The organism is Streptomyces sp. 5-10, assembly GCF_014712245.1.
In the GTDB taxonomy this organism is placed as follows: domain Bacteria; phylum Actinomycetota; class Actinomycetes; order Streptomycetales; family Streptomycetaceae; genus Streptomyces; species Streptomyces violaceusniger.
Window position 1 is genome coordinate 1 of record NZ_JACVYG010000073.1, and the last position, 46453, is coordinate 46453.

Annotated in this window: 45 protein-coding genes, 1 tRNA gene and 2 pseudogenes; 19 read left to right on the top strand and 29 right to left on the bottom strand. The window is 71.0% G+C overall.

What is annotated here, in order from left to right:
- Nucleotides 1–273 precede the first annotated feature (273 nt).
- The 4 genes from IEJ02_RS43360 to IEJ02_RS43375 all read right to left on the bottom strand — a co-directional run bounded on the left by IEJ02_RS43360 (nt 274) and on the right by IEJ02_RS43375 (nt 2735).
- The gene (locus IEJ02_RS43360) at nt 274–954 is read right to left on the bottom strand and encodes a class I SAM-dependent methyltransferase (protein WP_191069818.1); all 681 of its coding nucleotides are present in this window, start codon (nt 952–954) and stop codon (nt 274–276) included.
- Nucleotides 955–1055: 101 nt separating this feature from the next.
- Nucleotides 1056–1925, bottom strand: a complete 870-nt coding sequence (locus IEJ02_RS43365; RefSeq protein WP_191069819.1) for a M56 family metallopeptidase — start codon at nt 1923–1925, stop codon at nt 1056–1058.
- Complete coding sequence (locus IEJ02_RS43370) at nt 1922–2296, bottom strand: BlaI/MecI/CopY family transcriptional regulator (RefSeq protein WP_162001898.1); 375 nt, start codon at nt 2294–2296, stop codon at nt 1922–1924. Before IEJ02_RS43370 ends, IEJ02_RS43365 begins: the two co-directional genes overlap by 4 nt.
- Nucleotides 2280–2735 carry a hypothetical protein gene (locus IEJ02_RS43375; protein WP_191069820.1) on the bottom strand — a complete coding sequence of 152 codons (456 nt, stop codon included), beginning with the start codon at nt 2733–2735 and terminating at the stop codon, nt 2280–2282. Before IEJ02_RS43375 ends, IEJ02_RS43370 begins: the two co-directional genes overlap by 17 nt.
- A gap of 488 nt (nt 2736–3223) precedes the next feature.
- Between IEJ02_RS43375 and IEJ02_RS43380 the strand changes: the two genes are divergently transcribed.
- Together IEJ02_RS43380 and IEJ02_RS51480 are read left to right on the top strand one after the other, a co-directional pair.
- Nucleotides 3224–3433, top strand: a complete 210-nt coding sequence (locus tag IEJ02_RS43380; RefSeq protein WP_191069821.1) for a type A2 lantipeptide — start codon at nt 3224–3226, stop codon at nt 3431–3433.
- A gap of 353 nt (nt 3434–3786) precedes the next feature.
- Nucleotides 3787–3927, top strand: a pseudogene (locus IEJ02_RS51480) (site-specific integrase); the annotation flags it as partial.
- Nucleotides 3928–3998: 71 nt separating this feature from the next.
- Here IEJ02_RS51480 and IEJ02_RS43390 read toward each other — a convergent pair.
- The 12 genes and pseudogenes from IEJ02_RS43390 to IEJ02_RS43445 all read right to left on the bottom strand — a co-directional run bounded on the left by IEJ02_RS43390 (nt 3999) and on the right by IEJ02_RS43445 (nt 15094).
- Nucleotides 3999–4074: transfer RNA gene (locus IEJ02_RS43390), tRNA-Arg, on the bottom strand.
- Between the two features lie 158 nt (nt 4075–4232).
- Nucleotides 4233–6020 carry an IucA/IucC family protein gene (locus tag IEJ02_RS43395; RefSeq protein WP_191069823.1) on the bottom strand — a complete coding sequence of 596 codons (1788 nt, stop codon included), beginning with the start codon at nt 6018–6020 and terminating at the stop codon, nt 4233–4235.
- Between the two features lie 212 nt (nt 6021–6232).
- Nucleotides 6233–6799 (bottom strand): annotated as a pseudogene (locus IEJ02_RS43400) (GNAT family N-acetyltransferase); the annotation flags it as partial.
- Nucleotides 6796–8103, bottom strand: coding sequence for a lysine N(6)-hydroxylase/L-ornithine N(5)-oxygenase family protein (locus tag IEJ02_RS43405; RefSeq protein WP_191069824.1), 1308 nt, complete (start codon nt 8101–8103; stop codon nt 6796–6798). The gene IEJ02_RS43405 and the pseudogene IEJ02_RS43400, both read right to left, overlap by 4 nt.
- Before the next feature lie 26 nt (nt 8104–8129).
- Entirely contained in the window at nt 8130–9716 is a 1587-nt protein-coding gene (locus tag IEJ02_RS43410; RefSeq protein ID WP_317986069.1) for a pyridoxal phosphate-dependent decarboxylase family protein, read from the bottom strand.
- 410 nt (nt 9717–10126) lie between these two features.
- Nucleotides 10127–11017, bottom strand: a complete 891-nt coding sequence (locus IEJ02_RS43415) for a siderophore-interacting protein (RefSeq protein ID WP_191069825.1) — start codon at nt 11015–11017, stop codon at nt 10127–10129.
- A gap of 58 nt (nt 11018–11075) precedes the next feature.
- Nucleotides 11076–12101, bottom strand: a complete 1026-nt coding sequence (locus IEJ02_RS43420; protein WP_191069826.1) for an ABC transporter substrate-binding protein — start codon at nt 12099–12101, stop codon at nt 11076–11078.
- 165 nt (nt 12102–12266) lie between these two features.
- Nucleotides 12267–13235, bottom strand: a complete 969-nt coding sequence (locus tag IEJ02_RS43425) for a PDR/VanB family oxidoreductase (RefSeq protein WP_191069827.1) — start codon at nt 13233–13235, stop codon at nt 12267–12269.
- Entirely contained in the window at nt 13235–13471 is a 237-nt protein-coding gene (locus IEJ02_RS43430; RefSeq protein ID WP_191069828.1) for a hypothetical protein, read from the bottom strand. The genes IEJ02_RS43425 and IEJ02_RS43430 overlap by 1 nt, the downstream gene beginning before the upstream one ends.
- Entirely contained in the window at nt 13468–14529 is a 1062-nt protein-coding gene (locus tag IEJ02_RS43435) for a Rieske 2Fe-2S domain-containing protein (RefSeq protein ID WP_191069829.1), read from the bottom strand. Before IEJ02_RS43435 ends, IEJ02_RS43430 begins: the two co-directional genes overlap by 4 nt.
- 125 nt (nt 14530–14654) lie before the next feature.
- Complete coding sequence (locus tag IEJ02_RS43440; protein WP_191069830.1) at nt 14655–14933, bottom strand: DUF4190 domain-containing protein; 279 nt, start codon at nt 14931–14933, stop codon at nt 14655–14657.
- A 5-nt stretch (nt 14934–14938) separates the two neighbouring features.
- Entirely contained in the window at nt 14939–15094 is a 156-nt protein-coding gene (locus tag IEJ02_RS43445) for a hypothetical protein (RefSeq protein ID WP_165556265.1), read from the bottom strand.
- Between the two features lie 150 nt (nt 15095–15244).
- On the opposite strand from IEJ02_RS43445, the gene IEJ02_RS43450 reads away from it, so the two are divergent.
- Nucleotides 15245–15880 (top strand): TetR family transcriptional regulator, encoded by a 636-nt coding sequence (locus IEJ02_RS43450; protein WP_191069831.1) that lies wholly within the window; start codon nt 15245–15247, stop codon nt 15878–15880.
- Here IEJ02_RS43450 and IEJ02_RS43455 read toward each other — a convergent pair.
- Nucleotides 15846–17177 carry a M6 family metalloprotease domain-containing protein gene (locus IEJ02_RS43455; RefSeq protein ID WP_191069832.1) on the bottom strand — a complete coding sequence of 444 codons (1332 nt, stop codon included), beginning with the start codon at nt 17175–17177 and terminating at the stop codon, nt 15846–15848. The genes IEJ02_RS43450 and IEJ02_RS43455 overlap by 35 nt on opposite strands.
- 303 nt (nt 17178–17480) lie before the next feature.
- On the opposite strand from IEJ02_RS43455, the gene IEJ02_RS43460 reads away from it, so the two are divergent.
- Together IEJ02_RS43460 and IEJ02_RS43465 are read left to right on the top strand one after the other, a co-directional pair.
- Entirely contained in the window at nt 17481–18131 is a 651-nt protein-coding gene (locus IEJ02_RS43460; protein WP_191069833.1) for a TetR/AcrR family transcriptional regulator, read from the top strand.
- A 181-nt stretch (nt 18132–18312) separates the two neighbouring features.
- Nucleotides 18313–19821: an MFS transporter gene (locus tag IEJ02_RS43465; protein ID WP_191069834.1), complete on the top strand. Its 1509-nt coding sequence runs from the start codon at nt 18313–18315 to the stop codon at nt 19819–19821.
- 213 nt (nt 19822–20034) lie between these two features.
- Here IEJ02_RS43465 and IEJ02_RS43470 read toward each other — a convergent pair whose 3' ends face one another.
- Nucleotides 20035–20535 carry a MarR family winged helix-turn-helix transcriptional regulator gene (locus IEJ02_RS43470; protein WP_191069852.1) on the bottom strand — a complete coding sequence of 167 codons (501 nt, stop codon included), beginning with the start codon at nt 20533–20535 and terminating at the stop codon, nt 20035–20037.
- Between the two features lie 127 nt (nt 20536–20662).
- On the opposite strand from IEJ02_RS43470, the gene IEJ02_RS43475 reads away from it, so the two are divergent.
- Complete coding sequence (locus IEJ02_RS43475; RefSeq protein ID WP_191069835.1) at nt 20663–21445, top strand: dioxygenase family protein; 783 nt, start codon at nt 20663–20665, stop codon at nt 21443–21445.
- Nucleotides 21446–21532: 87 nt separating this feature from the next.
- Here IEJ02_RS43475 and IEJ02_RS43480 read toward each other — a convergent pair whose 3' ends face one another.
- Entirely contained in the window at nt 21533–22711 is a 1179-nt protein-coding gene (locus tag IEJ02_RS43480; protein WP_191069836.1) for a questin oxidase family protein, read from the bottom strand.
- Between the two features lie 669 nt (nt 22712–23380).
- Nucleotides 23381–23812 (bottom strand): hypothetical protein, encoded by a 432-nt coding sequence (locus IEJ02_RS43485; RefSeq protein WP_191069837.1) that lies wholly within the window; start codon nt 23810–23812, stop codon nt 23381–23383.
- A 373-nt stretch (nt 23813–24185) separates the two neighbouring features.
- Here IEJ02_RS43485 and IEJ02_RS43490 point away from each other — a divergent pair, with 373 nt between their 5' ends.
- Complete coding sequence (locus IEJ02_RS43490) at nt 24186–25190, top strand: sigma-70 family RNA polymerase sigma factor (RefSeq protein ID WP_191069838.1); 1005 nt, start codon at nt 24186–24188, stop codon at nt 25188–25190.
- Between the two features lie 157 nt (nt 25191–25347).
- Here the strand turns inward: IEJ02_RS43490 and IEJ02_RS43495 are convergent, their stop codons facing one another.
- Nucleotides 25348–26085: an SDR family NAD(P)-dependent oxidoreductase gene (locus tag IEJ02_RS43495; RefSeq protein WP_191069839.1), complete on the bottom strand. Its 738-nt coding sequence runs from the start codon at nt 26083–26085 to the stop codon at nt 25348–25350.
- A gap of 330 nt (nt 26086–26415) precedes the next feature.
- Here IEJ02_RS43495 and IEJ02_RS43500 point away from each other — a divergent pair, with 330 nt between their 5' ends.
- The 3 genes from IEJ02_RS43500 (at nt 26416) to IEJ02_RS43510 (ending at nt 30288) form a co-directional block, all read left to right on the top strand.
- Nucleotides 26416–27177 carry a DeoR/GlpR family DNA-binding transcription regulator gene (locus tag IEJ02_RS43500; RefSeq protein ID WP_137979202.1) on the top strand — a complete coding sequence of 254 codons (762 nt, stop codon included), beginning with the start codon at nt 26416–26418 and terminating at the stop codon, nt 27175–27177.
- The gene (pfkB, locus tag IEJ02_RS43505) at nt 27174–28118 is read left to right on the top strand and encodes a 1-phosphofructokinase (protein WP_191069840.1); all 945 of its coding nucleotides are present in this window, start codon (nt 27174–27176) and stop codon (nt 28116–28118) included. Before IEJ02_RS43500 ends, pfkB begins: the two co-directional genes overlap by 4 nt.
- Nucleotides 28119–28203: 85 nt before the next feature.
- Nucleotides 28204–30288: a PTS fructose transporter subunit IIABC gene (locus IEJ02_RS43510; RefSeq protein ID WP_191069841.1), complete on the top strand. Its 2085-nt coding sequence runs from the start codon at nt 28204–28206 to the stop codon at nt 30286–30288.
- Nucleotides 30289–30295: 7 nt separating this feature from the next.
- Here IEJ02_RS43510 and IEJ02_RS43515 read toward each other — a convergent pair whose 3' ends face one another.
- Entirely contained in the window at nt 30296–31369 is a 1074-nt protein-coding gene (locus IEJ02_RS43515) for an FAD-dependent oxidoreductase (protein WP_191069842.1), read from the bottom strand.
- Nucleotides 31370–31443: 74 nt separating this feature from the next.
- Complete coding sequence (locus tag IEJ02_RS43520; RefSeq protein WP_191069843.1) at nt 31444–32586, bottom strand: P1 family peptidase; 1143 nt, start codon at nt 32584–32586, stop codon at nt 31444–31446.
- A 202-nt stretch (nt 32587–32788) separates the two neighbouring features.
- Here IEJ02_RS43520 and IEJ02_RS43525 point away from each other — a divergent pair, with 202 nt between their 5' ends.
- Nucleotides 32789–33331, top strand: a complete 543-nt coding sequence (locus IEJ02_RS43525; protein WP_275559865.1) for an AMP-binding protein — start codon at nt 32789–32791, stop codon at nt 33329–33331.
- A gap of 3 nt (nt 33332–33334) precedes the next feature.
- Nucleotides 33335–33523 carry a hypothetical protein gene (locus IEJ02_RS43530; protein ID WP_078559050.1) on the top strand — a complete coding sequence of 63 codons (189 nt, stop codon included), beginning with the start codon at nt 33335–33337 and terminating at the stop codon, nt 33521–33523.
- A 7-nt stretch (nt 33524–33530) separates the two neighbouring features.
- On the opposite strand, the gene mscL is transcribed toward IEJ02_RS43530, so the two are convergent.
- The 5 genes from mscL to IEJ02_RS43555 form a co-directional block, all read right to left on the bottom strand.
- A complete protein-coding gene (gene mscL / locus IEJ02_RS43535; RefSeq protein ID WP_275559949.1) occupies nt 33531–34022 on the bottom strand; it encodes a large conductance mechanosensitive channel protein MscL in 492 nt (163 codons plus the stop codon).
- 108 nt (nt 34023–34130) lie between these two features.
- Entirely contained in the window at nt 34131–34790 is a 660-nt protein-coding gene (locus IEJ02_RS43540) for an RcpC/CpaB family pilus assembly protein (protein ID WP_191069844.1), read from the bottom strand.
- A gap of 362 nt (nt 34791–35152) precedes the next feature.
- Nucleotides 35153–35998, bottom strand: coding sequence for an S-methyl-5'-thioadenosine phosphorylase (locus tag IEJ02_RS43545; protein ID WP_137979209.1), 846 nt, complete (start codon nt 35996–35998; stop codon nt 35153–35155).
- Nucleotides 35999–36098: 100 nt separating this feature from the next.
- Entirely contained in the window at nt 36099–36455 is a 357-nt protein-coding gene (locus IEJ02_RS43550; protein WP_191069845.1) for an FmdB family zinc ribbon protein, read from the bottom strand.
- Between the two features lie 133 nt (nt 36456–36588).
- Complete coding sequence (locus tag IEJ02_RS43555) at nt 36589–38076, bottom strand: potassium/proton antiporter (RefSeq protein ID WP_191069854.1); 1488 nt, start codon at nt 38074–38076, stop codon at nt 36589–36591.
- Between the two features lie 252 nt (nt 38077–38328).
- Between IEJ02_RS43555 and IEJ02_RS43560 the strand changes: the two genes are divergently transcribed.
- Complete coding sequence (locus tag IEJ02_RS43560; protein WP_191069846.1) at nt 38329–41097, top strand: penicillin acylase family protein; 2769 nt, start codon at nt 38329–38331, stop codon at nt 41095–41097.
- A gap of 132 nt (nt 41098–41229) precedes the next feature.
- Here the strand turns inward: IEJ02_RS43560 and IEJ02_RS43565 are convergent, their stop codons facing one another.
- A complete protein-coding gene (locus tag IEJ02_RS43565; RefSeq protein ID WP_317986071.1) occupies nt 41230–41829 on the bottom strand; it encodes a 5-formyltetrahydrofolate cyclo-ligase in 600 nt (199 codons plus the stop codon).
- An 85-nt stretch (nt 41830–41914) separates the two neighbouring features.
- Here IEJ02_RS43565 and galU point away from each other — a divergent pair, with 85 nt between their 5' ends.
- From galU to IEJ02_RS43595, 6 genes are all read left to right on the top strand, one after another.
- Nucleotides 41915–42817 (top strand): UTP--glucose-1-phosphate uridylyltransferase GalU, encoded by a 903-nt coding sequence (galU, locus tag IEJ02_RS43570; RefSeq protein WP_191069848.1) that lies wholly within the window; start codon nt 41915–41917, stop codon nt 42815–42817.
- Nucleotides 42818–42821: 4 nt separating this feature from the next.
- Nucleotides 42822–44141, top strand: coding sequence for a molybdotransferase-like divisome protein Glp (gene glp, locus IEJ02_RS43575; RefSeq protein ID WP_191069849.1), 1320 nt, complete (start codon nt 42822–42824; stop codon nt 44139–44141).
- A 65-nt stretch (nt 44142–44206) separates the two neighbouring features.
- Entirely contained in the window at nt 44207–44689 is a 483-nt protein-coding gene (moaC, locus tag IEJ02_RS43580; protein ID WP_069864824.1) for a cyclic pyranopterin monophosphate synthase MoaC, read from the top strand.
- Entirely contained in the window at nt 44686–45246 is a 561-nt protein-coding gene (locus IEJ02_RS43585; protein ID WP_191069850.1) for a MogA/MoaB family molybdenum cofactor biosynthesis protein, read from the top strand. Before moaC ends, IEJ02_RS43585 begins: the two co-directional genes overlap by 4 nt.
- Nucleotides 45243–45866, top strand: a complete 624-nt coding sequence (locus tag IEJ02_RS43590; protein WP_191069855.1) for a GNAT family N-acetyltransferase — start codon at nt 45243–45245, stop codon at nt 45864–45866. Before IEJ02_RS43585 ends, IEJ02_RS43590 begins: the two co-directional genes overlap by 4 nt.
- Nucleotides 45867–46006: 140 nt before the next feature.
- The coding region (locus IEJ02_RS43595; RefSeq protein ID WP_498067128.1) for a SepX/GlpR family protein at nt 46007–46453 on the top strand (447 nt) is incomplete at its 3' end.

Below are 46453 nucleotides of genomic sequence, written 5' to 3' on the forward strand. Positions count from 1 at the left end.
CCGTTCGAGCGCGTCGCCGACGCGCACCGGCTGCTCGACGGCGGTCATCTCCGGGGCAAGCTCGTCCTCACCGTCTGATCCCGTCGTGGGGCCTCCGCGGCCGCCCTCAAGGACGTGGCAGCAGAGGTCGGCATCTCCGGCCGCGATGCACCGCTGAGGTGCCTGAGCCCCGTCCGGTGCGCCCGCTGACCGATCAGGGGTCGATCAGGGGGTCGATCAGGGGGCACGTCGCGCCGCGCGGGGTCCGTGAGACTGTGAAGTCTCGCTCGCGGGTCACGCGGTGTTCTCCTGGGCGGCGATCTCGGCTTTGCGCGCGACGCCGATGACGCACGGGGAGCTGGGCGTGGTGCGGCCGTTGATGAGGAAGTCGAAGTGCCGTGCGCGTTCGATCCTGAATCTGGCGGCGGTGATGGCTGGTTCGGGATTCCGGGTGAGATTGCAGCCGCCGCCCAGCAGTGGCCATACCACGTTGATGATCCGCTGCCGCCTTGCCAGGCCGGGGCGTGTCGATCGGATGTGCTCGTAGAAGTACAGAAGCCCGCCCGGTCGTAGCACACGGGCGGCTTCCCTGAGCGCGGCGGGGACGTCGGCGATGGTGCACAGGACGAGCGAGGCCACGACTGCGTCGGCGGAAGCGTCGGGGACGGGCAGCGCCTCGGCCCGGCCCGCGCGGATCTCTACCGGCACCGGGGACCCGGCCGACGCCCGCTTTGCGAGTTCCCGCAGGTGTGGCTCGGGTTCGACCGCGATGACCCGCTCGACCTTCGGCGGGTAGTGCGGGAAGTTGGCGCCGGTTCCCGCGCCGATCTCCACGATCCGGCCGGTGGTCCCGGCCAGCAGCTCCCGCCGGTGTTCCAGGGCGCCGTGGGCCTCGGCGAAGGCGTTGATCCTCGGGTAGACGCGAGCGAAGAGCGCATGGCGTATCGGCTTCTCGCGGTCCGTCGCGGCGGCCATGGATGACTCCTCTCGGCGGGCAGGACCCCGAGCCTACTACGGCCGCGTAGTAATTACTATGCGGCCGTAGTAGATAAGGAGGGCTGGCTGCCCGCCGAAGCTCAGTGACCTCCTCCCAAGCAGGCCAATGGAGTTGTCGACATCAGCCAGGCGGAGCCGGTGATCGCCCACACGTGGAGCGCGGCCCCGGCGGCCGTGACGGCCACCTGTCGGTGTTCTGGACGCACGGGCGGCGGTATCGCGCCCTCAAGCTGCGTGATCCTGGCGGCGAGCAACGTGCGGTCCCCCATCGCGGCGGCGGGGGCGGCATCCGCCCATCGAGGAGTGTCGCCGGCCTTCAGCAGTGCCCCGGCCACGGCGCCGACGCCGCAATGAGCCATCGCGCAGCGGTCTGCCGCCAGTTCACGGTCGGCGGCGACCACCGTTCGCAGGTGGCGCAGGAGCGGCAGCGCGATGTGGCGTGCCGCCAGGAAATCGGCCACGAGCGTTCTGAGCGGATCCCGCCCACGGACGTGTTCGGCCTCATGAGCCAGAACCGCACGCAATTCGCCATCAGTCGCCGACTTCATGAGCCCGCTGCTGACCGTCACTCGAGGGCGCAGCAGGCCGTGGGTGAACGCGAAGCTACCGGCGCTCTCGATCACCTCCACTCGGGCGGTCAGGCCCGCCTGCCGGGCGATGGTGTGTATGGCCGCATCGGTGACGGCCGCGGCGCGGACCTGGCGGTCCATGGCCCGAGTCGCGCTGAGTCCAAGCCACAGCCGCCGGGCGGACCGTATGGCTCCGGCCGTGGAGAGGGCGAGCAGCGTGGCGCCGGCCCACGCGGCGCCCGACCGCGGGTCGGCTCCGATCCCGTGATGGGTGAACTGCCAGGCCAGAGCCGTGAGCACACAGCAGCCAAGGAAGGCCACCGCCGCGTGAATCGTCACGGACACCGTTACGAGAGTCCAGAAGGCCCGCTTGCCGGTCACGGCGACTGCTCCAGGAGCCGCCGAAGACGGTCCCGTAGCTGCGGATCCAGCGACGCCTCGGCGGCGAAATGCGCGACCGCGGCATCCCCGTGCGCCCGCAGCACCTCCCGTACGGCGATCGCGGCCTCATCCGCGACGGCGGCTGTGTACGCGTAGCCGCGCCCCTGTATGGCCCGATCGAGCAAGCGCTTCTCCGCGAGGCGAGTCATCACCGTCATCACCGTGGTATAGGCCAGCGGCCGCTCCCGGCCCTCGTTGAGCCGGTCGAGTACGGCGCGGACCGTCACTGGCGCTTGGACCTCCCAGCACACCCGCATGACCGCGCTCTCCAGTGCCCCCAGGGTCACTGTGATCTCACCTCCGTAGAGCATTGCCCACTACGCCAGAGTAGGAGGTTCGAACGCGTGCGACCGGCCGCGTGCCGCGCGGGAACGTGGCGCCGCGCTGCCGTGGCTCGCGCTGCTGGCACTGGGCCTGGCCTGTGCCGCGGCTCTGTACGGGTTGCACCGCACCGGCCGCCTCGCGGCCGTGCAGGCGCCTGAGCCACAGCCCGCGGCCGCCTGACGGGCCAATATGCGGGAACGGAGCGGCGGACGGGGACCAGCCCCGTCCGCCGCTCCTCACCCGGGACACCAGCCGTTTGACGTCCCGTTGGAGTAAGACGGCCAGGTTGCCGAGCGTCACGGAGGCGGCGGCGGAACGGCCGTCGGCGAGGAGAACCATGGCGGAACGGCCGTCGGCGAGGAGAACCATCGCCGCCACCGCCCCAGCGACCACCACGACCACGCCGCCCAGCAGTGCGTTGACCATTCCGGTGAGTCTCGGGATACGGCGGTGTGCACCCCTGTTGCCGTCAACGACTGCCGTCGCCACGACCAGCACCCCCGGCACAAACCCTCACCCGGAAACGAACGTCACTTTACGAACTGTCCACTCATAGCAGGGTTGCGGCCCGCAGACGCGCCCGTTAGGTGACGACCAGGTGCAACTTGGTCAGGGAGCGGCGTTGGTGCCGATGCCCTGCGCGTCAGCGAGGGAGTCGATGTTCTGCCAGCTGCTCGCTGTGCTGTGCTGGCGTCCGCCTGGTGCGGGTGTGACATGTGGGGGCCGTGTGGCGCAGTGGGAGTGAGGCGGCTGGTTATCGGCGAGTCGGGTCCGCAGGTTTTCCGTATCTGTGGACCTCCTTCTCCGGTACGGGCGGAGAGCCCTGCCCGTACCGGAGTCCGCGCCGGTCCCGGACCGCGGTTGTGGTCACGGCCGTCTCATGCAAGAGATCACTGACGAAAGAAGCGTGCATTATGTACAACGCCCAGATTGAGACCCGCGAGATCTCCGACGCCGACCTGGACGGCGTTGCCGCCGGCGCGGCCGGCGGGCTGGCCCTGCAGAGCCAGCCGGGCAACCTGGAGGGCGTCGGCGGCGTCGAACTGGCTGGCCACAGCGTCCTGGTGGATGGTGCGGCGAACCTGCCGAGCGGCCAGGCGGGCCTCAACGTCACCGCCGTCTGATCAGCCGCAAAGGCTGAACATCCTCGAGGCCTGAAGGCCCTCGGCTACACGGCGGATTCGAGGGGTCGTTGCAACACAAGTGATCAACTGGCTGTGGCCAGGAGGTTGGCGAGGCGCTCGGCTGGGGTTTCCCAGCCGAGCGTTTTGCGTGGTCGGCTGTTGAGTTCGGCTGCGACGGTGTCCAGGTCCTCACGGGCGTGGACGGACAGGTCTTCGCCGTGGGGAGATCCTGGGCCCGCATTGGCGTGGACCTGGACCGCCGAACGCTGACCGTGCGATCCCAGCTCCAGCGCGACGGCAAGGAGCTGTACGAGGACACCACCAAGAACCGTCGCGCGAGGACGTCGCGGCTGGGATCCCCCCGGCGTGTCGTGATGGAGATCCTGGGGCACTCGCAGATCGCGGTCACGATGAACGTCTATACGCACGTGAACGACGACAGTCGGCGTGAGGCGATGGGCCACATGGACCGGCTGCTCAGGCCTGGCAGGTAGAACTGCCGTCAACCTCTGCCGTCAACGCCCCCACGATCCAAGATCGCGGGGGCGTTCGGCCTGGTCAGGCATGGTGCCCCCGGCAGGATTCGAACCTGCGACACCCGCTTTAGGAGAGCGGTGCTCTATCCCCTGAGCTACGGAGGCCCGGCGTCAGGGCGGCATGGTGGTGCCGTCGTGGCGCACCGCCACAGTGTAGCGGGTTGGGTACGTGGGCGTTCGGGGGCTCCGGGGTGGGGTGGGGCCCTGATGTGCTCCTCGGGCCGGGGCGCCCCGGGCCGAGCTGGCGGGGTCCGTCGGGTGGCTCAGGCTCTCGTCCCCAGGCCTGCGATCGGGTTCTTCAGGGTGCCGATCAGCTGGAGGGCGCCGGCCGGGTCCTGGAGGTCCACCATTTCGCGGTTGTTGCGGAGCTGGAGGCGGTTGAGGCAGGAGAGGGCGAAGTCCTCGGCGAACATGTCGTACTGGGCGAATTTGTCCGCGAGGTGGGGGGTCGAGCGCTGGTAGGCCAGGACGCAGTCGGCGACCGTCCGCCAGAAGGTGTCTTCCTCCAGGAGGCCCTCACTGACGAGGATGCCGTTGAGGAAGCGGAGGAAGCAGTCGAAGACGTCGGTGAAGATCGAGAGGAGCTTCTTGTCCTCGGGGACGTCTACGCGGATGCGTTCCACGGTCGGGGGGAGGACCGCGGTGGGGTCCATGACGGCGATCTCCTCGGCGATGTCCTTGAAGATCACGCGCTGGACGGCGCCGTCCTCGATCACCAGGATGACGTTCTCGCCGTGCGGCATGAAGACCAGGTCGTAGGCGTAGAAGCTGTGCAGCACCGGGGTGAGGTAGGCGTCCAGGTAGCGGCGTAGCCACGTGGCGGGGGTGAGGCCGGATTCCTCGATGAGGGCGCTGACGAGGGGGGCCCCGTCGGGGTCGGTGTGGAGGAGGGAGGCCATCGTGGCCAGGCGCTGGCCGGGTTCCAGGGACGGGACGGGGCTCTCGCGCCACAGGGCCGCCAGCATCTTGCGGTACGGCGAGCCCTTCGCCGTGGCCGTCTCGTACTGGCGGTGGTGGTAGCCGATCGCCGCTCGTTCTCGGATGATGGAGAAACGGGTGGCGCGGAAGATCTCGTCGGAGGCGATCAGAGACGCCAGCCAGTCGTTGATGGCCGGTGTCGCTTCCATGTACGCCGCCGACAGGCCCCGCATGAAGCCCATGTTCAGCACCGACAGCGCGGTCTTCACATAGTGCTTGGACTCGTCGCTCGTGTTGAAGAACGTCCGGATCGACTGCTGGGCCAGGTACGCGTCGTCGCCGGGGCCCAGGCACACCAGGTGCTGCCGGGCGACCTCGGCGGCGAAGCTGACCGACAGCTTGTTCCACCACTGCCAGGGGTGCACCGGTAGCAGGTGGTAGTCGGCCGGGTCCAGGCCGAGGTCGGTGAGGGTCCGGGCGAAGCGGGCCCGGGTTTCCTCGCTCAGCTCCGAGTGGATCAGGGCGTCGTAGTCCAGGTCCGCGGAGGATGTGAAGGTGGAGCGGTCGCGGCGGGCGGCGAGCCAGATCAGGTGGACGGGGCTCGCGGTCTCGGGGGCGTACGAGAGGTATTCGTGGATGCCGAAGCCGAGGCGGCCGTTGTTGGCGACGAAGCAGGGGTGGCCCTCGGTCATCCCCGTCTCGATCTCCTGGAAGCCGGATTTGGCCAGCTGGGCGGCGGCCACCGGCTCGCCGGCCAGTTTGAAGGCCGTGCCGGAGAGGGTGGAGCTGATCTCCTCGAGGTAGACGGGGAGGATCTCCTGGCTCAGGCCGAGCCGCCCGCGCAGCTCGATGAAGAAGTCCAGTGCGTCCAGGGGGAGTTCGGTGCCGGTCCGGTCGTGGCGGGTGATGCTGTCCGCCTCGACCAGCCAGTGGTCCAGGGAGAGCACCCGGGCGGCGAAGCGGTAGGTCACCGCCCCGTCGCCGCTGGTCACGGCGTAGCGGCCGTCGGGGCCGAGCTCGGGGGCGAGCAGACGCTCGTGGGTGAACTCGGCGAGGGCCTTGCGGATGAGGAGGCGGCCTGCCCGGTCCCACAGGTCGGGGGTGAGGTGGGCGACGGCGTCGCGGGGGCTCATCGGGTCACTCCTTGGGCGTCGCGCGGGGCGGTCCGGTCGGCCTGGTTGGTCCGGTCGGTTTTTTCTGTTTGTTCGGTTCGTTCGGTCCCGTCGGTTCCCTCGGTCCTGTCGGTTCGTTGGATCCGGTCGGGGTCGGTCCGGGTGGTCCGGGTGGTCCGGTCGGTCCGGGTGGTCCGGTCCGCCCGTGCGGCATCCGCGGCGAGTGCGGTGCGCGCGGCCTCGAACCGCTCGCGGGTGCAGATGCTGAGGTAGGCGTCCTTCTCGGGTTTGGGGATCCGCTCGACGATCTCGAAGCCGACGGCCGCGTTGAGCGCGTGCACCGCGTCGTTGCGCACATCGGGCTCGACGACGACGCGCCGGACGTGCGGATCGGAGAAGCAGAACTCCATGACGGCGGTGATCACGGCCAGGGTGAAGCCGTGCACCGGGGTGTCGGCCGGCGCGCACAGGAAGTGCATGCCGATATCGCCGGGCCGGGAGGGGTAGAGACCGGCGAGTTCCACCCGCGACGGGTCGTACCGCTCGGCCAGGAACGCCGGGCGCCCCTCGTACAGGCCGATGAACGCCTCGTGGTGCGGATGCTCGTGGATCCTGCGGTACTCGGCGGCGACCTCCGCCTCGTCCGCCTCCCGCATCATCCAGAACGACGCCTTGGGGTGGGTCACCCAACCGTGCAGCAGCGCGGCGTCGGCCACCGGGTCCAGGGCGCGCAGGGCGAAGGTGCCCAGGCGCGCGTCCTTGTACTCGAAGATCGGTGGAGGCGAAGGCGAAGGCGTCATGACACGGCTCCTTCCGGTGCGCCGAACTCCTGGAAGGCGATGGACTTCTCCACCGGATAGTGCTCCCGCCCCAGCAGCTCCCGGATGATCCACGAGTTGCGGTACGGGCCCATGCCCAGGTCCGGTGAGGTCAGGCTGTGGGCGTGGGTGGCGCCGTTCTGGAGGAAGATGCCGCGTCCGGTGGTGTCGATGCTGTAGTTGCGGGCGACGTCGAAGCGGCCGTGGCGGTCCCAGCGGATGCGGTCGCGCACCGGGTCCAGGAAGGCGGGCACCTGGTAGCGGTAGCCGGTGGCCAGGACGAGCCCCTGGGTGGTGAGCGAGAAGTCCCGCTCCTGCTCCGTATGGCGCAGCCCGAGGGTGTACGTGGCGGACCGCTCGTCGTACGCCGCGTCGGTGAGCTCGGTGTTGGTCAGCAGCCGCGTGGGCACCGGGCCGCTCACGCTCTTCTCGTACAGGAGGTCGAAGATGCCGTTGATGAGGTCGGCGTCGATCCCCTTGAACAGGCCCTTCTGCTCACCTTCCAGCCGGTAGCGGGTGTCCTCGGGCAGCGCGTGGAAGTAGTCCACGTACTCGGGCGAGGTCATCTCCAGGGTGAGTTTGGTGTACTCCAGCGGGAAGAAGCGTGGGGAGCGGGTCACCCAGTTCAGCCGGTAGCCACAGGTGTCGATGTCGGCGAGCAGGTCCTGGTAGATCTCGGCGGCGCTCTGGCCGCTGCCGACGACGGTGATGGACTCCTTGGACTGCAGCGCCTGCTTGTTCTCCAGGTAGTCCGTGTTGTGCAGAAGATCGCCGCCCAGGCCCCGGCACACCTCGGGCAGATACGGCGGGGTGCCGGTGCCCAGCACCAGGTGGCGGGCGCGGTGCGTGGTGGTCTCGCCGCTTGCGGGACGCAGGGCGCGCACCGTGTAGAGGCCGTCGGCCTCGTCGTACTCGACGCTCGTCACCTGGTGGCCGAAGCGGATGGACGGCAGCTTCGCGGCGGCCCAGCGGCAGTAGTCGTTGTACTCGGCGCGCAGCGGATAGAAGATCTCGCGGATGTAGAAGGAGTACAGCCGCCCCGATTCCTTGAGGTAGTTGAGGAAGGAGTACGGGGAGGTGGGGTCCGCCAGGGTCACCAGGTCGGCCATGAACGGGGTCTGGAGGGTGACGCCGTCCAGCAGCATGCCCGGATGCCAGTCGAAGTCGGGCTTGCTCTCCAGGAACAGTCCGTCGAGTTCGTCGATCGGCTCGGTGAGGCAGGCGAGGCCCAGGTTGTAGGGGCCGAGCCCGACCGCGATGAAGTCGTGGGTGTGCGGGGTGGGCACGAGGGTCTCCGGCGGGGTGAAGGGGCTCAACTGGCGCGCGAGTGGCGGGGGCCGCTGAACTCGGGCTCGATGTGGAGGGCCAGGTACTGACCGGCGTGTTCGGCCAGCAGGTCGAGGACGTGACGGATGTCGCTCAGCGAGGTCTCCGGGTTGAGCAGGGTGAACTTGAGGTGGTGACGTCCGTCGACGACGGTTCCGGCGACGACCGCCGCACCGGAGGCGGCCAGCGCCTCCCGGGCGTGCAGATTGGCGCGGTCGACGAGGTCGGGGTCGCACGGCCCGTCCGACGGCGGTACGTAGCGGAAGACCAGCGTGGACAGCTGGGGCTCGGTGACCACCTCGTAGCGCGGATCGGTGTCCAGCAGGGCCCATGCCTCGGCGGCCCGCTCCACCACCTCGTCGAAGAGCGCCCCGACGGCGTCCGCGCCCATGATGCGCAGCGTGAGCCACAGTTTGAGCGCGTCGAAACGGCGGGTGGTCTGGAGGGACTTGTCGACCTGGTTGGGGATCAGCTTCCGGGCGCTGCGCTCGGGGTTGAGGTAGTCCGCGTGGTACGTGGCGTGGCTGAGCGTGGCGCGGTCGCGGACCAGGACGGCGCTGGAGCTGACCGGCTGGAAGAAGGACTTGTGGTAGTCCACGGTCACCGAGTCGGCGCGCTCGATGCCGTCCAGGAGGTGGCGGCGGGTCGGGGAGACCAGCAGTCCGCAGCCGTACGCGGCGTCCACGTGCAGCCAGGTGCCGTGCCGGGCGCACAGCTCGGCGATCTCGGGCAGCGGGTCGATGGAGCCGAAGTCGGTGGTGCCCGCGGTGGCCACGACGGCCATGACGACCAGGCCCTCGCGGCGGCAGCGGTCCAGCTCGTGGGCGAGGGAGACGGTCCGCATTCGGCGGTCCTGGTCGCAGGGGACCGGGATGATGGCCTCGTAGCCGAGCCCCAGGATGGCGGCGGCCTTCTGGATGGAGAAGTGGCTGACCTGGGAGGTGAGGATGCGCAGCCGGGGCAGGATCGCGGATTTCGCGATCGTCCCGCCGGCGGCGATGGCCTCCTTCTCGACCAGGGTGCACGCCTCGTCGCGGGCCAGCAGCATCGCCTGGAGATTGGACTGGGTGCCGCCGCTGGTGAAGATGCCGTCCGCGGCCTCGCCGAGGCCGATGCGCTCAGCGGTCCAGTCGATCAGCCGGCGCTCGATCAGGGTGCCGCCGGCGCTCTGGTCCCAGGTGTCGAGCGAGGAGTTGACGGCGGAGAGGACGGCCTCGCCGAGCAGTGCGGGGATCACCACGGGGCAGTTGAGGTGGGCGAGGTAGCGCGGGTGGTGGAAGTAGACGGCGTCCTTGAGGTAGACGCTCTCCAGCTCCTCGAGCGCGGCGTCCGGATCGCCGAGCGGGCGCTCCAGGTCGATTCCGGAGATCTCGGGGGCGAGCTCGGCGGGGGTGATGCCGGTGAAGGGGCGCTGGGCGCGGGCGACGGTGGAGGCCACCAGGCCGACGGCGTCGGTCACGGAGCGCCGATAGCGTTCCGCCGTACGGCCGTTGAAGAGGTGGGCCCTGCCATCCGCCGCCCCGGGTATCGGCTCCGGCGACGGGTCCTCAGCGGTCTGCGCGAGGAAACTCACGTTCTGTCCCTTCTGGAAACGAGCATGCGGGCGTGCGGAGGGCGCGGGCATGCGGCTGGGTGGGGGAGGGGGCGACCCGCGGCCTGACGGCCTGGTGGCCTGGTGGCCTGGTGGGCGTGCGGGGGTGCCGGAGGTGGCGGCAGGGCGCGCGGGGGCGCGCCGAGCGGCCGGCCGCCCGGCGTCCAGCGGTCGGTCCTCCGCGGTCCTGTTGAAGGATTCAGTTGTGCGCCGCGGTGGTGGATTACGCCGTGGGTCGCGGCTGTGGGGGTGATTCGGCCGTGGGTCGCGGCTGTGGGAATGACTCAGCTATGGGTCGCGGCTGTGGGGGGTGATTCGGCTGTGGGTCGGGGCTGTGGGCATGGCGCGCGGGTACGGTGCGCGGGTACGGCGCGGGGGTCGGTCGTCGGTGGTCAGTCGTCGGTCGCGGGGCCGGTGCCCGACACGGCCTCCTCGACGAGCTGTTCCTCGCAGGCGCCCAGGCGCCAGTAGCCGGTGAAGGTGACGGCCTTACGGTCGAAGCCGCGCTCGCGCACCAGGTGGCGGCGCAGCTCCTTGACCGTTCCGGCCTCGCCCGCGATCCAGGCGTACGGCGTGCCGTGGGGCAGCTCGGCCGCGCCCACCGCGTTCAGCAGCGGGGCGGAGCGCGGGGTGCCGGGGGCGACGGCGTCCCGGACCAGCCAGGTGACCTCGGCTTTCGCCTCGGTGCGCAGCTCCTGGATGTCCTCGGCGTGCTGGACCTCGAGCCACACCTTGACGGGGAAGTCGGCGGGCAGCCATTCGAGGATGCCCGCGATGGCGGGCAGCGCGGTCTCGTCGCCGCTGATCAGCGCCCAGTCGGTGCCGGACGGCGGCCGGAAGTCCACCCCGCCGTTGTCCTCCACCACCGGGCCCAGCAGGGTGACGCGGTCGCCGGCCTCGGCGCGCGCGGCCCAGCGGGCGGCCGGGCCGCTGTCGTGGTGGAGCGCGAAGTCCACGTCGATCTCGTCGGGGTCGCGGCGCTGTTGGCGCACCGTGTACGAGCGCATGATGCCGCGTTCGGCCGGGTCCATCGCCCGCCAGGCGGTGAACCAGCCCTCCCCGGCCTCGACCGGCACCACCGGGGCGGTCTGGCCGGGGTGCGGCAGGAAGAGTTTGAAGCGCTGGTCGCGGCCGCCGCTGGTGAAGTCCTTCAGACAGGCGCCGCCGAAGGTGATCCGCGTCATGGACGGTCCGAGCGAGCGGGTCCGTACGACCCGCGCGTCGAAGAACCGGAACGGGACGGCGGTGGTGGTGGGGGCGGTTTTGATGGCTGCGGTGGTCATGGGAGGGGGCTTCCCTTCGCTTGCCTGGGGAGGCCGGGGCCAACCGGTCGACTGACCGTCAGCTGACCTTCTTCGCGTCCTGGATGGCCTTGGTGAGGGATTCGACGAGCGGGGCGGCGCCGGCGTACGAGAAGCGCGGCTCGCTGCTCCAGGGGGCGATCTGACCGGCCTTGACCGCGGCCAGCTTGGACCAGGTCGGCTTGGAGGCCAGGGCCCCCGGCTGGAGGGTCGCGGTGCGGTTGTCGAGGAAGAGCACATCGGCGTCGTACTTGTCGGCGTTCTCCCAGCTGAGGCTCTCGAAGTAGCCGCCCTTGTCGGGCTTTTCGGGGACGACGAAGTCGACGCCGAGCTCGCTGAAGTAGATCAGGTCGGCATTGATCTTCGGGTTGGAGACATAGAAGAGATCGGCGCTGGCGGAGCAGGCCATGACCTTGATCTTGTGGGATTTGACGGTTTTACGCAGGGTCTCGGCGGCCTTCTCGAACCGCGCCTTGGCGTCCGTGACCTTCTTGGCCTTCGGATCGGCGCCGAGCGCCTCGGCCAGCGCGGCGTAGCGCTTGATGGGCTCGAGCATGGAGATCCGGCCGGTGGAGATGGCGGCGCTGGGGGCCAGCGAGAGGATCTTCTTCTTGCTGTCGTCCGGTATGTAGAAGAGCGCGCCCGGGTCGTACATGTTGGTGATCAGCAGATCGGGGCTGAGCGAGGCGTACTTCTCGACGTTGAACTGGCCCCAGGTGTTGCCCAGGGACGTGGCCTGGTCGACGGGGAAGTCGCCCGCCTGGACGTCCGGCTTGCCGTTCTTCAGCGTGGTCGGGCCGAAGACGCCCGTGATCTGCTTCTCGATGCCGAAGTCGTAGAGCGCGGCCGCCGCGGCGATGTAGGCGACGATGTGCTGCGGCCGGCCGTCGAGGGTGATCTTCTTCTTGCGGTCATCGGTGAACGACCAGGAGCCGCCGCCGTCGTCGCCGCCGGAGCCCGAACCGCCTTTGTCCCCACACGCGGTGACCAGGGCTCCGAGCCCGAGGGCGCCGCCCGCGGTGAGCAGACCGCGGCGGGAGAGGGGGAGTGCTCTGGCCTGGCGCATGAAGGTGCTCTCTCTCGATGCATACGGGGACGTGGTACGGGACGGCAACCCGAGGACGTAGTTAGGTTAGCCTAACCAACCTGTTTGTCCAGTGGCGGGGTCGTTCCGAACCTCACATCGAGGGGCTCATACGATCGAGGGCTCATGCGGCCGTTCAGGGCGAATTCACAGGTCCAGCACCAGTCGCGGGCCACGGCAGCGTGAGACGCAGATCATCATCGTCTCGCCCGAGGCCCGTTCCTCGTCGGTGAGCACGGAGTCGCGGTGGTCCACCTCCCCCTCGACGACATCCGTCTCACACGTCCCACAGGTGCCCTCTTCGCAGGAGTACAAAACCGGTACCCCGGCCGCCTCGACCGTGCGCAGCACGCTGCGCTCCGGCTCCACGGTGAGCGTCAGCCCCGAGCGGGTGAGCACCAACTCGAAGGCCCGGCTTCCCGATTCGCCGCCCGCGTCGTCCGTACGGGGCTGGAACCGCTCGGTGCGCAGGGACCCCTTCGGCCAGTCGCGGCACGCCTCCTCGGCGGCCTGGAGCAGCGGCTCGGGACCGCAGCAGTAGACGAGGGTGCCGGGACCGGCGGGGGCGGTGAGATACGGCGCCAGGTCGAGCAGCCCCTCCTCGTCCTGCGGCACCAGGCGCACCTTGTCGCCGTGGGCGGAGGCGAGCTCGTCCGCGAAGGCCATCGAGGCGCGGGTGCGCCCGCCGTACAGCAGCCGCCAGTCGGCGCCCGCGGCCTCGGCGGCGGCCGTCATGGGGAGGAGGGGCGTGATGCCGATGCCGCCCGCGATGAACAGATAGCGGGCCGCCGGGCGCAGCGCGAAGTGGTTGCGCGGCCCGCGCACCCGCACCGTGCTGCCCTCGGTGAGGGTGTCGTGCACCCGGGCGGAGCCGCCGCGCCCGGCGGGGGCGCGGAGCACCGCGATCCGCCAGGAGGCGCGGTCGGCGGGGTCGCCGCACAGCGAGTACTGCCGGGTCGGGCCCGCGTCGAGGACGAGGTCGAGATGGGCGCCGGGCTCCCAGGCGGGGAGGTCACGGCCCGCCGGGTGGCGCAGCGTCAGCGCCACCACGTCCGAGGCCACCTCCTCCCTGCGGGCCACGAGCAGGGTGTCCTCGTACTCGCCGCCGGGGTTCATCAACGGGGCTCCTTCCGGTGGCCGTTGGGCTGGTGTTCGGGGGGATCGGTGGGGTGGTGCCCGGCGGGAAGGTGTCCGGTGGGGTGGTGCCCGGTGGGATGGGCGAGCATCCACTGCCACAGCTCGACCGGGTCCTCGGCGGTGCGCTCGGCGCCGCAGTGACAGACCCCGTGCAGCACATCGGTGCCGGGCAGCCAGTCGATCCGGTACACCTCCGCCGTGGGCGTGCCCGTCACGGGGACGCCACCACCGGCGCGGTCTTCTCCCCTTCGGCGGCGAGGCGGGCGAGGATGCGGCGCGCGGCCAGACCGCCGGTGTCGATGTTGATGCTGAGCTCCTGATAGCCCTCGCGCTCGGTGTCCAGCGCCTTCTGGAGCACGTTCAGCGCCGCCACGTCCTGGAGCACCACGGTCCGGTTGAGGTCGTGGAGGAAGGTGGAGACCTCCTCGTCGTCCTGTGCGAAGTCCCGTGAGACGGCCCAGAAGTCGTACACATGGCGGTCGGTGGACGGGGTGATGGCGTAGGTGATCTCCACGTGGAAGGCGTTGGGATCGGAGCCGTCGGGCTCCGGCAGTACCCCGACCGGGGCGATCCGGCTGTGCAGCAGATACAGACAGGGCGCGTGGTACTCGATGTCCTGCCAGCGGGTGATGCGGCCCTCGATACCGGTGGAGCGGGCGTAGAAGGGCGGGCACTCGGCGTCGTCCATGTGCCGGCTGACCCGGACGACGCCCGCGCCCTCGTCGACCTCCGTGGTGATGGGAGTCTCGGCGACCTCGGGGGTGCCGATATAGCCGCCGTGCAGATACGTCTCGTGGGAGAGGTCCAGCAGATTGTCCACGAGCAGGCCGTAGTCGGCGTCGATCGGCTCCATGCCGCCCACCGTCGTCCAGCGCGGATCGGCCAGCCAGGGGGCGCGCGGCACCGCGCCGGGGTCGGCGAGCGCCGGGTCCCCGATCCACACCCACACCAGCGAGTCCCGCTCGACCACGGGGTAGGAGCGGACCCGGGCGGTGCGCGGGACGCGCTTCTGGCCCGGTACGAACACACAGGTGCCGCCGGTGTCGTAGGTGAAGCCGTGGTAGCCGCAGACGACCGTGTCGCCGTCGAGACGGCCGGCGGTGAGCGGATAGCGGCGGTGCACACAGCGGTCGGCGAGCGCGATGACCTTGTCGTCGGACTCGGCGCGGTAGAAGGCGATGGGCTCGTTAAGGATGGTGCGCCCCAGCAGCTCGCGGCCGATTTCGCGGCCGTAGGCGGCGACGTACCACTGGTTTTTCGCGAAGGCGGTCATGCGTGCCAGCGTGGTGACGCCCGTCACGCACGGGCAACGGCCCTTCCACTGAGTGGAAGGGCCGCGCGGGGAGGTGTGCCGTGAGGGGCCGTCGGCGGTGTGCCGCCGGTGGACCGCCGGGCGGGTCAGCCGCCGAACTGCCAGAAGACGGAGTGATTCAGCGTCAGCAGGACGATCAGCAGGACCACATCGGCGACGCCGAGGGTGAGTCCGAGCAGCGCCCGGCCCCTGCGGCGGGTGTCACGGGCGATGGCGAGCGTCCCGAGGACGATCGCGCAGGGCCCGAAGACCGCGTTGAACAGCAGCAGACCGATCAGACCGAGCACGAAGGAGGCGACGGCCATGCCGTCGGCGTCCCGGCGCGCCCGGGCCGGTGAGGTGCGGGACGGTGCGGTGAGTGCCATGGGTCTCAGCTCCCCTTCTGCCCGGTGCGTTCGCGGATGAAGAAGATCAGCAGCCAGGCGCCGATGGCGCCCGCGGCGGCGAGGAACAGGGGGAGCGGGGTGTGCGCCGCCGCCCCCAGAAGAACCCCCATCAGGGCGAGTGCCGCGACGATGAAGAGCATGGGTGCCTCTCTCGAAGTGACGATCCGGATGCGGTTGGCGTGCGGATGGTAATCGTTCGGTGAACACTTGGAATCACAACTGTTCACTGAGTTCCAGAGTACCCCGCCGAACCCTGGAAAAATTCAGCGAACGCCTGTTTACTGAATGATATGAGTCACACGTCCGGGGTCCGGCAGGCCCAGAAGGAGAAGACCCGGCGCGCGCTGATGGACGCGGCGTTGCGGCTGCTGGAGGACCAGAGCCTGAGCAGTCTGGGGCTGCGCGAGGTCACGCGGGCGGTGGGGGTGGCGCCGGCCGCGTTCTACCGGCACTTCCGGGATCTGAGCGATCTCGGTGTCGCGCTGGTCGAGGAGTGCCTGGGCAGCCTGCACCATATGATCGGCGCCATCCTCGCCGGTCAGGACGGTGATGAGGAGCGGATCGAGGCCACCGTCGACGCGGTCGCCGAGCATGTCCGCAGCTACCCCGCGCACATCCGCTTCATCGCACGTGAGCGGCATGGCGGGGTGCGCCCCGTGCGTCAGGCCATAGCCGCCGAGCTGGATCGATTCGCGGATGAGGTGGCCGGCGCCTTCCGCCCGCGGCTCCTGCCGGAATCCTGGCCGCCGGAAGATGTCCGGATGCTTGCGGAGCTGTATGTGGACCACATGGTGATGACGGCGACGGCGTTCCTGGAGGCGCAGGCCGATCACCCCGAGGCCGCGGACGAGCGGCGGGTGGCCGCCACGGCGCGCAAGCAGCTGCTGCTGATCAGCCTCGGGCGCCGCCACTGGCACGACGCGTGATCTCCACGCCGTAGTCGCCGGCCGCGTCCCGGCCGGTGACGCGGACGCGTATCCGTACGCCGTTCACCGCGGCGTCGAAGGTCTCGCCGGGCGCGTAGGCCGCGTCGCTGAGTCCGGGGTGGACGTTGCGCTCCCGGGTGCAGCCGCGGCCGTGGGGGGTGGAGTCCACGATGGTGATGGGGCCGCCGCCGGAGTCGACACCGGTGTCCACCCAGGAGATCAGGACACCGGGCTTGCATATGGCCTCGTCGTTGCCGCCGGTCGTCCGCGCCTCGATGGCGTAGCCGGTGGACGGCGAGACGGGGACGAAGACCAGCTTGGTGCCCTCCGCGCGGCTCAGCGGGGACAGGGTGTGCGCGAAGACCCCGGACCGGGCGGCACAGGCGATCTGCCGCGGGCCGAGCCAGCCCAGCTTCCACTTGTGCCAGGCCAGCAGGTCGTTGCCCGGGCCCCAGTCCTCGGACATCACGTCCCAGTGGCCGGCCTTGTCGCCGCCGCCCCGGGTGTAGAGGTCGGGCAGCCCGAAGACATGGCCGTTCTCATGGGGCAGGACGCGGAAGCCGGTGCGGCGCAGCGAGCCGGAGCCGTCGTCCTGGCGGCTGTAGACGAAGGAGACATTGGCCAGCGGAACGCCGTCGGCGGTCGGGGCGTGCTGGTTGTCGGCGTAGGTGACGGACAGCACGGCATGCGCGGCCGGCGGCCCGGCGTTCGGGGTGACCAGGACGTTCACCAGGTCATAGCGGCGGAAGTCGACCTTGGGGTCGGCGGCCTTGGCGATGTCGGCGACCAGTTTGCGATAGCCCGGGTCGAAGGGGCTGCCGCGCTTGATGCCGTAGGCATGGAACGGGCGCGGCATCCGCAGCCAGTGGGCGATCGGCATCTCGGGGCGGTAGTCCAGCCGTCCGTACGAGCTCTGCGCGAACCACCGGGAGGTCTGGGGGAAGAACTCCTCGAAGCGCTGGCGGGCGGTGCCCTGGCCGCGGACATCGGGAAAGTCGATCATGAGGTTGAGGGCGTGGACGGTGCCGGTGCTGCGGCTGTAGCCGTGGCCGGTGGGTATGCCCTCGGCCATCTGGAGCCCCGAACCCGAGGCGAGGGCGCAGGGCGCGAGCGAGCCGAAGTCCGGGCGCGCGGAGGGCGCCGGGGCCTGCTCGGGGGACGCGGGGGGCTCGGGACGCGGGGCCGCCGCCGGGGCGACCACCGCCACCGTGAGCACGGCGGCGGTGGCGAACGCGCTGGCTCTGCGGGGCCGGCGTATTCGTATGCGGGGGCGGGTGGTCCCATGCGTCTGGTCCATTGCCGACCACGGTGAGACGGCGTGGGCCGGGGCGCCCGTGGGGTGCCGCCGAACGGTGGAATGACCTGCTCCGTCCGGGCGACGGCGGATGCCGGGTAAGTGTGAGGCAGGTCACCTACGGACGCAGAAATTCCGGGGACTCATTCCCCGTTTAACCGAGTGAACGCATAAACGGGGACTCACTCCCCGGAAAAGTTGAAGCTCGAACGTCAAGGCCGGAGCACGGCGTCGCCGCCAAGCCGCCGGAGCACCGGCCACCGAGAACGGTACGCGCGGACGTCGTACGCAGAAGGGAGTGCTGTCATGGCCGCCGACACGATGAACGCGAAGTCCGTACAGCCCCGGCTGCGCGCGGACGCCCTGCGCAACCGGGAGCGCATTGTCGCGGCCGCCCGAGAGGTGATCGTCGAGTCCGGGGCGCACATCCCCCTCGATGAAATCGCTCGACGGGCGGGGGTCGGCAATGCCACGATCTACCGGCACTTCACGGACCGCCGTGAGCTGATCCACCATGTGGCGCTCTCGGTGATGTCCCGTGTCGCCGACCAGGCCGAATCCGCCCTGGCCGAGGAGGCCGACACCTTCTCGGCACTGCGGCGCTTCGTCCACGCCGCGGCGGACGAGCACATCGGCGCGCTGTGCCTGCTGCTCTCCGACGGCCTCGACAAGGAGCACCCTGATCTGATCGCCACCCGCGACCGTCTGGCGGACGGTGTCGAGGCCCTGATGGGGGCCGCGAAAGCCGACGGCAAACTGCGCACCGACATCGGCGTCGGTGACCTGATGGTCGCGCTCAACCAGCTCACCCGGCCGCTGCCCGGCAGCGGCTGTGTGGACTTCGAGCCCTTTGTGCACCGGCATCTGCAGCTGTTCCTGGACGGTCTGCACACCCCGGCGCGCTCGGAACTACCCGGAAAGTCCATGACCTTGGAGGATCTGCAGCACCGGCCGTGACGTGACATAAATCGCACCCGGCCCATCCCGGAGCACCGCTTATTCCGCGCGCGTTCACACGTCTTCCTTACGTGCGTCGTCGCCTCTCGCTACCTGTTACCCAACGGCCTGTGCCGGTCTGACCTCGACCGGCCCCTTACGTCCCATTTCTCACTCTCCGCACCGCTAGGTAGGCTCTTCCATGCCTGAAACGGCTCAATTCGTGGATCCCCGGCGCTGGAAAGCGCTGATATTCATCGCCCTCGCCCAGTTGATGGTCGTGCTCGACGCGACCATCGTGAACATCGCGCTGCCCAGCGCCCAGGCCGACCTCGGCATCTCCGACGGCAACCGGCAGTGGGTCATCACCGCCTACGCCCTCGCCTTCGGCGGACTGCTGCTGTTCGGCGGCCGGATCGCCGACCTGTGGGGACGCAAGCAGACCTTCATCGTCGGTCTGATCGGCTTCGCCGCCGCCTCGGCCATCGGCGGTGCCGCGCTGAACACCGGCATGCTGCTGGGCGCGCGTGCCCTCCAGGGTGTGTTCGGCGCGCTGCTGGCCCCCTCCGCGCTCTCGCTGCTCGCGGTGATGTTCACCGACCCCAAGGAGCGCGCCAAGGCGTTCGGTGTCTTCGGTGCCATCGCCGGTGGTGGCGGTGCCGTCGGTCTGATCCTCGGTGGTGTGCTCACCGAGTACATGGACTGGCGCTGGACCTTCTTCGTGAACATCCCGTTCGCCATCATCGCCGCGATCGGCGCGGTCGCCGTGATCCGCGAGCCGGTGGAGAGCCACAACTCGTCCCGGCTGGACATCCCCGGTGTGGTCCTGGCCACCGCCGGTCTGGTCTCGCTGGTGTACGGCTTCACCCGCGCCGAGTCCGACGGCTGGTCCGCGGGCCCGACCATCGGCCTGTTCATCGCCGCGGCCGTGCTGCTGCTCGCCTTCGTGGTCGTCGAGGCGCGGGTGAAGGCGCCGCTGCTGCCGCTGCGCGTCGTCGCCGACCGCAACCGCGGTGGTGTCTACGCCTCGCTGGCCCTCGCCATCATCGGCATGTTCGGCCTGTTCCTCTTCCTCACCTACTACATGCAGGTCGTGAAGGGGTACAGCCCGGTCAGGACCGGCTTCGCCTTCCTGCCGATGGTCGCGGGCATGATCACCGGCTCGACGCAGATCGGCGCCCGGCTGATGACCCGCGTCCCGGCGCGGCTGCTGATGGGGCCGGGCTTCCTGGTCGCCTCGGTCGGCATGCTGCTGCTGACCCAGATCGACCTGGACACCTCGTACCCGGCGCTGATCCTGCCCGGGTTCCTGCTGCTCGGCCTCGGTATGGGTACCGCCTTCATGCCGGCGATGAGCCTGGCCACGCATGGTGTCGAGCCGCGTGACGCGGGTGTCGCCTCGGCGATGGTCAACACCTCGCAGCAGGTCGGCGGCGCCATCGGAACCGCGCTGCTGAACACGATCGCGGCGAGCGCCACCACCGAGTACGCGAAGTCGCATGCGGCGGGGGCCCCTTCCCGCACGGTGCTGCAGCTCCAGTCGATGGTGCACGGCTACACCGCCGCCATCTGGTGGGCGGTCGGCATCCTGGTGCTGGCCGCGGTCATCGCCATCACGTTCATCAACGCCGGGCAGCCGGAGGGCGGCGGCGCGGTCGCGGGCTCCGGTGACGGTGCGGCGGAGGACGCTGTTCCGGTGATGGCGCACTGATGCGCGTTCCGGTGATGGCGTACTGATGCCTGTTCCCGTGATGGCGCACTGATGCGCTGAGACGTCTGGCGGCTTGTCCGCCGGCAGTCCGCAGGGATGCGAAGGCCCCGCTCCTCCTCGGGACTCGAGGAGGAGCGGGGCCTTCGCGATGCGTTTCGGGGCCGGGCGTCAGCGCGGCCAGGGCCTGGCGTCAGCGCAGTCTGGGGTCGGGCGTCAGCGCAGCCAGGGGAGGTCGGCGCCCGCCGGCTGGAGTCCGTCCGCGATGATCCGGCATACGGCGCCGAACTCCTCGACCTGCTCGGGGGTGAGCCGGTCGAAGATGGCCGTCCGTACGGCGGCGACATGGCCGGGGGCGGTCTCCCGCAGCACCTTGAGCCCCTTGTCGGTCAGGACCGCGTTCTGTCCGCGCTTGTCGTCGGGGCAGTCCTCGCGCCGTACCCAGCCGTCCTTCTCCATGCGAGCGATGGCATGGGACAGCCGGGATCGAGTGATCTTGGCGGCCTCGGCCAGTTCGGTCATCCGCATCCGGTGGCGAGGCGCCCAGGAGAGCTTCACCAGCAGGCCGTAGTAGACGTGGGGCATGCCGGCGTCGCGCTGCAACTGGCGGTCGAGGTGGTCCTCCAGGAGCATGCTCGCCTGGACATACGCCTGCCAGCTGCGCTGTTCGTCTTCGGTCAGCCAACGCGGCTCGTCGGCGTCTGAGGGGGTCTTCATGGCGTCGTCCACGCGTCCATTCTAGGTAATTCTCTTTGAATCTTAAATAACTGTGCGCTACAGTGATAACTGTATGCTTGAGGTTTCAATCATCCTGGCGAGCTCTGTCGACTGACGAGGAGTCCTCATGTCCGCGCTCGACGGGCGCATGCCCGCGCTCTACCTCAGCCATGGTGCTCCGCCGCTCGCCGACGATCCGGTCTGGCCGGGACAGCTCGCCACCTGGGCCGCCGGCCTGCCCCGGCCCAACGCCATTCTCATGATCTCCGCTCACTGGGAAGAGGCGCCCCTGGCGATCGGCGCCACCCAACAGGTGCCTCTGGTCTATGACTTCTGGGGCTTCCCCCAGCACTATTACCAGGTGCGGTACGCCGCGCCGGGCGCCCCCGGACTCGCCGAGCGGATCCGCAAGACGCTGCGCACGGCGGGTACCCCCGTACAGGACATCCCCGACCGGGGGCTGGACCACGGGGCGTATGTGCCCCTGGTCGAGATGTATCCGGAGGCCGACATCCCGGTTCTCCAGGTCTCGATGCCGACCCTCGACCCGCGGAAGCTGATGGAGATCGGCCGGAAGCTGGCGCCGCTGCGGGACGAGGGGGTCCTGATCGTCGGCAGCGGCTTCTTCACCCACAATCTGGCCGCGCTACGGCAGACGGGTCCGATGCCGCCCAGTTGGTCGGCCGAGTTCGACGACTGGGGGCAGCGGGCCCTGGACGCGCAGGACATCGACGCGCTGCTGGACTTCGAGCACACGGCCCCGGCGGCGGGGCTCGCCCATCCGCGCACCGAGCACTTCGCGCCGCTGTTCGTCACGCTGGGCGCGGCGGAGGCGGAGCTGCGCAGCCAGCGGAGTGTGATCGACGGGTTCTGGATGGGGCTGGCGAAGCGGTCGTTGCAGTTCGGGTGAGGGGATGCGAGGGGTGCGGGGTGTGCGGGGGTGCGGGGCGGCTCGGTGGGGTGTGGCTGAGCGGGTACGACCCGGCTGGGGCCCCTGTCAGAGTGCCGGGTCGATCATCGCGCAGGCGTGCAGTGCGGCGGCCAGGGCCGTCGGGTCCGCGCCCCGGGCGACGTCGAGGGCGGTATCGGTCAGCTTGATGGCGTGCTCATCGCCGTGCGCGGCGGCGCGGGCGAAGACCTCCTCGGGGGTGACGCCCTCCACGGACGGCAGCCGGTCGGCCGGGAGCGGCTCCCGAGGCGCGTACACCGCCGTGACCGCGGCGCTCGCCGCCCAGGCCGCCTCCAGGCTCGGCGCCCACAGCTCGCGCGGCAGCGCGGGCAGGGCGCGCAGTACGGCGTTGGGCGCGGTCGCGGCGTGGACCAGCATGATCGGTTCGCCGTGGCCGTGGGTGGCGTAGCGATGGGTCGCGGCCCGTACGAGCTCGGTCAGCCGTCGGCGTGCCTCCTCGGGCTGGTCGGCGGGGTTATCGGGGTCGTCGAGGCCGTCGGGGTCGTCGGGGCCGTCGAGGTCGTCGAGGTCGTCGAGGTCGTCGAGGGCGGTGTCGGTCGCCCGGCTGGGCCGCGGGGTGGACGGCCGAGCGGGCCGCGGGGCGGTGGGCGGCCAGGCGGGGAAGGCGGTGAGCCGGGCCAGCCGCTCGCGTATGCCACCGCTCTGGTCGGCGATCGGCTCCACGGCGGCCAGCGCGTCGGCCGCCGACCCGGAGGCGGGGCCCGGCCGCCGTCGGAGCGGCGGCAGCGGGGCGTGGCGGGCGGCCCAGTAGCCGAGGGCGTGGGCCAGCTCGGCGGTGCGGGGAGCGGTCGCCGTGCCCGGCTCGTCCAGCAGGGTCCGTACGGCGTGGCCGACGCGGATCACCGGATGGGTCGCGCCGCCGGCGATGCCCGGCAGCAGCCGCGGCCACCACATGGCGAGCACGTCCTGCCAGGGGCGGTCGGCGAGTTCCCGGTCGAAGTAGGCGGGCCAGTCGGCGAGCCGGCGCGGATCGCCGAGCGCCTCGCGCCAGTTCTCCTCGGTGATCGCGGCGTACGAGCGCGGCATGTCCTCCAGCTTGTCGCGATAGCGGTCCAGCCACCGGTGCACGGTGCGCCCCTGGCCGTGGCGCACCAGCGCCTCCACGGCCATCGGCGCGTGATTGCTCAGCCATCCATGACGCTCGGGGCCCGAGGCGTGCAGTCGCTCGAGGGCTTCGTCGAGGGTTCCCCTCGTGTCGTCTGTCATGGCCTCACGCTAGGGAGGGCGGGACGGTCCCGGAACGGACCGGGGACGGAAGTGTGGAGGGACCAGCGACCTAGGGAGTGCCCGGCGGATCGTGACGCCTGCGGCGGGCTGTCCCCCTCCCCGCCCCTTCCCGAAACTGGGGCTTCGCCCCAGGCCCCGGGCCGGGGTGCGGTCCCAGGCCCTGAGCCGGGGCGCCGTCCCGAACCCCGAGCCGGGGCGCCGTGCCAGGCCCCGGGCCGGGGTGCGGTGCCAGGCCCTGAGCCGGGGCGCCGTCCCGAACCCCGAGCCGGGGCGCCGTGCCAGGCCCCGGGCCGGGGCGCCGTGCCAGGCCCCGGGCCGGGGTGCCGTGCCAGGCCCCGGGCCGGGGGCTGTCCCGAACTCCGGGCCGGGGTGCCGTCTCGACCCCCGAGCCGGGGTGCCGTCCCAGACCCTGAGCCGGGGTGCGGTCCCAGGCCCCGGGCCGGGGCGCCGTCCCATACCCCGGGCCGGGGCGCCGTCCCGAACCCCGGACCGGGGCATCGCCCCAACCCGGGGTCCAGGGGCGGAGCCCCTGGTAACGAGAAGGGGCGGGGAGGGGAAACATCGATATGCGGCTCCGTCGCGTGGTCCGCCGGACACCCCGTAACTGAGCCGGGCCGGGCCCGAGGGCCGATCCTTGAAGGCTGAGGGTCACTCCCGAGGGCGTTCCGCCCGTATATGGAAGACGTAGAACGACATGCCCGCCATCACGAGCCCCGCCCCCAGCCCGATCCCCGAGGACCGGTACACCGAGCCTCCGCTCACGGAGTGCAGAAAGCCGATCGCGCAGCCGAGGACCGTCCCGTAGAGCACGGCCCGGATCTCCGGCATCAGGCCCGGGGTCATCCTGCCGAGGGCGTAGCAGAGCGCCCCGAGCACCGCCGCCGACACCACGCCGAAGATGGCGGCCGTGGGGATGGTGGAGCCTTGGTTGTGGGTCACGAACATCACCCAGCCGCCGTAGAGCACCGCCAGAACGGCCGGGACGCCCCAGGAGGCGGAGGGGTGCGGGCGGAGAGGGAGCCGCGGATGGCGGCGGCTCACCGGGGCAGTGGGGGCGGTGGGAGCTGTGGGGGCATTCATGGCGGAACCTCCTCGTCACCGCGTCCCCGCCCTGGCTTCTCGCTTTCCAGCGCACACCCATGCGGAGGACCGGGCAACCCGGCGCGATGGGGCGTACGGGCAACCAGCGGCCCGCGAGATTCGTCTTGACAGATGAGAGAAGGGCGGGGGAGTCGTAGCAGGCGACCGCAGAGGGGGTCTGACCTGCGCTTCCCGGCGTCTCGGCAGTGCGCTGACCCGCGTGTGGGTGGACAGGGTACTGCATGATCGTAAAAACGTGGGGGCCTGATGGGAATTCTGTCCTGATTCCAGTCGTTGTTTCCTTCGGACGGGGCACCCGACACCGGAGAGTCCGTCCATAGTCCGCGCCCGATCCATCTGTAAGGGAGCACGCATGGCAACCCGTGCCGTCGCCCGTAATCAGTCCGCCACCGGTGGTGGCGCTGATGGGGCCAACAGTGTTCGCGCCTCAGGCGGGGAGATCGCCGATCGCGACCTGGTCGGCATGTATCTCGACGAGATCGCTCGCACCCCGTTGCTGGACGCGGCGAAGGAGGTCGAGCTTTCCCAGTCCATCGAAGCGGGGGTGTACGCCCAGCAGATCCTGGACGGGGAGGTTGAGGACGCCCCTGCCGCAGGTGCGAGCCGCGAGGAGCTGGAGGCGATAGCCGCCGAAGGTGCCCGCGCCAAGGACATCTTCATCCGCTCCAATCTGCGCCTCGTCGTGGCTGTGGCGCGCCGCTACCCGCGCAGTGGGCTGCCCTTGCTGGACCTGATCCAGGAGGGCAACGCGGGCCTGGTGCGCGCGGTGGAGAAGTTCGACTACACGAAGGGCTTCAAGTTCTCGACCTATGCCACGTGGTGGATCCGTCAGGCCATCACGCGCTCGATCGCGGACCAGTCCCGTACGATCCGGCTGCCCGTCCACCTGGTCGAGGAGCTCGGCCGGATCCGCCGGGTGCAGCGGGAGTTCAACCGTGAGCACGGCCGCGAGCCGGAGCACGCCGAGATCGCCGAGGAGCTCGGCTCCACGATGGAGCGGGTCTCGGATGTGCTCGACTGGGCCCGCGACCCGGTCAGTCTGAACATGTCGGTCGACGACGAAGGGGAGACCCAGTTCGGTGATCTGCTGGAGGACACCTCGGCCGTCTCGCCCGAGCAGTCGGTGATGACGCTGCTGCGCAGCGAGGAGCTGGAGGACCTGATCGGCCGCCTCGACGACCGCACCGCCTCCATCATCAAGGCGCGGTACGGCATCGACGACGGCCGGGAGCGCACCCTGACCGAGGTCGGCAAGCAGCATGGCCTCACGCGTGAGCGGATCCGCCAGATCGAGAAGCACGCATTGCTTGAGCTGAAGAAGATGGCCCGCCAGACCGGTTTCGACGCAGCGGCTTGAGTTCTCAGGCCAGCAGACCCCAGCCACCAGATCCCCTCCAACCCCTGGACCGAGCCCCGGCGCCTCCCCCCCCGGCGCCGGGGCTCGCTTGTGTCTGTGGGGTTCTTAGGGATCCGGGATCGGGTGTGGGGTTCTTGGGGATCGAGGGAACGGCTGGTCAGACGGCGAAGCCGCCGTCCACGGCGATGGACGCCCCGGTGATGTAGCGGCCGCTGGTGCCCGCGAGATGAGCCACGGTCGCCGCGATCTCCGTGGTGCGGCCGTAGCGGCCGAGCGCGGTGAAGCCGCTCTGGAAGGCGGCGTTCTCACCGTCGGCCGGGTTCATATCGGTGTCCACGGGGCCGGGGTGGATCAGGTTGGCCGTGATCCCGCGCGGGCCGAGCTCGCGGGCCAGGGCCTTGGTGAGGCCGGTGAGCGCGGTCTTGCTGGTCGCGTAGAGGCTGCCGCCGGGGAAGGCGACCCGCTCGGCCATGCAGCTGCCGATGTTGATGATCCGCCCGCCGTCCGCCATGTGCGCGGTGGCCGCCTGCGCCAGGAGGAACGGCGCCCGGACGTTCACGGCGAGGACCCGGTCCACATCGTCCAGCGACAGCTCGCCGATGGGGCCGAGGACGCCGACGCCCGCGTTGTTGACCAGGATGTCCAGGCGGCCGAACTCGGCGGCGGTCCCCTCCACGGCGGCCCGCATCGCCTGCGCGTCGGCACCGTCCGCCCGCACGGCCCAGGCGCGGCGGCCGAGCACCTTGATCCGGTCGACGACATCCGCCGCGCGTTCGGCCTGGCTGTGATAGGTCAGGGCGACATCGGCGCCCTCCTCGGCGAGCCGGATCGCCACGGCCTCGCCGATGCCCCGGCTGCCGCCGGTGACCAGGGCCGCCTTGCCGTCGAGTGTCATGCCTTCTCCTCTATTCCTTGTATTTCTTGTTTGCGGCGAAAATGCCGCTATGTGGTGGTCCCTGAGGACATGACTCGATCCTGGCCGGGCGGGCCGCGGAAGTCCGGCGGGATTCGGACGGTGCGCTGCGGCGATGGGCGGCGCTCGGGGGCGGTGGTCAGCGGCGGGTCGGCTAGGGCGTGGGGCAGCCGGGGCCGCTGAGCGACCGCGAGCGACCCAGACATGCCCGGTCGAGTTTGTTTCGTGCCCGGATCTGTTTACTTTCCTGCATCGCCCCCGTAATCTGGCCGCGAAATCACAGGTTCGGGCATGGAAGGGACGTAAACCCGCATGTACGCACCGGAGCGTCAGCAGGAGATTCTCCGGCTCGCCCGCGAGAGCGGGCGGGTGGATGTCCTGTCCCTCGCCGAGGAGTTCCAGGTCACCGCCGAGACCGTACGGCGTGATCTGCGCGCCCTCGACCGGGCGGGGCTCGTCCGCCGTGTGCACGGGGGCGCCATCCCGGCCGGACGGCTGGACTTCGAGCCCGATCTCGCCGAGCGCGAGTCCACCGCCGCCGATGAGAAGGACCGCATCGCGCGGGCCGCCATCGCCGAGCTGCCGTCCGACGGCAGCGTGATCATCGACGCGGGTTCGACGGCGGCCCGGTTCGCCGCCGCCCTCCCCTTGGAGGCCAAGCTCACCGTCGTCACCCACGCCCTGCCGGTCGCCGCCCGCCTCGCCGATCACCCCGGTATCGCACTGCACCTCGTCGGCGGACGGGTCCGCCACCGCACCCGGGCCGCCGTGGACGCATGGGCGCTGCGCGGCTACGGCGAGATCAAGGCCGATGTCGTCTTCCTCGCCACCAACGGCTTCTCCTTGGACGGCGGGCTCACCACACCCGATCTCGCGGAGGGCGCCGTCAAGAGCGCCATGATCGCGGCGGCCCGGCGGGTGGTGCTGCTCGCGGACTCCGCCAAGTTCGGCCGGGAGCACTTCGCCCGGTTCGGCGGCCTGGACGATGTCGATCTGCTCATCACGGACACCGGGCTCAGCCCCCAGGACGCCCTGGCCATCGAGCGCCAGGGCACGGAAGTGGCACGCGCATGATTCTCACCGTCACCCCCAACCCCAGCCTGGACCGTACGTACGAGATCCCCGCGCTGGAGCGCGGCGCCGTGCTGCGGGCCACGGCCGACCGGGTCGACCCCGGCGGGAAGGGCGTCAACGTCTCGCGCGCCGTGGCGGCCGCGGGGCAGCGCACGGTGGCCGTGCTGCCGCTCGGCGGACCGGAGGGCGCGCTGCTCGCCCGGCTGCTGGAGGAGCTGGGCATCGAGGCGGCGGGCGTGCCCGTGGCGGGCTCGACCCGGGTCAACATCTCCGTGGCCGAACCGGACGGCACCCTCACCAAGCTCAACGCGAGCGGACCCGAGCTGAGCGACGCCGAGGCCGAGGCGGTGCTGGAGGCCGTCCATACGAGGGTCGAGAGCGCCGACTGGATCGCCTGCTGCGGCAGCCTGCCCCGCGGGCTCGCCCCCGAGTGGTACGCCGAGCTGGTGGCACGGGCCCACCGGGCGGGGGCCCGGATCGCCCTGGACACCTCCGGCCCCTCGCTGACCGCCGCCCTGCGCGAGCGCCCCGATGTGGTGAAGCCCAACGCCGAGGAGCTGGCCCAGGCCGTGGGCCGTCCGCTGGCCACGGTGGGCGAGGCGGTCAAGGCGGCCGAGGAACTGCGCGGGCTGGGTGCCCGCGCCGTGCTGGCCAGCCTGGGCGCCGACGGCCAGCTGCTGGTCGACGAGACCGGCGCGTACTTCGGCACCGCACAGGTCACCGCCGTGCGCAGCAACGTCGGCGCGGGCGACGCCTCGCTCGCCGGATTCCTCGCGGCGGGCGGCTCCGGCCCCGCCGCACTCGCCTCGGCCGTGGCCCATGGAGCGGCCGCGGTGCAGCTGCCGGGCAGCGCCATGCCCACCCCGGCCGACCTCGATCCGTCCGCCGTGGTCACCACGTCGGACATCCCGCTGGACCGTGTGCTCAAGGAGCCCGCGTGACCGGCCGACCCCACTCCCACCCCCCAATCCCCACTCCGTCCGCCCGCCTCCCCCAGGGCGGCACCGCACACAAGGGAGCCGCGAGATGAGTGAGCTGATCACCGCGGATCTGGTCGACCTTGACCTGTCCGCCGACACCAAGGAAGCCGCCGCCCGGTCGCTCGCCGAACGCATGGTCGAGGCCGGCCGGGTCACCGACCTCGACGGCTTTCTCGCCGATGTGGCCTCGCGCGAGGAGCAGATGCCGACCGGCCTGGACGGCGGCATCGGCATACCCCACTGCCGAAGCACCCATGTCACCGAGCCGACCCTGGCCTTCGGGCGCAGCGCGGCCCGGATCGACTTCGGCGCGGCGGACGGGCCGGCCGATCTGATCTTCCTGATCGCCGCCCCTGCGGGCGCGGACAGCGACCATCTGACGATCCTGTCGAGCCTGGCACGGCAGCTGATGAACGCCGACTTCACCGATGCGCTGCGCTCGGCCGACCAGCCCGAACGGGTGGCCGCCCTGATCCGTGGCGAGGAGCCCGCCACGGCTGAGCCCGCCACAGCCGAGTCCGCCGCTGCGGAGTCGGCTCCGGCTGAGCCTGCCGCCTCCGCCTCGGCTGCGGCCTCCGCTGCCTCCCAGACCGCGTCGGAGCCGGTGGCCCCCTTCCGGATCGTGGCCGTCACGTCCTGCCCCACCGGTATCGCCCACACCTATATGGCCGCCGAGTCGCTGGAGAACGCCGCTCGCGAGGCCGGGGTCGAGCTGGTGGTCGAGACCCAGGGCTCGGCCGGATTCGACAAGCTCCCCGCCGCCACCATCGCCGCCGCCGACGCGGTGGTCTTCGCGCACGATGTGGAGGTGCGGGAGAAGGCCCGCTTCGCGGGCAAGCCGACGGTGGACGTCGGGGTGAAGGCGGCCATCAACCGCCCCGCCGAGCTCATCGCCGAGGCGCGCGGGAAGGCCGCGCGGGGCGAGATCGCCGCATCGGCCGACGGCGCGGCGGAGGGCTCGGCGCCGATGGACGCGGACGGTGCCGCCGGTGACGGCTTCGGCACCCGGCTGCGCAAGTGGCTGATGACGGGCGTCAGTTACATGGTCCCGTTCGTCGCCGCGGGCGGTCTGCTGATCGCGCTCGCCTTCGCGATCGGCGGCTACGAGATCGCGGGCGCCAAGTCCGTGGCGGACCACTTCGTCTGGACCGAGACCAGCAGCTGGGCGGCGCTGCTCTTCCAGATCGGCAGTGCGGCGTTCACCTTCCTGGTGCCGGTCCTTGCGGGCTATATCGCCTACGGCATGGCCGACCGGCCCGGTCTGGTGCCCGGTTTCGTGGGCGGCTACATCGCGACCACCATCAAGGCCGGATTCCTCGGTGGTCTGGTCGCGGGTCTGATCGCGGGTGCGGTCGTCATGGCCATCCAGCGGTTCAAGGTCCCGGCGTCGTTGCGCGGCATCATGCCGGTGGTGGTGATCCCGCTGATCTCCTCCGCGATCGTCGGCGTCCTGATGTTCGTGGTGATCGGCAAGCCCATCGCCTCCGCGCAGGAGGCGATGACCGACTGGCTGAACGGCCTCTCCGGCGCCAACGCCATCGGCCTCGGCGTCCTCCTCGGCCTGATGATGTGCTTCGACCTGGGCGGCCCGGTCAACAAGGTGGCCTACGCCTTCGCGACCGGCGGTATCGCGGTGTCGGACCCCTCCACCGGAAGCCTCAAGATCATGGCTGCGGTGATGGCCGCCGGTATGGTCCCGCCGCTGGCGATGGCTCTCGCCACCACCGTGCGCGGGCGGCTGTTCACCAAGACCGAGCGGGAGAACGGCAAGGCCGCCTGGGTGCTGGGTGCCTCCTTCATCAGTGAGGGCGCCATTCCGTTCGCCGCGGCGGATCCCCTGCGGGTGATCCCCTCGTCGATGGTGGGCGGTGCCGTCACCGGTGCGCTGTCGATGGCGTTCGACTGCACGCTGCGCGCCCCGCACGGCGGCATCTTCGTGGTCCCGCTGATCGGCCAGCCGTTCCTCTACCTGCTGGCCATCGTGGCGGGCACGGTGGTCTCGACCGGTCTGGTGGTCTTCCTCAAGGGGCTGCGGAAGACGGCGGAACCGGAGGCCACCGGCCAGGCGGGCGGCGGTGCCGCCGCGGACGGTACCACCGAGGACGAGTCGAAGGTGGCGGTGGCGGTCTGACCGCATCTCAGCCACCCCCTGTCGGGCCCGGCGGCTCGCCCACCTCCGTGGGCGGGCCGCTGGTCTCCGTGGGTGGGCCGCTGGTCTCCGTGGGCGGGCCACCGGTCTTCGTGGACAGCCCACGCGAGGCGTAGTAGGCGCCGAGCGCGGCCTCGCCACCCGACCCCATGGCGGTCGCGATCCGCTGGAAGCGGACCGACCGCAGATCACCGGCGGTGAAGACCCGGGGGTGCTGGCTCCCGGGAGGGCAGTACCCGGACCGGTCGGCCTCCACCGCCCCGGCCGGGGGTGCTGGGGCGCTGCCCAGGTTGAGGAAGGCGAGATCGGCCGTGAGCGTCCGCCGCTCGCCCTCCAGCGTCTCGACCTCGGCGGTGACCGGTGCCGACGCGGGCCCCAACTCCAGCCGCCGCACGGCCACCAACTCCACCCGGGGGTCCCGCCGGATCTCCTCGGTCTTGTAGGCGTCCTCGGGCGGATACGCCACCACAAAGCGGGCCTTGACCTCCGGATGGGCCCGCGCCACGGTCCCCAGGGGCCGGTCCGCCCCCAGGACCAGCACCGTCCGGTCGTCGATCGCCGCCGGATCCGCCTCCCACAGCTGCGGTAGCGCCCGGCCCGCCACGCCCCCGAGCCATCCCACGCCCTCGGGGTCCAGCGGCCCGACCCCCGTGGCGACGACCACATACGGAGCGGTCAGCCGCAAGCCAGGAGCCCGATCGGACCCTGCGGACTCCACGATTTCCACCGGCTCAACGGACCCCACGGGCTTCATGGACTTCACGGGCTTCACGGGCTCGATCGTGACCTCGACGCGGTCGTCGAAGGCGTCGATCACCGTGGCGCGGCGGCCCAGCTCCACCCGGCACAGATCACAGCACGCCAGGTCGGCCTCGATCGCCGCGGCCAGATCCGGGCCGTTGGTGGCGGTGAGGACATTGCGCACCACCGGGATGCGCCGCAGCGCCCCGCACAGGGCGTCGCCCGACTCGATCAGCACCGAGCGCATCCCCACACTCGCCGCCATCACGGCGGCGGCGCAGCCCGCCGGGCCACCGCCGACGATCAGTAGATCGGTGTCCATGGGAAGCCCCCTTCTCTTCATCGCTCCGGTCCGCTTCTCCCGGCCGGACGCTTCCTTCCCTCCGGCCCCGCGGATCAGAGGCCGTAAAGATCCCGGTACGCGGGGAAGACACCGCCCGGGCCGTCCACGGTCTCCGCCGCGAGCACCGCCTTGACCACCGCCCGGGTCAGCACATCCGCCCCGGCCGCCAGCACCTCGTTCAGCGCACCGCTCTCCCGGTGCACCCCGAACGCCGGATCGCCGGCGTCCTCGGGGTCGCCATCCGGTATCAACGGGTGCTCGCAGGTGGCCAGGGCGAAGACCGTGTCGCCGTCGGAGAGCAGATGTACCGGCCGGACGGCCCGCGCCAGACCGTCGTGCGCCGTCCCCGCGAGCTTCTGCGCCTGGGCCCGGGTGAGCACGGCGTCGGTGGCCACCACGGCCAGCGTGGTGTTCAGCGGAGGCCGCACCGACGCGGCCTGCCGCCGCTCCGATTCGGCCCGCGCGGCGGCCAGCCGGCGCATCGCCTCCACGTGCACGGCCGCACCGGGCCGGTGCGGCCCGCCCTCCTCCGACGGCCCGTAGTGCTCCCCGTACAGCGCACCCGTACCGGGATCGACCACCGATCCCGCGGCGTTGACCACCGCCAGCGCGGCCACCGTGACGCCGGACGGCAGCACCGTGGAGGCCGAACCGGTGCCGCCCTTGAGCCCACCGGCCACCGCGCCCGTGCCCGCCCCCACATTGCCCTGCGCGACCGGCACCCCCATCTCCGATCCGGCCGCCGCCTCGATCGCCTCGCGCCCCAGCGCGGCGTCCGGGCGGGCCCGCCAGTCGCCGCCCCGGCCCAGGTCGAAGAGGGCGGCGGCCGGGACCACCGGAACGACCTGTGCCGGATCGGGGCCGACCCGGAAGCCCCGGCCGTGGTCCTCCAGCCAGGAGGCAACCCCCGAGGCGCTGTCGAGCCCGAAGGCGCTGCCGCCGGTCAGCACGACGGCATCGACGCGCTGGACCAGATTGCGCGGATCGAGGGCATCGGTCTCCCGGGTGCCGGGGCCACCGCCGCGCACATCGACGGCGGCGACCGCACCGCCCTCGGGGGCCAGCACCACGGTCGTCCCGGTGAGCCGGCCGCCGCCGGACCGCTGGGCATGGCCCACCCGCAGTCCGCGGACATCCGTCAGACCGTCGGCCGGACCGGTGGGAGTTGATTCGGGGTTTGTCCGCTCGGTATCCATGGGGGCTATCCGTAGCACGGGAAGCCGTGGCATGGTCGAGTAGCGAGGCGCGAACCACCCCGGCATCCGCCCTCCCGTGATCGCCGCCGAAGCGCGCCGGACGGGATGCTGACGACTCATATAGCGGGCGTTCATCAGACGTTGATGACCTGACAGCAATCTGAGCTGTATGCCGTTCGCCCCCGTCCGAAAGAAGACCGCCGTGCCCCGTACCTCTCGGACGGAGGAGCTCCCGACACTGGCCGCCGACCCTCGGCGGGCCGCCCGGGTGGCCCTCCGCTGGATCAGCGAGCCGGACTGCACCGAGGAGCTCACCCATGCCGAGCTGCTCGACCAGGCGGCCCGGGCCGCCGCCGCGCTCACCCGGCTCGGCGTCCGTGCCGGGGACCGGGTGGCGGTCCATCTGCCGCTGGTGCCCGAGTCCGTGATCGCCACGCTGGCCTGCGGCCGGCTCGACGTCGTCCGCGCCAGCCTCCCCGTGGGGCTGCGCCCCCACGAGCTGCGCGACCGGATCAGGGAGGCCGGAGCCAAGGTCGTCATCACCGCGGACGCCGGGCAGCACGGCGGGGAGATACAGCCGCTCAAGCGCCACGTCGACCGGGCGCTGGCCGGCTGCCCCGAGGTGCGGTCCGTGCTGGTGGTCCACCGGCTGGCCTGCCCGGTGTCCTGGAGGCCCGGGCGCGACCTGTGGTGGCACGACGAGCTCGGCCGGTACACCGAGCCGCTGCCCGGGCCGTACTCTTGAGGCATGAGCACCGCCCCTGCCCCTGGACCGCGCGATCCGGCCGCCGCGCTGAGCTTCGACGATCCCTTCGCGCAGCGGTCATCGGACGATACGGACCACGGGTGGGGTGAGCGGGTTCCCGGCGGCGACAGTGCCGACGATGCCGCTGATCTGGCCCGGTTCCTCGACGAGAAGCCGCCCCACCACCTCTGACGGGTTCCTAGGCGCTGGAGCCACTGCCGCCACCGTCGCGGACGGCGGCGCGCTGCGCCACCAGCTCGTCGCGGATCTCGCGCAGCAGAATGATCTCCTCGGCGTCCGCGACGGCCTGCTCCTCCTCCGCCTTCGCCTCCTTGGCGGCCTTCCGCGCCAGATAGCGCGACATCGGCAGCACCATCAGGAAGTACACCACCGCCGCGGTGATCAGGAAGGTCAGCACGGCGGAGAGCACGCTCCCCCAGAGGATCGGGATGCCGTGGACGATATCGCCCGTGGCGTTGGTCTCGCAGGGCGCCTTGAGACAGGAGCGGTACTTCTCGAGGTCCTTCGTGCCGAAGGCTCCGACTATGGGGTTGATGAGGCCTTTCACTATCGAGTTCACGACGGCGGTGAAAGCGGCTCCGATGACGACCGCGACGGCCAGGTCGATCACATTGCCGCGCATCAGGAAGGCTTTGAACCCTTCCATGACGCTCTTGTTCTCCTCGGTCACCTTCTCCTGGCTCAACCCACTGCCTCTCTTTCGCCGCATCGGTGCTTGAGCGGACGGTTCCGCAACCTACACCCGCAGGTGAGAGGGGCATCAGGGGAGTCGGGGGAGTCAGCGGCGGCATAGCGTCACCGCCAATCGGGAGTCGGTCGCGGCCCCGGCCAGCGCGGTGGCGTCCGCTCGCGGCACCGTCAGCACCACCAGTGCTCCGCCGCCGTCCGCCGGACCGTCGAGCGCGCCGCCGCCGTCCGGCATCCCGTCGCCGCTCGCATCCGCATCGACCTCCGGTGCGCCGCCGTCGGCTCGGCCGTCCGTCCTGCGGGCGCTTCGGGGCCCCGGCACCTCGGCCACCCGGACCCCACGCGCGACCACCCGCGCCGTAGTACCGGACGACCGGGCCCGTGCGGCGTCCGGCAGCGGCGTGGCCAGCACGTCCACCCGGTCGCCGGGGTGCAGCAGCCGCACCGCCGCCGCGTCGGCGATCCGGACCGGCGCCGAGACCATGGCGGGGTGCGGGCCGCCCCGCCGTTCCTCACCCGCGGGCGCGGGCGAGGTCACCGCGTCCGCGTGCCCCCGGCCGGACGGTGCGGCGGCCGCGAGTGCGGCGGCCGTCAGCGCCAGCCCGGCCGCCATCGCGCGACGGCGTCGCCGCACGGTCCGCCGCAGCCCGAATCCGCCGGCGCGCCCGGGACGCACCGGATCGAAGCGTGGCACCGCACGGGCCGGGGGAGCGGAGCGGGGTAACGCGAGGGTGGGGGACGGATGGGACATGGCACATCACCGCCTGCCGTGAGGGTCCGAGTGCTTCTGGCCCCCTCACCATGCCCGTCCCCGCCCGATCCCGCTGGGGCCTGTGGACGGCCACCGGCCTGTGGACAACTCGGTCACCCGCGCGAGCGATCCCGCCACGCGGCGAGCCCGACACCCGCCCGCAGCGGGCAGAACCGGCCCCGAGCATCGCGCGCCGGGCGAGAACCGGTCCTGAGCGTTGCGCGGGCGCCCCGCCGCGGGCCCACGGCGCTCTCGGGCGGTCGTGCGGTCTTGCCCCGCACCGGCCGGGCGGCCGCGTCACACAGCCGCAGCCGCCCCTCGACCGGCGCCAGTGTCGTCGCCCGGCTGCCCCAGCACCGGGCTTACGGAAGCTCGATCCCCAGGTCCCAGCCGTCGTGGGCGTGGGTGCACAGGCAGTCCCGTGCGGAGGTCTCCGGCAGCCTGCCCACCGCGTCGAAGAGCACCTCGCGCAGTCGGCCCACGTTCTCCCCGAAGACCTTCAGCACCTCGGTGTGGGTGACACCCTCGCCGGTCTCGACCCCCGCGTCCAGATCGGTGACCAGCGTCAACGACGTGTAGCAGAGCCCCAGTTCACGGGCGAGCACCGCCTCTGGGTGTCCCGTCATGCCGACCACTGACCAGCCCTGCGCCGCGTGCCAGCGCGATTCGGCGCGGGTGGAGAAGCGCGGGCCCTCGACCACGCACATCGTCCCGCCGTCCACCGGCTCCCAGCCGCGTCCGCGCGCCGCGTCCACGGCCGCCTTCCGCCCCACCGGGCAGTACGGGTCGGCGAATGTGGTGTGCACCACGTTCGGAATCCGGCCGTCCGGCAACTGCTCGCCGTCGAAGTAGGTCTGCGTACGCCCCTTCGTGCGGTCCACCAGTTGGTCCGGGACGAGCAGCGTGCCAGGGCCGTACTCCGGCCGCAGCCCGCCGACCGCGCACGGGCCGAAGACCTGCCGCACCCCGAGCGAGCGCAGGGCCCAGAGGTTGGCGCGGTAGTTGATGCGGTGCGGCGGCAGATGGTGCTTGCGGCCGTGGCGCGGGAGGAAGGCGACGCGCCGTCCCTCGATGTCGCCGAGGACGAGCGAGTCGCTCGGCGCCCCATAGGGAGTCTCCACGGTGATCTCGGTCACGTCGTCGAGGAACGTGTAGAACCCCGACCCCCCGATGACCCCTATGTCTGCTTGCCTGCTGGTCTCGACCATGTGATCACCCTAGCCACCCGCGCCCACGCGAACGACACCCCGCCGCCTCCCGTGTGGAGGTGGCGGGGCGCCGATGAAGCCGAAGAACCAGGCGGGCCGATCAGGCGGCCGAGCTCGACGTCGAGGACGACGAAGACGTCGAGGAAGACGCCGACGACGAAGACGTCGAGGAGGAGGACGAGGAAGAGGACGACGAGTCCGAGGACGAAGAGGACGACGAGCCGGAGCTGTCGCTCTTCGCCGCCGACTTGCTGGAGCCGCCGCTCGAGCTACTGGAGGAGGAGCGGCTGTCGTTCCGGTAGAAGCCGGAGCCCTTGAAGACGATGCCGACCGCCGAGAACACCTTCTTCAGGCGTCCCTCGCAGTTGGGGCACTCGGTGAGCGCGTCGTCGGTGAACTTCTGCACCGCCTCGAGGCCCTCGCCGCACTCGGTGCACTGGTACTGGTAGGTCGGCACGTTCTTCCTCCTGGCACTCTCACTCAATGAGTGCTAACGACGCTCCATAGTGCAGTATTCCCGCCCGTCAGTCCACTGGGACGAGACATACGGTGATCGAACACACGGCCTGAGGCAGCCTCCGACCGGCCCCTCAACCCGCTCCCGTGCCCAGCCAGCCCGCCAGTTTGCCGCCCCGGCCCACCGCCCGCAGCCGTCGCTCCGCCGCGTCGCGCACCGGGTCCGTGGCCACTACCAGCAGCTCGTCGCCGCGCCGCAGCACCGTCGAGGGCAGCGGTACGAAGCTGGTCTCGTCCCGGACCACCAGGGTGACCGCGGCGCCCGGGGGCAGCCGCAGCTCGCCGACCTCGACGCCGTGCATCTTGGACGACTGGGGGATCGACACCGACAGCAGATGGCCGCGCAGTCGCTCCAGTGGCGCCGACTCGATGCCCAGGTCGGCCGGCTCGGGCTCCTCGAGCCGCAGCCGGGGGGCGAGCCAGGGCAGTGTCGGCCCCTGGATCAGGGTGTAGACGATCACGAGCACGAAGACGATGTTGAAGATCCGGCGGCTGTCGGGCACATCGCTGACCATCGGGATGGTCGCCAGCACGATCGGCACCGCCCCGCGCAGCCCGGCCCAGGACAGCAGCGCCTTCTCCCGCCAGGGCAGCCGGAACGGCGCCGTGCTGATCAGGACCGACACCGGACGGGCCACCACGGTCAGCACCAGCCCCACCGCGAGGGCGGGCAGGATGTCATCGCCCAGTTCGTGCGGGGTGACCAGCAGCCCCAGCAGGACGAACATCCCGATCTGGGCGAGCCAGCCCAGCCCCTCGGCGAAGCCGCGCGTCGCCGGCCAGTGCGGCAGCCGTGCGTTGCCCATGATGAGCGAGGCGAGGTAGACGGCGAGGAAGCCGGACCCGTGCGCCAGCGAACCCTCCGCGTAGGCGGTCACCGCGATGGCGATCACCGCGATCGGGTACAGACCAGAGGCGGGCAGCGCCACATGCCGCAGGCCGTAGGCGCCCAGCCAGCCGACCGCGATGCCGATCACGGCGCCGATCGCGAGCTCCAGGGCGATCGTGCCGATCAGGGCGTACCAGGACTCCATGGGGCCCTGGCTGGAGAAGGCGACCACCAGGATCACCACAGGGGCGTCGTTGAAGCCCGACTCGGCCTCCAGGATGCCCGTGAGCCGCTTGGGCAGCGGCACCGTGCGCAGCACCGAGAAGACCGCCGCCGCGTCCGTCGACGACACCACCGCGCCGATGATCAGCGCCTGCCGCCAGTCCAGTCCCACCACATAGTGCCCCGCCGCCGCGGTGATCCCCACGCTGACCGCGACGCCCACGGTGGACAGGACGGCGGCCACCGGCAGGGCGGGTTTGATCTCGCCCCACTTCGTGCCCAGACCGCCTTCGGCCAGGATGACGACCAGTGCGGCGTAGCCGAGGATCTGCGTCAGCTCGGCGTCGTTGAAGGTGACGCCGATCCCGTCCGTGCCGATGGCGACGCCGATTCCGAGATAGATCAGCAGCGTGGGCAGTCCACTGCGCGATGACACCCTTACCGCCGCCACCGCGAAGAGCAGGACGAGGGAGCAGATCAACAGCAGCTCATTGAGGTGGTGAACAGTCAGGGGCCGACCCTTTCTCGCGGGAGCGGAGGGAACGCTGCGAAGGGGTCCCCACCGACCGGAACTTCATTGCCTTATCTAACATTTTACGGGATCTTGACGCGAGCCTCCCACGAGAAGGCTTCACCGAGGTGTACGAGCCCGGGCGGTGGCCGGTGCAGGGCGTCAGTCATGACTCCGCGTAGGGGCGGCGACAGCGCTGCGCCTATGGTTGCTCCAGCACTCCAGGTTCACCCTGCCCCTCGAAGGACAGCGATGCCCGCCAACACAACCGGCTCTTCTCCCAAAAAGAAGAAGAGCCGACGTCTCCGCCTGATCGTGATCGCAGTCGTGCTGCTGCTCGTCGGGGGCGTCGGCTACGGCGCGTACTGGAGCATCAGTACAGTTCGAGCCTCATTCCCGGAGACCACGGGATCGCTGCAGCTGAAGGGGTTGTCCGGCCCCGTGCAGGTCAAACGTGACGGCTATGGGATACCTCAGATCTACGCCGGCACCCCCGAGGACCTCTTCCGCGCCCAGGGGTTCGTCCAGGCCCAGGACCGCTTCTGGGAGATGGACGTCCGCCGCCATATGACCGCGGGCCGGCTTTCGGAGATGTTCGGTTCCGGCCAGGTGGAGACCGACGCGTTCCTGCGCACCATGGGATGGCACCGGGTGGCCAAGCAGGAGTACGACACCAAGGTGTCGGCCTCCACCAAGAAGTATCTGCGGGCCTACTCCGACGGCGTCAACGCCTACCTCAAGGACCACCAAGGGGACGCGCTGTCGGTCGAGTACGCGGCCCTGGACTTCAAGAACGACGGCTACAAGCCCGAGAAGTGGACCCCGGTCGACTCATTGGCGTGGCTGAAGGCGATGGCCTGGGACCTGCGCGGCAACATGCAGGACGAGGTGGACCGCGCCCTGGCCTCCAACCGGCTCAGCGCCAAGCAGATAGACGAGCTCTACCCGTCCTACCCGTACAGCCGGAACAAGCCGATCGTCCAGGGCGGCGCCCTCAACGAGGTCACGGACGAGTTCGACCCCAAGGGCACCCCGGCCGGCTCCACGGGCGGCACCGGAGGCACCGGTACGGTGGGCGGAGGGGCCACCGGAGCCGCTCAGGGGCTGCAGACGCAGCTGTCCTCGCTCTCCAAGACCCTGGACGACGTTCCGGCGCTGCTGGGCCCGAACGGGACCGGTATCGGCTCCAACTCATGGGTGGTCTCCGGCAAGTACACGACCACCGGCAAGCCGCTGCTCGCCAACGACCCGCACCTGGCGCCCCAGCTGCCGTCCGTCTGGTACCAGATGGGGCTGCACTGCAAGCAGGTCAGCAGCGCGTGTCCGTACGACACGGCGGGCTTCACCTTCGCCGGTCTGCCCGGTGTGGTCATAGGTCACAATCAGGACATCAGCTGGGGCATGACCAACCTCGGCGCCGATGTGAGCGACCTGTACCTGGAGAAGGTCACCTCCGACGGCTACCTCTACGACGGCAAGCAGGTCCCGTTCACCACCCGCGAGGAGACCATCAAGGTCGCGGGCGGCGCGAGCCGTAAGATCATCGTCCGCACCACCAACAACGGCCCGATCGTCTCCGACCGCGACGACGAACTCACCGACGTCGGCAAGAGCGCCCCGGTGGGCACCGGCGCCGACGACGTGGCCCCCGACCGCGGCGACGGCTACGCGGTGGCGCTGAAGTGGACCGCGCTGACCCCGTCCAACACCATGGACTCGGTCTTCAAGCTCAATACGGCCAAGAACTTCAGCGACTTCCGTAAGGCTGCCCGCGACTTCGCGGTCCCCTCCCAGAACCTCATCTACGCCGACACCAAGGGCAACATCGGCTACCAGGCGCCCGGCCAGATCCCGGTGCGCTCCAAGGGCGACGGCCGCTACCCGGCGCCCGGCTGGGACTCGCGCTACAAGTGGAGCAAGTACATCCCGCAGTCGGCGCTGCCCTGGGAGCTCAACCCGGATCGCGGCTATATCGTCACCGCCAACCAGGCCGTCATAGACGAGAAGAACTACCCGTATCTGCTGACCGACGACTGGGGGTACGGCGCGCGGAGCCAGCGCATTACCGACCTCATCGAGTCGAAGGTCAAGGACGGCGGGAAGATCTCCACGGACGACATGCAGTCCCTGCAGATGGACAACAGCAGTGAGATCGCCAAACTGCTGACGCCCTATCTGCTGAAGGTCGACGTCAAGGACGACTACGTACGCCAGGCCCAGAAGCTGCTGGAGAGCTGGGACTACACCCAGGACTCGGACTCGGCGGCCGCCGCGTACTTCAACGCCGTCTGGCGCAACACCCTCAAGCTGGCCTTCGGCGACAAGCTCCCCAAGGAGCTGCGGGTCAAGGGGGAGTGCCTGCGGGTGCGCCCGGCCGACGACTCGGGCCCGCTGGAGGACCTGAACGGCAACGCCCGGCTGGTGCGCGAATGCGGTAAGCGCGACCCGGACATGGCCCAGCCCGACGGCGGCGACCGCTGGTACGAGGTCGTGCGCAAGATCATCAAGGATCCGAAGAACGACTGGTGGAAGACGGCGGGCACCCGCAACAGGCCTGGCGCCACCAACCGTGACGAGCTGCTGGCGCAGGCCATGCGGGCCGCGCGCTCGGAGCTCACCGCCAAGCTGGGCAAGGACATCAACAGCTGGAGCTGGGGGCGTCTGCACCGGCTGACGCTGAAGAACCAGACCCTGGGCACCGACGGCCCCGGCGTGGTGCAGTGGCTCCTCAACCGGGGCCCGTGGAACCTCTCCGGCGGCGAGGCGGCGGTCAACGCCACCGGCTGGAACGCGGCGGGCGGCTACGACGTCACCTGGGTTCCCTCGATGCGGATGGTCGTCAACCTCGACAACCTCGACAAGTCGCGCTGGATCAATCTCACCGGCGCCTCCGGTCACGCCTACAACGCGCACTACACGGACCAGACCGAGAAGTGGGCGAAGGGCGAGCTGCTGCCCTGGGCGTTCAGCAAGAGCGCCGTGGACAAGTCGACGGAGGACGAGCTGGCGCTCACCCCGTAGTGCCCCATGGAGTACCCGGGCCCACACAGGCCCCGAAGGGCCCGGTGGCCGTCTGAGGGGCGTTTCCGCCCCCGGTCGGCCCCGGGCCCGTTCGACCCTCGCGGCCCCGCCGACAGACGCCTCCGGGCGCCTTCAGCGGGGCCGCGGCGTGAAGCGGTGGAGGCCCGACGGCGTCACCGCCGCGTGCACCGGACGGTCGTGGGGCTCCTCGGGCACCTCGTCCAGCAGTTCGCCGTCGTAGAGCAGCACGACCAGCGCCGGGTCGGCCCCCGCCGCCGCCAGCCGGGCCAGCACCCGGTCGTACGAGCCGCCGCCGCGGCCCAGCCGCATTCCGCGCCGGTCCACCGCGAGCCCGGGCAGCAGCACCACGTCCGCTCCGGTCACCGCCTCGGGGCCGAGCCGCGGCCCCTCGGGCTCCAGCAGGCCGCGCCGGGCGGGCGCCAGCCGACCGGGCCCCTCGTCCTCGCCCCAGTCGAGATCGTCGTCCTCGAGCAGCACCGGAAGCAGCACCCGGACTCCGCGGGCGCGCAGGGCCTCCCTCAGGGCGTGCGTACCGGGCTCGCCGCCCACGGACACATAGGCCGCCACCGTGGCCGCCCCGGCGAGCTCGGGAAGCTCCAGGGCACGACACGCCAGAGCGGCGCCGGCCTTCTCGATGTCATCCGCCGTCAACCTGGACCTCATCGTCAGGTGATGTCTCCGCAATGCGCGCTTACTAGCGTCGGTGTTGATCACTGGGTGCGCAATCTTCCTGTCTCATGCCATATTCACCGAATACTCATCATCTGCCCCAAAGGCACCGGATAGGGTTCGGTACATGACTCAATCGCGTACTCGGATCAGCAAGGCTGTCATCCCTGCCGCGGGACTCGGAACCCGCTTTCTTCCGGCCACCAAGGCCACCCCCAAGGAGATGCTGCCGGTCGTCGACAAGCCGGCGATCCAGTACGTCGTCGAGGAAGCAGTCACCGCCGGACTGTCCGACGTCCTCATGATCACCGGTCGTAACAAGCGACCCCTGGAAGACCACTTCGACCGCAACTACGAGCTCGAAGAGGCCCTGACCCGTAAGGGCGACGAGACCCGACTCGCCCGCGTCCAGGAGTCCAGCGACCTGGCGACCATGCACTACGTCCGCCAGGGAGACCCCAGGGGTCTCGGCCACGCCGTGCTCTGTGCCGCCCCGCACGTCGGTGACCAGCCCTTTGCCGTCCTCCTCGGCGACGACCTCATCGATGCCCGCGACCCGCTGCTGGCCCGCATGGTCGACGTCCAGGAGCGGCACGGCGGCAGCGTCATCGCCCTGATGGAGGTGGACCCGGCGCAGATCCACCTCTACGGCTGTGCGGCCGTCAAGCCGACCGTGGACGACGACGTCGTCCAGGTCACCGGCCTGGTCGAGAAGCCCGACCCCGCGGACGCGCCCAGCAACTACGCCGTCATCGGCCGCTATGTGCTCGACCCGGCCGTCTTCGGGGTGCTGCGCGAGACCGCCCCTGGCCGCGGTGGCGAGATCCAGCTCACCGACGCCCTTCAGGCGCTAGCCTCCAGTCCGGACCTCGGCGGCCCGGTGCACGGCGTCGTCTTCAAGGGACGCCGCTACGACACAGGCGACCGTGGCGACTATCTGCGTGCCATTGTCAGACTCGCGTGCGAACGTGAAGACCTGGGCCCGGAGTTCCGGGAATGGCTTCGCAGTTACGTCACCGAGGAGATGTAGCACCTTGAGCAGCACCGCAGAGCGGGCCGCGGACCGCGGCCCGGACCAGGACCGGGTCTGGACGGTGGCCGAGCACCTCGACGACATCCTCGGGCACGTCCATCCGCTGGAGCCGATCGAGCTGCAGTTGCTCGAGGCCCAGGGCTGCGTCCTGGTGGAGGACGTCACCGTCCCCGGCGCGCTTCCGCCGTTCGACAACAGCTCCATGGACGGCTATGCCGTCCGTACGGCTGACGTCGCGGCCGCGACCGAGGACCATCCCGCGGTGCTGACCGTCGTCGGCGACATCGCGGCGGGCAGCGGTGACCTGCCCGTCGTGGGCCCGGGCGAGGCGGCCCGGATCATGACCGGCGCCCCGGTCCCGCCCGGCGGCCAGGCCATCGTCCCCGTCGAGTGGACCGACGGCGGCCTCGACAGCGGACCGGTCACCCATATGCCCGCGCGGGGCTCGGACCCCCACGGCGGCAGCGGCAGGGTGCGCGTCTTCCGCCCGGCGCGGGAGGGCCAGCACGTGCGCACCCGGGGCAGCGACGCGGACGCGGGCGAGCTCGCGCTGCGCGCCGGCACGGTGCTGGGCGCCTCGCAGCTCGGGCTGCTGGCCGCGCTCGGCCGCGCCACGGTGATGGTGCGGCCCCGGCCGCGGGTCGTGGTGCTCTCCACCGGCAGCGAGCTCGTCCAGCCCGGTGAGGAGGCGGGCCCCGGCCGGATCCACGACTCCAACAGCTTCCAGCTCACCGCCGCCGCCCGGGAGGCCGGCGCGATCGCCTACCGGGTGGGCGCGGTGGCCGACGACGCCGCCACGCTGCGCTCCGCCGTCGAGGACCAGCTGGTCCGCGCCGACATCGTCGTCACCAGCGGCGGGGTCAGCGTCGGCGCCTACGACGTGGTCAAGGAGGCGATGCACGAGGTCCACTTCCGCAAGCTGGCCATGCAGCCCGGCAAGCCCCAGGGCTTCGGCCGCGTCGGCCCGGAGAACACCCCGCTGATGGCCCTGCCCGGCAACCCGGTGAGCTCGTACGTCTCCTTCGAGCTCTTCGTGCGCCCCGTCATCCGCACCATGCTGGGCAGCAACGACATCCACCGCACCATCGTTCAGGCGGTCTGCCCGGAGGGCGTCGCCTCCTCGCCCAAGGACAGGCGCCAGTTCCTGCGCGGCTGGTACGAGCCGGCCACGCTCGACGGCCCGGCCACCGTCAGCCCGGTGGGCGGCGCGGGATCGCACCTGATCAAGGCCATGGCGCACGCCAACGCGCTGATCGTCGTCCCCGAGGACGTCACCCGGGTCGCCCCCGGCGCCGAGGTGGACGTCGTCCTGCTGGCCTAGCCGCCGACCGTGGCGGGTACGGTGTCGTCCCACACAGGAGCCACCTGGCCCGGACCGGGAGAACGATGAGCAGCGCCCAGGACCATCTCACCCACCTCGACCCGTCGGGCGCCGCCCGCATGGTCGACGTCTCGGCCAAGGACGTCACCGCGCGCACCGCCCGGGCGAGCGGCCGCGTGCGCGTGGCGCCGCGCGTCGTGGAACTGCTGCGCGGCGAGGGCGTCCCCAAGGGGGATGCCCTCGCTACCGCCCGGATCGCGGGCATCATGGGCGCCAAGCGGACCCCGGACCTGATCCCGCTGTGTCATCCGCTGGCGGTGTCGGGCGTCACGGTGGACCTCGAGGTCGCCGACGACGCCGTCGAGATCACCGCCACCGTGAAGACCACGGACCGCACGGGCGTGGAGATGGAGGCCCTGACGGCCGTCTCGGTCGCCGCCCTGACGGTGATCGACATGGTCAAGGCCGTCGACAAGGGAGCCGTCATCACCGACGTCCGGGTGGAGGAGAAGACCGGCGGCAAGTCCGGCGACTGGAGCCGGGCATGAGCGGCTCAGCGGCGTCACGCCGCGCCCTGGTCGTCACCGCCTCCAACCGCGCCGCCGCCGGGGTCTACGCCGACACCGGGGGCCCGCTGATCGCCGAGGGGCTGGCCGGGCTCGGCTTCGCCGTGGACGGCCCGCGGGTGGTGCCCGACGGCGATCCGGTGGAGGCCGCCCTGCGGGACGCCGTGGCCGCCTCGTACGACGTCGTGGTGACCACCGGCGGCACCGGTCTCACCCCCACCGACCGCACCCCGGAGGCCACCCGCCGGGTGCTGGACTACGAGATCCCCGGGATCGCGGAGGCCATCCGCGCCGAGGGGCTCGCCAAGGTGCCCACCGCCGCGCTCTCCCGGGGGCTGGCCGGGGTCGCCGGCACGACCCTGGTCGTCAACCTGCCCGGCTCCACCGGAGGGGTGCGTGACGGCCTCAAGGTGCTCGGCCGCCTCCTGGTCCACGCGGTCGACCAGATCCACGGCGGGGACCACCGCAGACCCGCCGACGCCGCCGCCCCCGCCGATGATCCCGCCGATCCCGCGGGGCAGGCCGGGAGCGCGCGCTGAACGCCCCCTGGCCGGTCGTGCTGGCGGACGGCGACACCGTCCTCCGCCCCATAAAGCTTCGCGACCAGCGCGCCTGGCGGGAGGTCAACCAGCGCAACCGGGAGTGGCTGCGGCGCTGGGAGGCGACCATCCCGCCGCCCCCGCCGGGCGGCCCCGTGACCCACCGGCCCACCTACCGGCAGATGGTCCGCCATCTGCGGGCGGAGGCGCACGCGGGGCGGATGCTGCCGTTCATCATCGAGTACCAGGGGCGGCTGGCCGGGCAGTTGACGGTCGCGGGGATCACCTGGGGGTCGATGTGCTCGGGTCATGTCGGCTATTGGATCGACCAGGCGGTGGCCGGGCGCGGAGTGATGCCGACCGCGGTCGCGCTCGCCGTCGACCATTGCTTCCGCACCGTCGGACTGCACCGCATCGAGGTGTGTATCCGGCCCGAGAACCTGCCCAGCCGCCGGGTGGTGGAGAAACTCGGATTCCGCCAGGAAGGGCTGCGGCCGCGCTATCTCCACATCGACGGCGCATGGCGCGACCACCTGGTCTACGCGCTCACGGTGGAGGAGCTGTCCGAGGGGCTGCTGGACCGGTGGCACAGGACCCGACCAGGCGCATCGCAGAAATGAAATACTTGTTCGAATAACGGGAACATTTCCAACCTGGTCATCCCAACAATCACAAAAAACTTTCGAGATATCAGCCAGATCGTGCGACACACCGCGCCAATTGGCAGATGGCCTCATGCGGACCCCTCTACCGTGTGAGCGTGAGCAGCAGTGGCCTCATCTACGCAGTCATCGTCGGGGCCTGGGCCGCCTATTTGGTGCCGATGTGGCTTCGTAGGCAGGACGAGCTCAATGAGGCCCGTCCGACGGAACGCTTCAGCACCGCCATCCGGCTGCTGTCCGGACGGGCGGGCATGGAGCGCCGTTACGCCAAGAGCCGTGCGGACCTCGAGCGCCCCGGGGACCTGCCGGACGACCCCGCCGAACGCGCCGTCGACGGCGCGGACGCACCCGCCATGGGTGGTGCCCCCGCCGAGCCGGGGCGCTACGCGGCCGACCCGGAAGCGGTGACCGACGCGGTCGACGTCCGGGCCTTCGCCGAGCCGGTAACCCTGCGTGCCCCCGCCCCCACGGGCGCCGACGCCCCCGCCGAGGGCGCGTCGGCACCGGCGGCCGGGAGCGCGAGTGGCGCGCGGGGCGCGGGCGCC

Bases quoted from the DNA above. Each gene is read 5' to 3' on its own strand.
- IEJ02_RS43360 (WP_191069818.1), bottom strand. From the start codon at position 954: ATGGCCGCCGCGACGGACCGCGAGAAGCCGATACGCCATGCGCTCTTC.
- IEJ02_RS43370 (WP_162001898.1), bottom strand. From the start codon at position 2,296: ATGCTCTACGGAGGTGAGATCACAGTGACCCTGGGGGCACTGGAGAGC.
- IEJ02_RS43375 (WP_191069820.1), bottom strand. From the start codon at position 2,735: ATGGTCAACGCACTGCTGGGCGGCGTGGTCGTGGTGGTCGCTGGGGCG.
- IEJ02_RS43380 (WP_191069821.1), top strand. From the start codon at position 3,224: ATGTACAACGCCCAGATTGAGACCCGCGAGATCTCCGACGCCGACCTG.
- IEJ02_RS43395 (WP_191069823.1), bottom strand. From the start codon at position 6,020: ATGAGCCCCCGCGACGCCGTCGCCCACCTCACCCCCGACCTGTGGGAC.
- IEJ02_RS43415 (WP_191069825.1), bottom strand. From the start codon at position 11,017: ATGACCACCGCAGCCATCAAAACCGCCCCCACCACCACCGCCGTCCCG.
- IEJ02_RS43420 (WP_191069826.1), bottom strand. From the start codon at position 12,101: ATGCGCCAGGCCAGAGCACTCCCCCTCTCCCGCCGCGGTCTGCTCACC.
- IEJ02_RS43425 (WP_191069827.1), bottom strand. From the start codon at position 13,235: ATGAACCCCGGCGGCGAGTACGAGGACACCCTGCTCGTGGCCCGCAGG.
- IEJ02_RS43435 (WP_191069829.1), bottom strand. From the start codon at position 14,529: ATGACCGCCTTCGCGAAAAACCAGTGGTACGTCGCCGCCTACGGCCGC.
- IEJ02_RS43440 (WP_191069830.1), bottom strand. From the start codon at position 14,933: ATGGCACTCACCGCACCGTCCCGCACCTCACCGGCCCGGGCGCGCCGG.
- IEJ02_RS43445 (WP_165556265.1), bottom strand. From the start codon at position 15,094: ATGCTCTTCATCGTCGCGGCACTCGCCCTGATGGGGGTTCTTCTGGGG.
- IEJ02_RS43450 (WP_191069831.1), top strand. From the start codon at position 15,245: ATGAGTCACACGTCCGGGGTCCGGCAGGCCCAGAAGGAGAAGACCCGG.
- IEJ02_RS43455 (WP_191069832.1), bottom strand. From the start codon at position 17,177: ATGGACCAGACGCATGGGACCACCCGCCCCCGCATACGAATACGCCGG.
- IEJ02_RS43460 (WP_191069833.1), top strand. From the start codon at position 17,481: ATGGCCGCCGACACGATGAACGCGAAGTCCGTACAGCCCCGGCTGCGC.
- IEJ02_RS43465 (WP_191069834.1), top strand. From the start codon at position 18,313: ATGCCTGAAACGGCTCAATTCGTGGATCCCCGGCGCTGGAAAGCGCTG.
- IEJ02_RS43470 (WP_191069852.1), bottom strand. From the start codon at position 20,535: ATGAAGACCCCCTCAGACGCCGACGAGCCGCGTTGGCTGACCGAAGAC.
- IEJ02_RS43475 (WP_191069835.1), top strand. From the start codon at position 20,663: ATGTCCGCGCTCGACGGGCGCATGCCCGCGCTCTACCTCAGCCATGGT.
- IEJ02_RS43480 (WP_191069836.1), bottom strand. From the start codon at position 22,711: ATGACAGACGACACGAGGGGAACCCTCGACGAAGCCCTCGAGCGACTG.
- IEJ02_RS43485 (WP_191069837.1), bottom strand. From the start codon at position 23,812: ATGAATGCCCCCACAGCTCCCACCGCCCCCACTGCCCCGGTGAGCCGC.
- IEJ02_RS43490 (WP_191069838.1), top strand. From the start codon at position 24,186: ATGGCAACCCGTGCCGTCGCCCGTAATCAGTCCGCCACCGGTGGTGGC.
- IEJ02_RS43495 (WP_191069839.1), bottom strand. From the start codon at position 26,085: ATGACACTCGACGGCAAGGCGGCCCTGGTCACCGGCGGCAGCCGGGGC.
- IEJ02_RS43500 (WP_137979202.1), top strand. From the start codon at position 26,416: ATGTACGCACCGGAGCGTCAGCAGGAGATTCTCCGGCTCGCCCGCGAG.
- pfkB (WP_191069840.1), top strand. From the start codon at position 27,174: ATGATTCTCACCGTCACCCCCAACCCCAGCCTGGACCGTACGTACGAG.
- IEJ02_RS43510 (WP_191069841.1), top strand. From the start codon at position 28,204: ATGAGTGAGCTGATCACCGCGGATCTGGTCGACCTTGACCTGTCCGCC.
- IEJ02_RS43515 (WP_191069842.1), bottom strand. From the start codon at position 31,369: ATGGACACCGATCTACTGATCGTCGGCGGTGGCCCGGCGGGCTGCGCC.
- IEJ02_RS43520 (WP_191069843.1), bottom strand. From the start codon at position 32,586: ATGGATACCGAGCGGACAAACCCCGAATCAACTCCCACCGGTCCGGCC.
- IEJ02_RS43530 (WP_078559050.1), top strand. From the start codon at position 33,335: ATGAGCACCGCCCCTGCCCCTGGACCGCGCGATCCGGCCGCCGCGCTG.
- IEJ02_RS43540 (WP_191069844.1), bottom strand. From the start codon at position 34,790: ATGTCCCATCCGTCCCCCACCCTCGCGTTACCCCGCTCCGCTCCCCCG.
- IEJ02_RS43545 (WP_137979209.1), bottom strand. From the start codon at position 35,998: ATGGTCGAGACCAGCAGGCAAGCAGACATAGGGGTCATCGGGGGGTCG.
- IEJ02_RS43560 (WP_191069846.1), top strand. From the start codon at position 38,329: ATGCCCGCCAACACAACCGGCTCTTCTCCCAAAAAGAAGAAGAGCCGA.
- galU (WP_191069848.1), top strand. From the start codon at position 41,915: ATGACTCAATCGCGTACTCGGATCAGCAAGGCTGTCATCCCTGCCGCG.
- moaC (WP_069864824.1), top strand. From the start codon at position 44,207: ATGAGCAGCGCCCAGGACCATCTCACCCACCTCGACCCGTCGGGCGCC.
- IEJ02_RS43585 (WP_191069850.1), top strand. From the start codon at position 44,686: ATGAGCGGCTCAGCGGCGTCACGCCGCGCCCTGGTCGTCACCGCCTCC.